We start from the raw sequence: 43,309 nt of genomic DNA, 5'->3' as shown, positions 1-43,309 counted from the left end.
CCGCCAGCGCCTGCGCCAGCTGGCCGCCGCCAGCGCCGTGGCCGTGCTAGCGCTGACAAGCGCGCTGGCCGTCAGCGAGCGCCCCGCCTACCTGCTTGCCGACCTGCGCAGCCCCACGGGACAATGGCGCACGCACACCCTGGCCGACGGCAGCCACATTACCCTGGGCAGCGGCAGCGCCGTCAACGTGCACTTCAATGCGGGCGAGCGGCATGTGGAGCTGGTGCAGGGCGACATCCTCGTCGACGTGGCCAAGGATGCGCAGCGTCCCTTCATCGTCGACAGCGGGCAGGCGGCGATCCGCGCGCTGGGCACGCGTTTCACCGTGCGCAGGGACGATGACGCCACCATCCTGAGCATGCTGGAATCGAAAGTGTCGGCGCAGGTGCCGCAGCATCCGGCCAGCATCGTGCAGGCGGGCCAGCGCACGCGCATCACGGAAGATGGCGTGGGGCCAATCACGGCCATCGATGCGGCCAGCGTGCAGGAAGCGTGGCGCGCGCACCAGCTGGTAATCGACGACCAGCCGCTGGCCGACGTGCTCGACGAGCTGGCCCGCCACCGCCCCGGCCAGCTGCATTACGACCGCGCGCAGATCGCCGGTATCCGCGTGGCCGCCGTGCTGCCGCTGGACGACACGGACAAGGCGCTGCAGCTGTTGATCGACAATTTCCCGCAGCTGCGCATCCGCATGCTGACGCGCTACCTGGTGATGGTGGACGCGCCCGCCAGCACCCCCGCAAAAAATAAATAGAAATAATCGGCATTCGCAGTTCCACTTTGCGCATCTCGTGCGTCAAGGCAGCTGAGATCATTCAAAAAAGGCTGTCACCATGTACGCTCAAGTTGTTGCCCTTACGTCCCCGAACACCCTGCGCACGCGTCTGCGCCCGCTGGCCCTGGCCGCCCTGCTGCTGGCAAGCGCCGGCATGCACGCCCAGGCAGTTGCGCAAACGGCGCCTGCCACCGCCAGCTACAACATCCCCACCGGTCCGCTGGCCGGCGCCCTGAACCGCTATGCGCAGCAGGCGGGCGTGTCCATCGTCATCGATGCGGCCAAGGTCCAGGGCTTGACGACGGCAGGCCTGCAAGGCAGCTATGCCATCGACGACGGCTTTGCCGTGCTGCTGCGCGGCAGCGGCTACGCCATCGGCAAGACAGCAACCGGCTACGTGCTGGTGGCCGCGCCGGCGTCCGTACCCACGGCAGCCGCCACTGCCGCCTCGGCGGCCGAGCGCACCATGCCCTCGATTACCATCGTCGGCCAGGCCGAGCAAGGCGCCACCACGGAAGGCAGCGGCTCCTACACGGCGCGCAAGCTCACCATCGGCAAGGGCGAGCAATCGATGAAGGACATCCCCCAATCCGTGAGCGTGCTGACGCGCCAGCGCCTGGACGACCAGGGCATCACGGACTTGCGCGAAGCCGTCAACAACGTCACCGGCGTGGTGGGCGTGCATGGCGTGGGGCCGGGCGTGGTCATCACGGCGCGCGGCTTCCAGATCGACCAATGGCAGTACGACGGCGTGCCCATCGACCGCAACACCTATGCGCTGGGTAACTGGGGCCAGGAAAACATGGTCATCTACGACCGCCTGGAAGTGCTGCGCGGCGCCTCCGGCATGCTGGTCGGCACGGGCAGCCCCGGCGGCTCCGTCAGCCTGGTGCGCAAACGTCCGCTGGCCACGCGCGCGATCACGCTGACGGGCCGCGCCGGTTCGTGGGACCACTACGGCGCCCAGGTCGACATCAGCAGCCCGCTGAATGCGGAAGGCACCCTGCGCGGACGCGCCATCGTCGATGAAGACGACAGCCACTCCTTCATCGACCAGGTATGGAGCAAGAACCGCACCCTGTACGCGGCGCTCGACTACGACCTGGGGCCCGCCACCACGGTCGGCCTGGCCGCCAGCCATGTGAAGGCCCACGGCCGCCCCACCTTCATCGGCTTGCCCCGCTATGCGGACGGCGGCGAACTGCCACTGCCGCGCTCCACCTTCACGGGTGCCGACTGGAACCGCAGCCTGGTGGAACAAAGCACCGTCTACCTGGACCTGGAACACCACTTCAATACGCAATGGAGCCTGAAGGCGTCGGCGCTGGGCACGAATGAAAGCACCAGCTCCACGCACCAGCGCACGGCTTTTGAAATCAAGCCCGATGGCAGCGGCGCGCGCTACGGCGACTTTTCCACCGATTTCGACAACCGCAAGCGCGGCATCGACGCCTTCGTGCGCGGCAAATTCGATGGCCTGGGCATCGCGCAGGAAATCGTCGTCGGCGCCAGCTATGTCAGCTTCACGTCGAACGACCGCTATGCACGCGCGTGGGAAATGGGCGCGGACATCTTCAATATCAAGCACAATCGTCCGTGGCAAGACTTCGACACCATCGCCGCGCGCCCGATGGGCGTGACCAGCTACAGCACCTACGACATGCGCCAGAAAGGCCTGTACGCCACCTGGAACGGCCAGCTGACGAGCAATCTGAAAGTCCTGCTGGGCGGGCGCTTCAGCTGGTACGACTTCCTGTATGCCACGCCGGACGGCTACCGCGACGCCACCCGCACTACGGCCAAGTTCACGCCGTCGGTAGGCCTGATCCATGCATTGACGCCGCAATGGTCGGTCTACGCCAGCTATGCGGACGTGTTCCAGCCGCAGACGAACCACGACGTGGCGGGCCGGACGCTCAAGCCGATCACGGGCAGCAGCTACGAAGGCGGCATCAAGGGTGAACTGCTGGACGGCAAGGTCAATACCTCGCTGGCCGTGTTCCGCTATGACCACAAGGACCGCGCCGTCACCGATTACGCCGCCGGTTTCGCCTGCGACGGCTGGTACTGCTCGCGCGCCTCGGGCAAGGTGCGCAGCCAGGGCCTGGAAGCGGAAGTGTCGGGCGAAGTGGCGCGCGGCCTGCAGCTGTCGGCCGGCTACGCCTATACGACGACGACCTACCTCGACGATCCGGACAACAAGGGCCAGGTCTTTTCCACCTGGACGCCGAAGCACATGCTGCGCCTTTGGTCCAGCTATACCCTGCCCGGCAATTGGGACAAGTTCAGCGTGGGTGCCGGCACCAGCCTGCAAAGCCACACGGTCGATACCGAACGTACCTTCAAGGTCGCCGGCTTCTCGATCTGGAATGCACGCCTGGGCTGGCAAGCCACGCCGCAAGTGGCCCTGTCGCTGAACGTCAACAACCTGTTCGACAAGCGCTACATCATCCCGTCCTACAACACCACGGGTTCGAACAACTACTATGGCGACCCGCGCAACGTGCAGTTCACCCTGAAGTACACGCCGAAGTGGTAGGCTGACACGCTGCGGTGACAGCACAGGCGGGCACGGCATCCAGTCGTGCCCGCCTTTTTTGCGTTCAGTGCTAGGCTTGCATTCGAGAAATTATCCACCCAAAGAACCATGCCCCCACCGCTTCCCCTGTCCAGCATGCTGCTGGCCCTGGCTGCCTGCGCCAGCCCCGCCCTGGCCGTCGACGGCTATTACCAGACCAAAACGCCGTACGCGCCGCAGCAGGACCCGGCCACGTATGCGGCGCCGCCGGACGGTTTCCAGCCCATCTACACGCAACTGGTGGCGCGCCACGGTTCGCGCGGACTGACCGGCATGAAGGGCGACGCCGCCCTGCATGCGATGTGGCAGCAGGCTGCCGCACAGGATGCGCTCACGCCGCTGGGGCGCGAACTGGGCCCCGATATCCTGGCCCTGATGCGGGCGAATGCCTTGCTCGGCCATGGCGTGGCCGGGATCGAGACGCCCGGCTATGGCAATCTGTCGCAGACGGGCATCGAAGAACACCGGCAGCTGGCCGCGCGCCTGCTGGCGCGCCTGCCCGCCCTGTTCGCGCAAGTGGGGCAAGACGCCGCGACGGCGCCGCGCCAGCTGATCATCATCCATTCCGGCGTGGACCGCGCGCGCGACAGTTCGCGCTTCTTCACGCAATCGCTGCTGGAACAGGCACCGGCACTGGCGCCGCTGCTGACCCTGCCGCCCGCGCCGGCGCCGTATCCGCAGGGACGCCCGCCCGGGGTGCCGCCGGTACGCCAGCCCGACGGCGTGAACCGCTTCCTGCTGTACGCGCACAAGCTGGCGCCGCAGACGGATCTGGTAGCCGACCGCGCCGACCCGTACGACGCCACCTATGGCGCCAGCCAGGCTTACCAGCGCTACCTGCGCACCAAGCAGCTGCACGCGCTGATGGACGCCCCGGCCAAAGAGCCGGAAGCGGCCGCGCATGCGCGCCACGTGCTCGAACGGCTGTTTGCACCCGCCTTCCTCGCCCGTTTCGAGCGCGGCGCCAGCTACGCGGACACGGGCAGCTACACCTTCACCAGCGCGGACGGCAAACTCACGCGCACCATGACAGGCAGCGGCAAGAGCGTCATCCGCAGCCGGAATGCGGCTGCGACGAAACTGTATGAGCTGTATGCGATCGCCGCCGGCATGCGCCATGAAGTGCCGGCCGATTTCAGCCGCTACATGCCCGCAGACGATGCACGCTATTACGCCGCCGTCGCCGACCACGAGGATTTTTACGCGAAAGGCCCGGCCACCGTGGAAAGCAAGGGCGTGACCTGGCGCTTCGCGCTGGCCTTGCGCGAGGATTTTTTCAAGGAAGTCGACGCGCTGGCCAGCGGCGATCTGCGCCATGCGGCCAAGCTGCGCTTTACGCATGCGGAAATGCTCATTCCGCTGGCCTCGGCCATGGGCTTGCCCGGAGCGCAAACGCCGCTGCCGGCCACGACGCCCTACAGCCATGCCGGCAATCCGTGGCGCGGTGCGCAAGTGTCGCCGCTGGCAGCCAATCTGCAGTGGGATGTGTACCGCAATGGCGAAGGCCGGCTCATCGTGCGCCAGCTGTACAACGAAAAGGAAACGCCGTTCCAGGCAGCGTGCGAGGGCGCCCGCATCGCGCCCGGCAGCGTGTTCTACGACTATGCGGGACTGCAAGCCTGCTACGGCCACGTGGCGCTACGCTAGTCAAAAAAAAAGCCGCCAGCTGGGCTGACGGCTTGCGGGAGCCGCAGGCTCGGAGAGGTATTACTGCCAGGCTTCCTTGCCTGCCTTCGGCTTGCCCACCATCAGCAAGGCGCCCAGGGTCAGCACGGCCGCCAGCGACAGGTAATAGCCCACGTACTGCAAGCCGTAATTCGTGGCCAGCCAGGTGGCGATGTACGGCGCCAGCGAGGCGCCCAGGATGCCCGCCAGGTTGAACGTCAGCGACGCGCCCGTGTAACGCACTTCGGGCGGGAACAGCTCGGACAGCATGGTGCCCAGCGGGCCGTAGGTCATGCCCATCAGGCCCAGGCCGACGGCCATGAAGATCGTCACTTCCCACGTCACGCCCGAGCCGAACATGGGCGCCAGCACCAGGCCGAAGATGGCGATGGCAACGGAAACCCAGATCATGGTGGCGCGGCGGCCGCGGCGGTCGGCCAGCACGGCCGAGAATGGAATCGTCAGGGCAAAGAACAGCACGGCAAACAGCTGGACGACGAGGAATTCCTTGCGCGTGAAGCCCAGCTTGGTCGTACCCCAGCTCAGCGCGAACACCGTCATCAGGTAGAACAGCACGAAGGTGGCCAGGGCGATGATGGTGCCCAGGAACAGCATGCGGCCATGCTGGCGGAACACGGTGGCCACCGGCAGTTTCACGACTTCGTTCTTGTCGATGACTTTCTGGAAGTCCGGCGTTTCCGTGATCTTCAACCGCACGTACAGGCCGACGATGACCAGCAGCGCGCTGGCCAGGAACGGGATGCGCCAGCCATAGCTGAAGAACTGTTCATCGGTCATGGTTTCGCTGAGCAGCAGGAAGATGCCACCCGACAGGAAGAAGCCGATCGGTGCGCCCAGCTGCGGGAACATGCCGTACCAGGCGCGCTTGCCCGGTGGCGCATTTTCCGTGGCCAGCAGCACCGCGCCGCCCCACTCGCCGCCCAGGCCCAGGCCCTGGCCGAAACGGCACAGCGCCAGCAGCAATGGCGCCAGGGTGCCGATGGCTGCATACGTGGGCAGCAAGCCGATGATGACGGTGGAAATGCCCATGGTCAGCAGGGCCGCCACGAGCGTGGCCTTGCGGCCGATGCGGTCGCCGAAGTGGCCGAACACGGCCGAGCCGATGGGACGGGCGAAGAAGGCGATGGCAAACGTGGCCAGCGACTGCAGTACGGCGGCCGACGGGTCGCCGGCGGGGAAGAACAGTTTCGGGAACACCAGCACGGCGGCCGTGGCGTAGATATAAAAGTCAAAGAACTCGATGGTGGTGCCGATCAGGCTGGCGAACAGCACCGTGCCGGGGGAATTTTTCTTGGGGGGGGTGCTCATTTACTGCGCTCCTTGGGGAGGGTGTCTAAAGGCCATTCTCTGGATGTTTTTTCAGGCAGCAGCACAGCACGTTGTCTCCGTGTCGTTCGCATATCATAGCCTTGCGCGCATGCATTTGCTGCGCATTTGCTATTAAATTTGCAAACAAAAAACAACGGTTTTAGTTGCCGTAGCGAACTGCCGGCAACGCGCGCTAACGCGCCGTGATCAGTGCTGATTTAGAGAAACAACGGTCGTGCGCCATCCGGTTACCCGGGGCACGGCAGGAAAGGCGTCAGGGGATGGGCGACGTGTATCAGGCCCGGCGTATCGCCAGGCATTCCGTACCAGACCCGCGCGTCGGCATCGCGGCGTCGGTCATTTGTGGTGAATCCTTGCCTGCGGCCCCTCCGGGTGGAGCGGGCCGGCGATGATCGCGCCTGCATCCGGTCAAGGATGCGGTTGATCTTGCTGTAAGCGGCTTATGATACGCGCAGTGGTGCGGTGCGGCAAGAAGTTGTGATAGCGCATGCCAGGCGGTGGTGTCGGCTTACGCTGCGCCAAGCCGACCTACGCCGACCTACGCATCAATCAATACAAAAGTCTGCGCAATCTCGGCGCTGTCGAGCGGGCGCACGAGGCGCGCCACTTCCTGGCCATCTTTCAAAAAAATCAGGGTCGGCCACAGCTTCACGCGGAACGAGCGCCCCAGGGCACGGCCGGGGCCGTCTTCGACGCGCAGATGCGGCACCCCGGGGTGCTGCGCCAGCGCGGCGGCCAGCGGCGCCTGGGTGGCGCGGCAGTGGCCGCACCAGCCCGTGCCGAATTCCAGCAGGGCCGGCCCCGCTAGGGCGTCGATCTCGGCACGCGTGGGTTGCGCTACAGAATAGGTCTCGCTCAGCATGGATATCTCCTTGATGCAATATACAAGCCCGCACGCCGATTGTGCGCCAGGCGGGCTTGCCGTGCCGTGCGCCAGCGCGCGTTTACACGATCTTGACGCGCAGTTCGCCCAGGCCGTCGATGGCACCCACCAGTTCGTCGCCGCGCTGCACGGCCGCCACGCCGGCCGGCGTGCCCGTGTAGATCAGGTCGCCCGGCTGCAGGGTAAAGTAGGTCGACAGGTCGGCGATGGTTTCGGCCACGTTCCAGATCAGCATATCGATGGTGCTGCTTTGGCGCAGCGCGCCATTCACGTGCAGGGTGATGGCGGCCTGACCGACGTCGCCCGCCTGCGCGGCCGCGGTGATGGGGCCGATGGGCGCCGAATGCTCGAACGCCTTGCCCGTCTCCCACGGACGGCCCAGCTTTTTCGCGGCGCCCTGCACGTCGCGGCGCGTCATGTCCAGGCCGATCGCATAGCCCCACACGTGATCCAGCGCATCGGCCACGCCGATATCGCTGCCGCCCTTGCCGATGGCCACCACCAGTTCCATTTCGTGCTGGAAATCCTGCGTCTGCGCCGGGTACGGCAACTCGCCCGTCGTGCCCGCTGCCACGGGCAGCACGGCGTCGGCTGGCTTCATGAAGAAAAACGGTGCCTCGCGGCCCGTGTGGCCCATTTCCTGGGCATGGTCGACATAGTTGCGGCCCACGCAATAGATGCGGTGGACGGGAAAGCTGTCGCCGCTGCCGCTGACGGGCACGCTGGGCTGGATGGCTGCGGGAATAACATACGGCATGAAAACTCCTGATCGGCACAATAAAAAGGCGGCGATGAAAAAGGGACACCGCAGTGTCCCCTATTTTACGGCAAGCTTACTTCAGCAGTCCCGAGCGGCTCGGGTCCGGCATGCGGATGGCGACGATGAAGGAAATCAGGCACATGATGGTCACGTACCAATAGAAATACTCTTCCACGTGCCAGGCCTTGAACTGCAGCGCCACGTATTCGGCCGAACCGCCGAACATGGCATTGGCCACCGCATACGACAGGCCCACGCCCAGGGCGCGCACTTCGACGGGGAACATTTCCGCCTTGATCAAGCCGCTGATCGACGTATAGAAGCTGATGATGGCCAGCGCGATGATGATCAGGCCAAACGCCGCGTACGGGCTGGAAATATCCTTCAAGGCATGCATGATCGGCAGCACGCACAGCGTGGCAAGGCCGCCGAAGAACAGCATCGAGGTACGGCGGCCGATGCGGTCGGACAGGGCGCCGAACACGGGTTGCAAGATCATGTAGACGAGCAGGGCGCAGGTCATGACGGCGCTGGCCGTCTTGGTATCCATGCCGGCCGTGTTGACCAGGTATTTCTGCATGTAGGTGGTAAACGTGTAGAACACGAGCGAGCCGCCGGCCGTGAAGCCCAGCACCGTGATGAAGGCGCGCTTGTGCTTGAGCAAGCCGCGCAAGCTGCCCGCGTCCTTGTCCTTGCGCTCGCTGGCCGTGGTCGTTTCCGTCAGCGATTTACGCAGATTCAGCGACACGAGGGCCGCCAGCGCGCCAAAGACGAACGGGATGCGCCAGCCCCAGGCACGCAATTCTTCCAGGGTCAGCAATTGCTGCAAGACCACCAGCACCAGCAAGGCCAGCAACTGGCCGCCGATCAGGGTCACGTACTGGAACGAGGCAAAGAAGCCGCGCTTGCCCGATTCCGACACTTCGCTCATGTAGGTGGCGCTGGTACCGTATTCGCCGCCCACGGACAGGCCCTGGAACAGGCGCGCCACCAGCAGCAGGAACGGCGCGAAGGCGCCGATGGTGTCGTAGGTGGGCATGACGGCAATCATCAGCGAGCCGCCGCACATCATCAGCACGGAAATCATCATCGACTGGCGGCGGCCGTATTTGTCCGCGATGCGGCCGAACAGCCAGCCGCCCACGGGACGCATGAGGAAGCCGGCGGCAAAGATGCCGGCCGTCTGCAGCAGCTGCGTGGTCGGATTACCGGAAGGGAAGAAGGCGTGCGAGAAATACAGCGCGCAGAAAGAGTAAATGTAGAAGTCGAACCATTCGACCAGGTTACCGGAGGAAGCGCCAATGATGGCCTTGATGCGCTGCTGGGATGTCAGCTGCGCAACGTCATGCGGAGTATCGTGGGATGTCATATCAATCTTCTTGTTCGTGTGAAAAAGCCAACGCCAGCCAGGTTGCCCGGGCCAGTTTTGCATCATACGCCCTTGATCAAGGTCAAAAAGCCGGCCGGCATACGGGTTAATACGTATCGTCGGCAACTTTTTTCACCTGCGGGCGCGCAGGATCAGACGCGCTCGAGCACCAGCGCGATGCCCTGGCCCACGCCGATGCACATGGTGCATAAGGCATAGCGCCCGCCCGTGCGGTGCAGCTGGTTGACGGCCGTCATGGCCAGGCGCGCGCCCGAGGCGCCCAGCGGATGGCCCAGGGCAATGGCGCCGCCGTTCGGGTTCACGCGGGCATCGTCGTCGCGCAAGCCCAGCTGGCGCAGCACGGCCAGGCCCTGGGCGGCGAAGGCTTCGTTCAGTTCGATGACGTCGAAATCGGCCAGGCTCAAACCCGTCATGGCCAGCACCTTCAGGGTGGCGGGCGCGGGGCCGATGCCCATGATGCGGGGCGCCACGCCAGCCGTCGCCATGGCCACGACCCGGGCACGCGGCGTCAGGCCAAAGCGGGCCGCGTTGGCTTCGTCGGCCAGCAGCAGGGCCGCCGCGCCATCGTTGACGCCGGACGCGTTGCCGGCCGTGATCGTGCCATCCGCGCGCACGACGGGTTTCAATTTGGCCAGGGTGTCCAGCGTGGTGGCGCGCGGATGCTCGTCGCGGGCAACGATGACAGGGTCGCCCTTCTTTTGCGCGATGCTGACGGGGCAGATTTCACTGTCGAACACGCCCGCCTGCTGCGCGGCCAGCGCCTTGACCTGGCTGGCCAGGGCGAACGCGTCCTGATCAAGACGGCTGATGCCAAACTCGACGGCCACGTTTTCCGCCGTTTCCGGCATCGAATCGACGCCGTACTGCGCCTTCATCAGCGGGTTGATGAAGCGCCAGCCGATGGTCGTGTCTTCCATTTTCATGCCGCGCGAAAAGGCGCTGTCCGCCTTGCCCATCACGAACGGGGCGCGGCTCATGCTTTCCACGCCGCCGGCGATCAGCAAGCCCGCTTCGCCGCTCTTGATGAAGCGCGCCGCGCTGCCGATGGCGTCCAGGCCCGAGCCGCACAGGCGGTTCAGGGTGGCGCCCGGCACGCTGTCGGGCAAGCCAGCCAGCAAGGCCGCCATGCGCGCCACGTTGCGGTTGTCCTCGCCCGCCTGGTTGGCGCAGCCGTACAGCACGTCCGTGACGGCAGCCCAGTCCACGTTGGGATTGCGCGCCATCAAGGCACGGATGGGCACGGCGCCCAGGTCGTCGGCGCGCACGCCGGACAGGCTGCCGCCGTAGCGGCCGAATGGCGTGCGTTGCGCGTCGCAAATGTAAGCGTGGGTCATGTTCTTTCCTCCAAGAAAGTTAAAGAGATAGGCTCAAGGGGCGCGGCCGTCCATCAGCGGCACGGCCGTCAGCGCTTGCAGCTGCTCGAAACTCAAGCCATCGACCAGCTCGACGACGGCGGCGCCGGCCGGCGACAGGTCGATCACGGCCAGGTCGCTGTAGATGCGGCTGACGCAGGCAATGCCCGTCAGCGGATACGTGCAGGCCTGCACCAGCTTGCTCTCGCCGCCCTTGGTCAGCAATTCCATCATGACCCAGGTTTTCTTTGCGCCGATGGCCAGGTCCATGGCCCCGCCCACGGCAGGGATGGCGTCGGGCGCGCCCGTATGCCAGTTGGCCAGGTCGCCCGTGGCCGAGACTTGAAACGCGCCCAGCACGCAGATGTCCAGGTGGCCGCCGCGCATCATGGCAAAGCTGTCCGCATGGTGGAAATAGCTGCCGCCCGCCAGCAGGGTGACGGGCTGCTTGCCCGCGTTGATCAGGTCGTAGTCTTCCTCGCCCGGCGCGGGCGCGGGGCCCATGCCGATCACGCCGTTTTCGCTGTGCAGGATGATGTCGGCGCCGGCCGGCAAGTGATTTGCCACCAGGGTCGGCAAACCGATGCCGAGGTTGACGACGGCGCCTTCATGGATGTCGGCCGCCACACGGGCCGCCATCTGGTCTCGATTCCATTTATTCATTTCAATACTCCTCAGGCAGCTTTGAAGCCGGCGGGGCCGGTGGCCGTGCGCGGCACTTGCACGATGCGCTGCACGAACAGGCCCGGCGTGACGACGTGCTCGGGATCGATGCTGCCCAGCTCGGCAACTTCATGCACGGAAGCAATGCTGACCTTGGCGGCCATGGCCATGATGGGACCGAAGTTGCGCGCCGTCTTGCGGTAAGTCAGGTTGCCCCAGCGGTCGCCCTGCTCCGCCTTGATCAGCGCGAAATCGGCGTGGATGGGCGACTCGAACACATACATGCGGCCGTCGATCTCGCGCGTTTCCTTGCCCTTGGCCAGGTCCGTGCCATAGCCCGTGGGCGTGAAAAAGCCGCCGATGCCGGCGCCGGCGGCGCGGATGCGCTCGGCCAGATTTCCCTGCGGCACCAATTCAAGCTCCAGCTTGCCAGAGCGGTACAGGGCGTCGAACACGTGGGAATCGGCCTGGCGGGGAAACGAACAGATGATCTTGCGCACCTGCCCGTTTTTCAGCAGGGCGGCCAGGCCCGTCTCGCCATTGCCCGCATTGTTGTTGACGATGACGAGATCGCGCGCGCCTTGGGCGATCAAGCCGTCGATCAGCTCGGCCGGCTGGCCCGCGCCGCCGAAGCCGCCAATCATGACGGTGGCGCCATCGTGGATATCGGCCAGCGCCTCAAGGACGCTGGTACGCAGTTTGTCGATCATTGCCTGTCTCCTCCCTATCAAACTCACAGCTCATTTGTTCGTATATCGAACAAATATTCGTATTTAGAACTTATTCGTGAGAATATGCCTGATCGGGGCTCTTGTCAATTTGCCGTTTTCGCTGGCGCCATGGCTATAATTGCCACCTTGATCAATTGGAATCGCCATGACCGCACGCAGCAGCACGCCACTTTCCGCCGCAGAAACCCTCGATGCCGACGGCGCGCCCCGTCCCGGCGACAGCTATGTGCAATCGTTCGCGCGGGGGCTGGCCGTCTTGCGCAGCTTTGGCGCGGAGGCGCCGCAACAGACCCTGAGCGAAGTGGCGGAACGGGCGCAGCTGACGCGCGCGGGCGCGCGGCGCATCCTGCACACCCTGCTGCATCTCGGTTACGTGGAAGCGGACGGACGGCTGTTCCGCCTGACGCCCAAGGTGCTCGACCTCGGTTACGCCTACCTGTCATCGTTGCCCGTGTGGACGCAGGCGCAGCCGCTGCTGGAAGAGCTGATGCACACCTTGCGCCAGTCGTGCTCGGCTACCGTGCTCGACGGCGACGACATCGTGTATGTCGTGCGCCTGTCCGCGCACCGCACCATGTCGATCAACCTGGGCATCGGCAGCCGCCTGCCCGCCTACTGCACCTCGATGGGACGGGTGTTGCTGTCGGGCCTGGCGCCGGACGTGCTGCGCGAACGGCTGTCGAAGATGGCGCTGCTGAAGATCACGCCGGCGACCAAGGTCGATATCGATGTCTTGCTGGAAGAGATTGCGCAAGTGCGGCGCCAGGGCTGGTGCCTGGTGCAGGAAGAGCTGGAACAGGGCTTGATCGCCCTGGCCGCACCCGTGTTCGACCGGGCCGGCAAGGTGGTGGCGGCGATCAACGTCAGCGGCCAGACGGCGGGGCCGTCCGTGGCGCACTTGCTGGAACACAGCTTGCCGAAGCTGCTGGCGACGGCCAGCCAGGTCAGCGCGCTGGTGCGCGTGCAGCAGTAGGAATTATTTCCTGAACCTTATTTCTTGAATTTGGCGCACGGGTCCGGGCGCGGCTGCGCGGGCATCGTTTGCGTCAGGTCAAACGTGCCTTTGTAGCCGCTGCCGCCCTGCTCCAGGTAGCCGATGCTGCGCACGTTCAGTTGCGGATCGGCCAGCTTCAGCCAGCGGGGCACGCCGATATCCTTGCGCACGTGGTCGTTGCCGGCGATCAGCACCACGTCGCGCGGCGCCTGGTCGCGTATCAGCTTGGCCATCCAGATATCGCGCGCCACCTGGGCATTGACGACGCCGCTGAGCATCATGTCGGGCAACATATTGCAGCGGGCCGCCTGCACTTCCTTCTGTTGTGCTTCCACAATATCGGCCGGCACGGGCGCGGCCAGATACGTCGCCACCATGGCGGGCGGCATCGACCACTGGATACCGTCGCGCGCGGTGCGCGACGCATCGGCAGACGACAGGTTGCCGGCGACCAAGGTCAGCTGGTAGCTGATCACCAGGTCCAGCACGGGCCGGTACAAGCTCCAGTCCCAGCGCGGCTGTTCCATCACGCGGATGATGCAGTCGGGGTCGGCGCAATCGCGCGCGGCGCGCGTCAGCAGGGCCTGGTTGTCGCGGTCGAACTGCTCCATTACGATCACGGGACGCCAGCCGGCGGCCAGGCGGCGCTGCAACTCCGCCACGCGCAAGCGCTGGCCTTGCGCATTGTCATGCACTTCGCCGAGCAGCAGCACTTGCGGATTGGGCAAGGTGTCGGCCACGGGCGCAGGAGCGGGCGGCGCTTCCTTCTTCAGCAAGCTGCCGCAGGCGGCCAGCGCCAGCACGCTGCACAGCAGGGCGGCGCGCGCGCCGGCCCGGAAAATCTCGGTCTTCATGTCAACGGGTATCCAGAGTGGCGATGCGCGAGATTGTACCGCCTCAAGCCGGCGCCGCGACCTTGCGGCGCTCCAGGACTTCAAAGAGCGCCATGCCGGCCAGCATGGCGGCCACGAAAATCCAGGCCTTCGGCTGGCCCGCCAGCAGGGAAACGAGGGCGGGGCCGGGACAGAAACCGGCGATGCCCCAGCCCGCGCCAAAGGCCAGGCTGCCCAGCAGCAGGCGCCCGTCGATGCGCCGCGCCGCAGGCAATTGCATGGGCTCGCCCAGCAAGGCCGTGCTGCGCCGGCGCGCCAGCCAGAAGGCGGGCATGGCCACGCCGATGGCGCCGCCCATCACCAGCGCCAAGGACGGGTCCCAGGCGCCGGCCAGGTCAAGGAAACCAAGCACCTTGGCAGGGTTGCCCATGCCGGAGACGATCAAACCCAGGCCAAAGACGAGGCCGCTCAACAGAGATAGGATGAGCTTGCTCATAAGCTTGCTCACAGATGGCGCAACAGATAGACGGTGAGGAAACCGGCCGCCATGAAGGCGATGGTGGCCGCCAGCGAACGGGGGGACAGGCGCGACAGGCCGCACACGCCGTGGCCGCTGGTGCAGCCGGCGCCGTAGCGCACGCCCACGCCCACCAGCAGGCCCGCAGCGATCAGGGCGGGCATGCCCGCGTCGATCTGCACGGACGGCAGGGCTTGCCACAACGGGTACAGCAGCGGCGTGACTATCAGGCCCGCAAGAAACGCGATGCGCCAGCCCAGGTCGCCCTGGCGCGGGCGCAGCAAGCCGCCGAGGATGCCGCTGATGCCGGCGATACGGCCATTGAACAGGATCAGCAAGGCGGCTGCCAGGCCGATCAGCATGCCGCCGGCCAGCGAAGCCCACGGCGTGAAGTGTTGCCAGGCGATGCTCATGACAGGGCTCAGTCCGCTTCGTCGTTGAACGGAGGGCGCGGCGCGCAAAATTGCGCGTACAACACTTGCAGCACGGCCAGCACGGGCGCGCTGGCGACCCGGTAATAGATCTGCTTGCCATCGCGCCGCGTGGCCACCAGCATCTCTTCGCGCAGCACGCCCAGCTGCTGCGACAGGGTCGGCTGGCCGATGCCCACTTTTTGTTCGAGGTCGCTGACGCAATGCTCGCCCTGCGATAGCTGGCACAGCAGCATCAAACGGTCGGCATTGCCCATGGCCTTGAGCAGCGAGCTGGCCTTGTAGGCCGAGCCACGCATGGCGTCGAGGTTGTATTCGGCGTGTTGTGTTGCAACTGTCTCCATCTTGCCCTCCCACAGGCGGTCATGTTGATCATCGTGCGATAAACAATATACTAATCAATATACTGTTTTCCTGCTGGCGATTCGCACAAAAAAACAACAGTGTTTTGCAGCGATAGCGTGCTCATGCAAAGTGCGCGGCAGCGATAGTCTCCATGCTATCAAAATGATAAATATTCGTAATTTAAAGCAAATATACGTAGCAAAATTGCCATCACTTGTGCTCTAATAAAGCCTCATCAGAAAAACCATGATACGCCCCCGTACAGGCGCATTGTCCGTCCATGCACAGGCCGGTTTCGGCCGCGCAGCACGGTGAACCAGGGAGTCAACGATGAAACTACTTCAGTCGCCAGGCGTGGCCATGCTTGTGTTGTCCATTTGTGCCGGCAATGTGGCGGCCGGCGATAGTCCCCCGCACGCGGCACGCGTGCCTGTCATGAGCGACGACAGTCTCGGTATGCATAACACGACGGACAATCCCGCCTGGGATGCACCGGACTTGCCGTATGCGCGCCTGCTGACGCAGGGCACGACCTTCAATGCGCCCCCGCGCTGGCGCAGCGCTGGTGCACGCCAGGGCGCACTGCCACCGTCCGCAGCCGCCACGGCCCCGGCCGTGCAGCAAACGAACGTGCCGCCGCCCGTGCCCGAAGCGAGCATGGTCTCGATGTTACTGGTAGGACTGGGCCTGCTGGCCTTTGGCATGCACGGCGAAAAACAGGAAAAATTCGATAGCTGACCCTATTCCGGCAGCCGCTGCCGCTGCCTTAAAAAAAAAATTCCGCCTTGCGCGGAATTTTTTTGGTCTCGTCACCTGGCTCACTTGTCCAGCAAGCGGCAGACTCTTTCGATATTCCCCACAGGAATGCCTGATTTCAAGGCGCGCGCAATGCAGGCCGCCTTGTCCGTCCCCGAGGCGGAAATGAGCACGAAGGCCGTGCCCAGCACGCTGACGGCGACCAGCAGTATCAGCACGCCCTTGACGATATCCCAGTTCATTGCGCCTCAGTCAGCTCATACGTGAAATCATAATAATGCTTGCCCTCTTCGATGCGGATGGCCAGGCTGCCGGACAGCCCCTGCAACTGGCCCGTCCCCGTATCGGGCACCACCGTCACCGACAAGACGGGCGCGCCACGCGTCATGCTGCCACTGTGCTGCAAATAAAAACTGCCGTGGCGCCCGTCCACGGTGCCGTCCACCCGTTCCAGCGCCACATAGCCTGCCGAACCGGCCACGGCGGCGCGCACGCTGAGCATCTCGCCCTGCGCGCGGGCGTCGAGGGCGCCATGGTAGCGCTTGTCGAGCGACAAGCGTCCCAGCCCCGACTGCGCGGCCGTGTCCGACAAGGTTTCCGGGCTGATCTTGACATCGAATGTGCCGCGAATGGTAGGCATCAGTGCTCCCGCGTGAGTGAGGGGGTGGCGGCCGCATCCGGCCCGTTCAGCAGCGCGTGTAATTTTTGCATGGTGGCCCAGTTGCGCGACGTGACGCCATCGCCCAGCAGCACGCCCAGCGCCGCCACCACCTTGCTGGCCAGCACGCCATCGGGACACCAGGCATACGCGGCCCATTGGCCCAGGGCCAGCGCTTCCGGCTGCCACGGCTGCCGCAAGAGCGGCGCCAGGCGCTGGACATCGGCCGGGTTATTCAGCACCAGCGCCAGCAAGCGGGCCGCATCGGCCACGGGCGCCAGGCTGTTTTGCTCGATCAGTTCGGCAAACTGGCCGGCCGACAGCACCGTCACCCTGGCCGCCACGCCCAGTTTCAGCACCAGCGCTTCCTCGATGCGGGCAGCGGCGTCGGCCGGCGCCACCTTACCCCCGTCATACACGACGTTGCCACTGTTGAGTACCGTGCGGACGTCCGCAAAACCCAGGTCGCCCAGCAGCTTGCGCAGGTCGGCCATGGCCACGCGCTTGGCGCGGCCGACATTGATCCCGCGCAAAAACGCCACTTGCTGACTATTCTCTAGCTGTGCCATCAGTTGTCTCCTTGCCTATGCCTGGCTGCTGGTGCTTTCGGGCAACGGCGTCACCTTGGGCAAGCGCAACAGGAACGTCGCGCCCTGCCCCAGCGTACTGCTGACCGTGATGGTGCCGCCAAACTGCTTGGCAATCAAGTTAAACACGATATTCAAGCCCAGGCCGGTACCGCCCTGTCCGCGCCGCGTGGTGACAAAGGGATCGAACACGCGGTCGAGCATGTCGGGAGCGATGCCGCGGCCATTGTCGCGTACCTGCATGGCGATCCATTCGCCGTCGCGCTGCACGCCGATATGGATGTTGCCGGCCGTGTCCGCATCGAAGGCATGCTCGACACAGTTCAAGACCAGGTTGGTCAGCACCTGCGCCAGCGCGCCCGGATAGCTGTCGAACATGATGTCGGGCGGGCAATCGATATCGATGCTGATGCGCGTCTTTTTCAAGGTCGGCTGCAGGCTCGAGATGACTTCGCCGATATAGTCGCGCAATTCGAACAGGCGGCGCGCCTCGCTGACCTGGTCGACGGCGATCTGCTTGAAGCTGTGGATCAGGTGCGCGGCGCGGTAGGCATTGTTCATGATCAGCCGCGCGCTCTCGCCGGCCGTTTCCAGGTAGCGCACGATGTCGGTCTTCTTCACGCTGCCGCCTGCCACGGCCGCGCTGATGTGATCGGTCGCTTCCTTCAGCACCGAAGCGCTGGTCAGCGCGATGCCGACCGGGGTGTTGATTTCATGCGCCACGCCGGCCACCAGGCTGCCCAGCGAAGCCAGGCGTTCCGACTGCAGCAGCGATTCCTGCGCGCGGCGCAGCTCGTCCATGGCTTGCGCCGTCTCCTGCTGCGAGCGGCGCGCCATGTCTTCCGCCTCGCGGCTGCCCTCGATGATGGACTTGAGCTTGCGCTGCACGGCATTGAAGCCGCGGATCACGTCGCCCAGTTCGTCGCGCCGGTTTTCCGGCAGCTCTTCGACGTCATCGCTGCCGCGCGTGGCCAGGTCGAACAAGCCGTCGCGCAACTGTTTCAAGGGTTCGAAGACGATGCGCAGGCTCAGCGCCAGGGCGCCCACCAGGATGATGTCCAACAGCAACACTTCCAGCACCTTGCGCCGCACTTCGCTGCGCAAGGCCGCATCGATCTGCGCGCGGCTGAAATTGACGATGACCTTGCCGACGATCACGGGCTTGCCGCCCGTGGCCGCCGCCACGGCGTCGCGGAACACCAATGGCGCCTCGACCGGTGTGCCGCCCATGGCCACGTCGGCGCTCAGCGGCACCAGGGTGCCGGCCGCGTCGCGCACTTCGCCCGCGAACAGGCCCACGGAAGCGTCGTAGATGCGGATGCCGACCAGTTCCGGCGGCAGCATTTCGGCCGCGACGATGCTGTCGACCTTGGATTTGTCGAGGTCCCACAGGGCGGAAGGCAAGCTGGTCTGCAAACGCGTGAGCACGCCGCTGCGCAGGCGCGCGCTGCCCGATTCGAGTTCCTTGCTCAAGGTATATTGGGTATAGCTGCCAGAAATGCCCAGCACCAAGGTGACGATCACGACAAAAAGCAAGGTCAGCCGGACTTGAATACTCACCATCGATCAACACTCCCCGGGCCGGGCCAGCCGCCGGCCCGCGGCGCGGGCGCAGATACGTCAGCAATACAACAGCCTGAAGCAAATGTACGGTATGACATGCTTATTGGCAAGATTTACAGCAGCCACGTTTCCATTCGGGCCTTGATACAGGTTGAGACATTGCGTCATGGCAATGGTAATATCCCGCAATCATCTAAGGAGTCGTCATGGCGGTCATGCATCAACATCTACCCCTGGAACAAGTTCGTCCTGGCATGGTCTTGTCGGATGTCTTGCTCGATGCACATGGACAAGTGCTGTTGCCGCAAGGCGCGGTATTGACGGAAAACATGCTGGCCCTGATGCCGCGCCACGGCATCGACATGCTGCCGATCCAGGCGCCGCCTCCCTCGCCGGAAGAAATCGCCGCGCAGCAAGCAGCGCACAGCGCGCGGCTGGCCCACCTGTTCCGCAAACATGATCCGGACGACCCAGAGGACGCGGCCACCACCTTGCTGCGCAGCTATGTCACGCAATACCGCCTGGGCGCGGGAGGCGCGGCATGAGCACCAAGCTGACGCTCGACGACATCGTCGCCCACCTCGACGACCTGCCTTCGCTGCCCGCCGTCGTCATGGAACTATTGAACAGCATCGACCAGGACGACGTCGATATTTCCGTGCTGGCCAAGAAAGTGTCGTACGACCAGGCCCTGACGGCGAAAACCCTGCGCCTGGCCAACTCGTCGCAATATGGCTTGCAAGTGAAGGCCACCACCATCCAGCAGGCCATCACCTACCTGGGCTTCCAGACCACGCGCAGCCTGATCACGTCGGCCGCCATCACGGGCTGTTTCCCGGAAGGACGCTGTCCCGGTTTCGACGACAAGGCGTTCTGGCGCCATTCGGTGGCGACGGCCGCCTGCGCCAAGGTGCTGGCGCGGCAGATCCGCTTCAACCAGGATTACGCATTCACGGCCGGCTTGCTGCATAACATCGGCCGCCTGGTACTGGTCAGCAGCTTTCCCGCGCACTACGCGCAAGTCATCGCGCACCAGGCGGCGCACGATTGCAGCCTGCTCGAAGCGGAGCAGGCCGTGCTGGGCGTGGACCACGTGCAGGCAGGCACGGCACTGGCCGACCACTGGAATTTTTCCGACACCATGCGCCTGGCGCTGGCCAACTACCTGCAGCCGGACACGCCGGGGGCCGGCTTCCTGGCCGCGCTGATCCACGTGGCCAATGCCGTCGTCTGCGCGCTCGACCTGGCGCAGGCGGGTGACGACATGGTGCCGCGCGTCTCGCCCGTGGCCTGGGATGCCCTGGGCCTGGGCGAAGAAACGTATCTGCAGCTGTTCCGCGAAACGGAGCTGCGCTACGACGAAATCACCACGGCCTTGCTGGGCTGATGCCGTTAAGCGGACTCGTCATTCAAAGCCATCAACGCAAACGGCTCTCGCCGCGAGGCGAAAGCCGTTATGGGTACTGCGATAGGTCCATGCCGCCCCGTCCACGCCAGCCTGTTGCCGCCAGCAGTTACGCAAGCGGCACAGTCAGCGCGCGACGGCCGCATCAGTGCGCGTAATTCGATTCTTGCGCATCGCCGCGGTCTTCCGCTTTTGGACGGCCCTGGGCGTCGGACAGACGATACTTGGTGCGGCGGTCGCCCATCAGGTCGCGCAGGTCGCGGATGCTCATGCCCGTCACTTCGTGCATGCGGATCAGCAGCGAAGCGCCCACCGGCAAACGGTGGTGACGGATCTTGCTGATGACGGGTGGCGCCACTTCGAGCAGGCGCGACAGGGCTGCATCGTTTTTCAGCTGCATCTTGCTCAGCAGAATATCCAGCAGGTGATTCGGGTTGTAACTCTCTTGCGATGCTAATGCATGATGTGCCATGATTTTTCCTCGTCTAGTGAATGTAGAAAATAATGCCGATACGAACTTAAGGCTGGCTTAGAGTGTTTAAATAAACGTCTTTCCATCGGATTCAGCCCTCCCCCGCCTTTCCTCCTTATCGCACTGCCTGCACAGGACTCGCACAGCCACGTCCAGCCAACGTGCGCAGCTTGCCGCGTGAGTAAAAGCACGTGCAATCCACTGAAATGAATTGCATATAAGGCAATATACTAGTCCAAACAGGCAGCATCTGCGCCTCGCGCAAACTTCCTGATTGTTAAATATCAATCAAGCTGCTGGTAGGCTTGGCAACGATGCTATTTCAACACATTAGGATGCCAGCGGGCGCACACAAGGCTTTGCAGCAACTTGTTACAAATCAATGGTGTCATACGGCAATAAATGCTTTTCGGCATCGCCGTGCCTGGCATCATGTTCAGGCTGCAACCTTGTCGGCAAGGTCAGTACGCCATGGCCCGTGCCCGCGATTTACGCTAAACTACGGCCTGAACTTGCAGCGGGCCTGCCACCGGGCAGCCAGAGGCGCCCGGCCGGTCATCCACCGCCTTCCGCCCCCAGCGGCGCACGGCGCACGCCCCTTGCCCTGCTTTTTGCCGCCACATATATTTGTCCCACTTATTTGCCGCCACATTTACCGATAAGCACCGACTCCATGCAGAAAAAAGTATTCATTAAAACCTTCGGCTGCCAGATGAACGAGTACGACTCGGACAAGATGGCCGACGTGCTGGGCGCGTCCGATGGCCTGGTGCGCACCGACACGCCGGAAGATGCCGATGTAATCCTGCTCAACACCTGCTCCGTGCGCGAAAAGGCGCAGGAAAAAGTGTTTTCCGACCTGGGCCGCCTGCGCGAGCTGAAACTGGCCAAGCCCCACCTGCTGATCGGCGTGGGCGGCTGCGTGGCGTCGCAGGAAGGCGACGCCATCGTCAAGCGCGCGCCCTATGTCGACATGGTGTTCGGCCCGCAAACCCTGCACCGCCTGCCGCAGATGATCGAACTGCGGCGCGCCAGCGGCGATTCGCAGGTGGACATCAGCTTCCCGGAAATCGAAAAGTTCGACCACATGCCGCCGGCCAAGGTGGAAGGCGCCTCGGCCTTCGTCTCCATCATGGAAGGCTGCAGCAAATACTGCAGCTACTGCGTCGTGCCCTACACGCGCGGCGAGGAAGTGTCGCGCCGCTTCGAGGACGTGCTGACGGAAGTGGCGGGCCTGGCTGCCCAGGGTGTCAAGGAAATTACCCTGCTGGGCCAGAACGTGAATGCCTACCGGGGCGCGATGGAAGGCGGCGAGATCGCCGACTTCGCCCTGCTGCTCGAATACGTGGCCGACATTCCCGGCATCGAACGCATGCGTTTCGTCACCAGCCACCCGAAGGAATTCACGCAGCGCCTGATCGACGCCTACGCGAAGATCCCGCAGCTGGTCGACCATTTGTATTTGCCGGCGCAGCACGGTTCCGACAAGGTGCTGGGCGCCATGAAACGCGGCTACACGGGCCTCGAATACAAGTCCATCATCCGCCGCATCCGCGCCGTGCGCCCGAACATGGCCATTTCCTCGGACTTCATCGTGGGCTTTCCTGGCGAGACCCAGGCTGACTTCGACGCCATGATGAAACTGATCGCGGACGTCGGTTTCGACAACAGCTACAGCTTCATCTTCAGCAAGCGCCCCGGCACGCCGGCCGCCAATCTGGAAGACGACACGCCGCATGAAGTCAAGCTGGCCCGGCTGCAGCAGCTGCAGGCGGCCATCGACGCCAACACGCGCAAGTACAGCCTGGCCATGGTGGGCAGCGTGCAAACCATCCTCGTCGAAGGCCGCTCGAAGAAGGACACCAACGACAGCGAACTGCAAGGCCGCACGGAAAACAACCGCGTGGTCAATTTCGACGCCGGCCCGGACGGTTTGCAATTGATCGGCCAGCTGGTCGACGTGCGCATCACCGAAAGCCATTCCTACACCCTGCGCGGCGAACTCGTCGCCAGCGCACCCGCATTGAAAAGAGCCAGTTGAAAACCAAAGCCCCGATACAGCCGCATTACTTCATCCCCGAGCCGCTGGACAACACGCGCCTGGCGCATCTGTGCGGGCCGCTCGATGAAAACCTGCGCCAGATTTCCGCCGCCCTCGACGTGACGATCTTCCGCCGCGGCGAGAAATTCATCGTCGGCGGCAGCAATGCCGAGCGGGCCGTGGAAATCCTCGAACAGTTCTACGCCATCGCCAACAAGGTCGTGCCGCTGGAAGAAGTGCAGCTGGCCCTGGTGGAGCAGCGCGCGGGACTGTCCGCCGCCTCGGAACACCACGCCAACGCGCCCGTCAGCACCTTCGTCGAGCCCGACATCGCCAGCCCCGTGCTGAAAACGCGGCGCTCCGACCTGCGCGGACGCACGCCGCACCAGATCGCGTATTTGCGCGACATCCTCGAACACGACATCAGCTTCGGCGTGGGCCCGGCCGGCACGGGCAAGACGTATCTCGCCGTCGCCTGCGCCGTCGACGCGCTCGAACGCGACGCCGTCAAGCGTATCATCTTGACGCGCCCCGCCGTCGAAGCGGGCGAGCGCCTGGGCTTCCTGCCGGGCGACCTGGCGCAAAAGGTCGATCCGTACCTGCGTCCCCTGTACGATGCGCTGTACGATTTGCTGGGCTTTGACCGCACGCAAAAACTGTTTGAAAAACAGGTGATCGAGATCGCCCCGCTAGCCTACATGCGCGGGCGCACCCTGAATCACGCGTTCGTCATCCTCGATGAAGCACAGAACACCACCGTCGAACAGATGAAGATGTTCTTGACGCGCATCGGCTTCGGCAGCAAGGCCGTGGTGACGGGCGACGTGACGCAGGTCGACCTGCACAAGAGCCAGACAAGCGGCCTGATCGACGCCGTGCAAGTCCTGAAAGACGTGCGCGGCATCGGCTTCACGCAATTTAACAGCACCGACGTGGTGCGCCATCCGCTTGTCGCGCGCATCGTCGATGCGTATGAAACGGCGCAGGCGGCCCATGCCGACGCTGCCCAGTTACTCCCCCTGATCAAACCAGCTGCCGCCAAAAATGTCCGAAAAAAATAAACTGTCCCTGTCCGTGCAATATCCGGACGCCCGCCTGGAAACCCTGATCACGCGCCCGAAAGTGCGCCGCTGGGTCAAGGCGGCCCTGTTCGCGCCCGCCGAATTCACCATCCGCTTCGTCGATGCCGAGGAAGGCCGCACCCTGAACCGCGACTACCGCGAAAAGGACTACGCCACCAACGTGCTGACCTTTGCCTACAACGAAGGCGAAGAACTGGGCGACGACGAACCGACGCGCGCCGACATCATCCTGTGCACGGACGTGCTGGAAAAGGAAGCGGCGGAACAGAAGAAAAGCGTGGAAGAGCATACGGCCCACCTGATCGTGCACGGCGTGCTGCATGCGCAGGGCTACGACCACATGGATGACGAAGAAGCCACCGAGATGGAAGGCCTGGAAACGGAAATCCTGGCCAAGCTCGGCATCACCGATCCATACAAGGAGTAAGCAGATGGGAACCTGGGCCACCGACGCCTTCGGCAACGACTACGCCATGGATTGGGCGCAGGACTTGCACGAATACAAAACCCTGGAACTGGTCGAGACGACGCTCGACAACGTCATCGACAGCCAGGAAGCGGAGCTCGAAGCGCCGTTTGCCGCCGAAGCGCTGGCCGCGCTGGAAGTGATCGCCCGCCTGCTGGGCAAGCCGGGCGAAGACGATCCCGCCACGGCGGAAGTGGACGAATGGGTGGCCGCCTGCAAGAAGAAAGTCACGCCGCCGCTGCTGGAAAAAGCGCGCCTGGCGCTGGACAGGATCGTGGCGGAGTCGTCGGAACTGCGCCAGCTGTGGCAGGACAGCGAGCATTTCGCCGACTGGCAGGCGGACGTGGCCCAGTTACGCGCCCGCGTACTGGGTCCGCAAGCCTGAAACGTCGGGCAACGGGGCACTTCAGCGTATTAAATTTGCATCAAAAGCGGGGAAATCCGGTGTGACCCCACTTTTGGTGTATCCTATATCCCTTCGCAACAACGGCTCACGCCTCCTATGCCCGAGCACCCTAGTGGCGTCAGAACTGACGTCAAGCCCCACCGGTCACTGTTTGAACGCCTGACCGCACTCATTTCCCCCGAGCCAGAGAACCGTGCAGAATTGCTCGATGTTCTACACGATGCGCATGAACGCAAGCTGATCGACGCCGACGCCCTGTCGATGATCGAAGGCGTGTTCCAAGTATCGGATCTCTGTGCGCGCGACATCATGATTCCCCGTTCGCAAATGGATGTCATCGACATCAGCAAGCCGATCGAGGAATGGATGCCGGAAGTCCTGTCCACCGCCCACTCGCGCTTCCCCGCGATCGAAGGCGAGCGCGACAAGGTCATCGGCATCCTGCTGGCGAAAGACTTGCTGCGTTATTACGCAGAAGAAACTTTCGACGTCCGCGACATGCTGCGCCCCGCCATCTTCATCCCCGAATCGAAACGCCTGAATGTGCTGCTGCGCGATTTCCGCGCCAACCACAATCACATGGCCATCGTCGTCGATGAATACAGCGGCGTCGCCGGCCTGATCACCATCGAAGACGTGCTGGAACAGATCGTCGGCGATATCGAGGACGAATACGACTTCGACGAAGCCGAGGACAATATCCTGTCGCTCAAGGAAGGCCAGTTCGGCCCCCGCTGGAGAGTCAAGGCGCTGACCGAGATCGAACAGTTCAACGAAGAAGTGGGCAGCCACCTGGTAGACGACGACGTCGACACCATCGGCGGCCTCGTCTCCAAGTACCTGGGCCGCATGGCGCACAAGGGCGACATCTTCGACCTGGGCAATCTGCGCTTCGAAGTGCTGCGCGCCGATGCGCGCCAGGTGCACGTGCTACTCGTCGAGCGCCTGCCCAATGTACCGGAACTGGAACTCTGACATGCGCGTGCTGTAAATGCGTTTCAGACGCGCTGACCCCAACGCCCCCGCCAAACCGCCCCGCAGCACGTGGGCGCGCATGCTGACTGCCGCCATTGCCGGCGCCGTCGCCGTGCTGGCGTTCGCCCCTTTCGGCTACTGGCCCTTGCAGATCCTCAGCCTGGGCGTGCTGTTCTACCAGGTGCTGCGCGCGTCCAGCGTGAAAAGCGGCGCGCTGATCGGCTGGGCCTACGGCTTCGGCTGGTGCGCGGCCGGCACGCACTGGCTGTACATCTCCATGCACCGCTATGGCGACATGGCCGCACCGGTCGCTGCCATCGCCGTGGCCTTGCTGGCCCTGTTGATGGCCATCTACGTGGCGCTGGCCATGGGCGCGGCCGCCTGGCTGCGCCAGCGCTGGGTACTGTCGCTGCCGGCCATGACCTTGCTGGTGCTGCCCGCGACCTGGACCCTGTTCGAATGGACGCGCGGCTGGCTGTTTACGGGTTTCCCATGGCTGGCCACGGGCTACGCCCACAATGCCAGCCCGCTGGGCGGCTTTGCCCCCATCGTCGGCGCGTATGGCCTGGGCTGGCTGGCGGCGCTGTCGGCCGGCGCCCTGCTCCTGCTGACGCACCGCACGCGCTGGAAGGCGCTGGCCGGCCTAGTCGCGCTGTACGGGGCCGGCATCGGCCTGCACTATGTGAACTGGACGCACCCCGTCGGACGCCCGATCACCGTGCGCCTGTTGCAGGGCAATGTGCCGCAGCAGCAGAAATTCGATCCCGGTTTCGTGCTGGGCGCCCTGCAGATGTACCAGAGCGCCATCACGGGCGCGCCGGCCGACCTGATTGCCACGCCGGAAACGGCCGTCACCGTGCTGCCGCACCAGCTGCCGCCCGGCTATCTGGATAGCCTGGCGACGTATGCGCAGCAGACGGGCAGCACGATTCTGCTCGGCATGCCCGTGCTCGACGAGCAGCAGCGCTTCTACAATGCGGCGCTGGGCATTACCCCCAACAACGCGGCAGGCCCCTACTACCAGTACCGCAAGCACCACCTGGTGCCGTTCGGCGAATTCGTGCCGCCTGGCCTGCACTGGTTTGTCGCCATGATGGCCATCCCGCTGGGCGACATGGGCCGTGGCGCCGAAGTGCAGGCGCCGCTGCAGGTGCGCGACCAGCTGGTGCTACCGAATATCTGCTACGAAGACTTGTTTGGCGAGGAAATCGCCGGCCAGCTGGCCAGCGCCCACCGCAATGGCAAGCAGTCGGCATCGGTGCTGCTCAATATCTCGAACCTGGCCTGGTTTGGCGACTCGATCGCCATCCCGCAGCATCTGCAGATTTCGCAGATGCGCAGCCTGGAAATGGGCCGCCCCATGCTGCGCTCGACGAACACGGGCGCCACGGCCGTCATCGACGGCAAGGGCGTGGTGCAAAGCCTGCTGCCGCCGGAACAGCAAGCCACCCTGGCGGCCAAGGTGCAAGGCATGGGCGGCATGACGCCATACATTCTGTACGGCAACAAACTGGTGCTGGCCCTGGCCGCGCTGGCCCTGCTGACGGCCTTCCTGCTGTCGCGCGCCGCCCGCCGTGGCGGCGCCGCACAGCAATAAGCGGCCGATATTGCCCGAAGAGTCACAGTGGGCCCGTAAAAACCGCTAAAATTAGCAAAACCCCGGCCCGGACGCGCTTGTTAGCAGCGTGCGGGCTTCAAGCAAACCTTAACAAAGCGCAGCCTGTCCGCGCGGCGAACTCATACGATGCTCACATTTCAACAAATTATCCTGACCTTGCAAACCTATTGGGACAAGCAAGGTTGCGCCCTGCTCCAGCCTTACGACATGGAAGTCGGCGCCGGCACCTTCCACACCGGCACCTTCCTGCGCGCGATCGGCCCGGAACCCTGGCGCGCCGCGTATGTGCAGCCGTCGCGCCGCCCGAAGGATGGCCGCTATGGCGAAAACCCGAACCGCATGCAGCACTACTACCAGTACCAAGTGGTATTGAAGCCGGCACCGGAAAACATCCTCGACCTGTATCTGGGGTCGCTGGCCGCGCTGGGCCTGGACTTGAAGCAGAATGACGTGCGCTTCGTCGAAGACGACTGGGAAAGCCCGACCCTGGGCGCCTGGGGCCTGGGCTGGGAAGTCTGGCTGAACGGCATGGAAGTGACCCAGTTCACCTACTTCCAGCAAGTGGGCGGCCTCGATTGCAAGCCTGTGCTGGGCGAAATCACCTACGGCATCGAACGCCTGGCCATGTATCTGCAAGGCGTGGAAAACGTGTATGACCTGGTGTGGACGGAGTGGGAAGAAAACGGCGTCACCAAGAAGCTGACGTATGGCGACGTCTTCCACCAGAACGAAGTGGAGCAATCGACCTACAACTTCGAGCACGCGAATACGGATCTGCTGTTCGAACAGTTCAGCAACTACGAAGCGGAAGCGAAGCGCCTGATCGAGCTGCAACTGACCTTGCCCGCCTACGAGAAGATCATGAAGGCGTCGCACAGCTTCAATATGCTCGATGCGCGCGGCGCCATCTCGGTAACGGAACGCGCCGCCTATATCGGCCGCGTGCGCACCCTGTCGCGCCTGGTGGCGCAAGCGTACTACGACTCGCGCGAGCGCCTCGGTTTCCCGATGCTGCCCGCCGCAGACCAAGCCGCCGCCTAATTCGAGCCTCCATACCGCCGCACCTGACAAGAACACCATGAACCAAACACTGCTCATCGAACTGCTGACCGAAGAACTGCCGCCGAAAGCGCTGGCCAAACTGGGCGCCGCCTTTACTGCCGGCATCGTCAACGGTTTGAAATCGCGCGACTTCCTGGAAGCCGACAGCGTCGCCACCAGCTACGCCTCGCCGCGCCGCCTGGCCGTCTCCATCACCAACGTGCGCGAAGTCTCGCCCGACAAATCGATCCGTGAAAAAGTCCTGCCCGTCTCCGTGGCACTGGACGCGAACGGCAACGGCACGCCGCCGCTGGCCAAGAAACTGGCCGCACTGGGCTTCCCCGACCTGACGGTGGCGGACTTGGAACGCGCCGCCGACGGCAAGGCCGACAGCTTCTTCTACACCTACACGGCGCCGGGCAGCCAGCTCGCCGCGGGCGCGCAGGCGGCCCTGACAGAGTCGGCCGCCAAGCTGCCGATTCCAAAACTGATGAGCTATCAGCGCCCGGACGGCACCACCGTGCAATTCGTGCGCCCGGCGCACAGCCTGATCGCCCTGCACGGCATCAATATCGTGCCATTGACCCTGCTGGGCCTGACGGCCGGCCGCACCACCCTGGGCCACCGCTTCCTCACCGACGGCACGCCGATCAGCATCGCGCACGCGGAAAACTACGCGCCCTCGCTGATCCTCAACGCCAGCGTCATCGCCAGCAACGAGGAACGCAAGGAACGCATCCGCGCCCAGCTGCTGGACAAGGCCGGTGCCGATCAGGTGCTGATGCCCGAAGCGCTGCTCGACGAAGTCACCGCGCTGGTCGAATGGCCGGTCGTGTATGAATGCCACTTCGAGGAAGAATTCCTGGCCGTGCCGCAGGAATGCCTGATCCTCACCATGCAGACGAACCAGAAATATTTCGCGCTGACGGACAGCGAAGGCAAACTGCGCTCGCGCTTCCTGATCGTCTCGAACATCGAGACGGACACGCCCGAGCACATCATCGGCGGCAACGAGCGCGTCGTGCGCCCGCGCCTGTCGGACGCCAAATTCTTCTTCGAGCAGGACAAGAAGAAAACGCTGGCATCGCGCCTGCCGCTGCTGGCCAACGTGGTCTACCACAACAAACTGGGCACGCAAGCGGCCCGCACAGAGCGCGTCAAGTCGCTGGCCGGCGCCATCGCCGCCAAGCTGCAATATGACGTGGCCCTGGCCGAACGGGGCGCCCTGCTGGCCAAGGCCGACCTGCTGACCGACATGGTGGGCGAATTCCCCGAGCTGCAAGGCATCATGGGCACGTACTACGCGCGCCACGACGGCGAGCCGGAAGAAGTGGCGCTGGCCGCGTCCGAGCACTACCAGCCGCGCTTTGCCGGCGACAGCCTGCCGACCACCGCCACCGGCACCGCCGTGGCCCTGGCCGACAAGCTCGAAACCCTGGTCGGCATCTGGGCCATCGGCCTGGCGCCAACGGGCGACAAGGACCCGTTCGCGCTGCGCCGCCACGCGCTGGGCGTGCTGCGCATGCTGCTGGAAAAACGCCTGCCATTGTCGATCCAGGGCTTGCTGGCCGACGCCGCCGCGCAGTTCGCAGCCGTTCCCGGCTTCAAGGATCCTGTGCTCGACGTCACCACCTTCATGCTCGACCGCCTGCGCGGCATCCTGCGCGAGCGCGGCTTCTCGCCGAATGAAATCGAAGCCGTCGTGGCGCAAAATCCGGACCGCCTGGACGACATCGTGCAGCGGCTGGAAGCCGTGCAGGCGTTTGCCGCCCTGCCGGAAAGCGCTTCGCTGGCCGCCGCCAACAAGCGCATCACGAACATCCTGAAAAAGAACGAGGAAGCGCTCAGGTTGGTCGCCGATGCCGGCGTCAACGTGGCGCTGCTGCAGGACGAAGCGGAGAAAAAACTGGCCGCCGCCGTCTCGCGCGTGCAGCCGGAAATCGACGCTGCCTTTGCCAAGGGCGATTTCGCGGGCACGCTGCAAACCCTGGCGCAGCTGCGCGACGACGTCGACGGCTTCTTCAACGACGTGATGGTGATGGCCGAGGATGTCGCCCTGCGCAACAACCGCCTGGCCTTGCTGTCTTCGCTGCACGGCATGATGAACCGCGTGGCCGACATTTCCAAGCTGGCGGCATAATGGGCATTCCGGCGCTGAAACTGATTATTCTCGACCGCGACGGCGTCATTAATCATGACTCGCCGGACTTCATCAAGTCGCCGGCCGAATGGCTGCCGATCCCCGGCTCGCTCGAAGCGATCGCCCGCCTGAACCAGGCCGGCTATCGCGTCGTCGTCGCCTCGAACCAGTCGGGCATCGCGCGCGAATACTTCGACATGACGGTGCTGAACGCGATCCACCAGAAGATGCACACCCTGGCGCAGCAGGTGGGCGCCGACATCGACGCCATCTTCTTTTGCCCGCATGCGGGCGCGGACAATTGCGACTGCCGCAAGCCGAAACCGGGCATGTTCCATGAGATTTCGCAGCGCTACAACACCAGCCTGAAAGGCGTGCCCACCGTTGGCGATTCGCTGCGCGACCTGCAGGCAGGTTTCATCAGCGGTTGCGTGCCCTACCTGGTCCTGACGGGCAAGGGCGAAAAAACCGATGAAACGGGCGGCCTGCCGCCTGGCACCCAGGTCTTCCCCGACCTGGCCGCCGTGGTCAGCCACCTGCTCAAGGCGCCCGCGGTACCGGCGCCCACCGTGGCATTCAGTATCTAATTTTCGGAGAACCGCATTGCGTAATATTTCCCTGTTCCTGCGATCCCTGCTGTTCATGATCATCATGATCGTGGCCACCATCGTCTGGGCCTGCGTGTGCTTTTTTGCCGCGCCATTGAGCTACAACAAGCGCTATTGGGTCACCTCGCGCTGGAACGTGTTTATCCTGTGGTGTGCCAAGGTCATTTGCGGCATCCGCTATGAAGTCAAGGGCGCCGAGAATTTCCCCGACGCGCCGGCCATCGTGCTGTCGAAGCACCAGTCGGCATGGGAAACCATCTTCTTGCTGCCCAGCCTTCCCCGTCCGCTGGTCTACGTGTTCAAGAAGGAGATCCTGTACATCCCCTTCTTCGGCTGGGCCATGGCGCTGCTGCGCATGATCCCCATCGACCGCAAGCAGGGCAAGCATGCCTTCAAGAGCGTGGTCGCGCATGGCAAGCGCCGCCTGGCCGACGGCCAATGGATTATCATGTTCCCTGAAGGCACCCGCATTCCCGTGGGCCAGGCGGGCAAGTACAAGAGCGGCGGCACGCGCCTGGCCATTGCCACGGGCGCCGTGGTGGTGCCGATTGCGCACAATTCAGGCGAGTGCTGGCCCAAGCAGTCGTTCCTCAAACGCCCGGGGCTGATCACCGTCTCGATAGGCAAACCGATTTCGCCGGAAGGGCAAACCCCGGACAGCATGATGCAACAGGTGGAAAATTGGATAGAATCAGAAATGCGCGTCATTTCGCCTCACGCCTACAACGCTGGCTAGACGGCATCAGCGCGGTCATCCAGGAGCCGACCCTGCGCCAGCAGATGAAGACCATCAAGGTCGGCGACCAGCAACTGGATCTGTTCGCGCATGACGTCTCGACCAGCACGCCCCCGGCGGTGCGCCCCACGGCACCGCCAGCGCCGCCCGTGGTGACGCCGGTGCAGCTTGCGCCACCGCCCGCGCCCCCTGTCGCTCACCCCGCCCCATCCCCCCTGCCTTCCCCGCCACGCACCGCCGATGGCCCGCCATTGCGCCAGCTGCAGCTGGGTAGCCACCTGGTCGAATTCGCCCTGCGCCGCTCCACGCGCCGTTCCATCGGCTTCATGATCGACGATAACGGCCTGCGCGTGACCGCGCCAAAACGCGTCACCCTGGCCGAAATCGACAGCGCCATCCGCGCCAAACAGGGCTGGATCGTCTCGAAGCTGCTGGAACGGGGCGAGCGCAAGGTGCAGCGTTTGCAGCGCCCGCCCGTGGCATGGGTCGATGGCGCCGTGCTGCCCTATCTCGGCGGCGAAATCACCTTGCGATTGCACCAGGCGCCGCGCCACCGCGCCAGCTTCCAGCGCGAGACGAACGAATTGCACGTATGGGTCACGCCCGCGGGCAGCGAGCAGCAATTGAAGGAAAAAGTGAAGGGCTGGTTCCAGCACGAGGCGCGCCAGCTGTTCGAAGCGCGCCTGGACCTGTACGCGGACAAGCTGGGCGTGCGCTACGACTCGCTGTCGCTCTCGTCGGCCGGCACGCGCTGGGGCAGCTGCACCATCGAGCGCAAGATCCGCCTGAACTGGCGCCTGATCCACTTCGCCCTGCCGCTGATCGACTACGTGGTGGCGCACGAACTGTCGCACCTGCTGGAAATGAACCACAGCCCCCGCTTCTGGGCCACCGTGGAATCGATCTATCCCGACTACGACGGCGCCAAGCAGGCGCTGAGGAAACGCTCGCAGGAGCTGCCCGTGTTGTTCGCGTAGGCCGGATCAGGCCACAGGCCCTCATCCGGCAACGTGATTGGCAATATTACGGCAACAGCGGCTTGATGGCCGCTAGCGTGCGCGGCGTGGCGCCCCGGTGCTGGTTGGCAAACGCCAGCGCCTGCTCTCCCATGGCCGCCAGGCGCGCGGGGTCCTGCAGCAAGGCCGCCGCTTGCGCCATCAGCGCGTCGGCGTCCGCCACCAGGGCGGCGCCGCCGGCGGCAATCGCCAGCTCGGTCACCAGCGCAAAGTTGAAGGTGTGGGGGCCGATCAGCACGGGTTTGCCCAGGGCCGCCGGCTCGATCAGGTTTTGTCCGCCCAGAGGCAGCAGGCTGCCGCCGACGAAAGCGCAATCGCAGGCCGCGTAATACGCAAACATCTCGCCCATCGAGTCGCCCAGCAGCACCTGCGTGCCCGCCGCCACGGCATCGCCCTGCGCCAGGCCGGACCTGCGCTGCACGGCCAGGCCGTGCGCCGCGATCAGTTTTTCCACCTCGTCGAAACGCTGCGGATGGCGCGGCACGATCAGCAGCAGCACATTGGCAGGCAGGCTGGCGCGGGTCAGGGCATCGAGGATCAATTGTTCCTCCCCTTCGCGCGTGCTGGCGCACAGCAGCACGGGCCGTGCGCCGATGGCGCCGCGCAGCCAGGCGCCCGTCGCCAGCGCCGCCTCGGGCACGACCACGTCGAACTTGATGCTGCCCGTGACGACCACGTCCTGCACGCCCAGCTGGTGCACGCGCTGCGCGTCGTCCTGCGTCTGCGCCGCCACCAGGGTGATGCCGCGCGCCGCATCGGCAATGAGCTTGCCGAGGCGCTGCGCCTTGCCCAGCGAACGCTGCGACAGGCGCGCATTGGCCAGCACCACGGGCACGCCGTGGCGGTTGCATTGGTGGATCAGATTCGGCCATACCTCCGTCTCCATCAGGATGCAGATGCGCGGCGCGAAATGGCGGATGAAACGGGCCGGCATGGCGCCCGTGTCGTACGGCAGATAGCTTTGCACCAGGCGCGCGCCGTGCCTGGCAAACAGCGACTTGCCCGTGGCGCGTCCCGTCGGCGTCATGTGCGTGAGGACGATGCGGCACGCGGGCCATGCGGCCAGCAGCGCATCGATCAGCGGCTCGGCCGCGCGCGTCTCGCCGACGGAGACCGCATGCAGCCAGATCGTGGCGGGCGCAGTGCCGGCCTGGCGTCCGTAAAAGCCCAGGCGCTCGCCCCAGTGCTGGCGGTAGCCGGGTTCCTGGCGGCCGCGCAGCCACAGCCGCGCCAGCACCAGGGGCAAGGCCAGCCACCAGGCAAGGGTATAAAGAAGTCGCATGATAGGTAACGTTGAGGTCAGGCGGGAGGATATTCGGCCAGCAGGCGCTGCGCCGCGGCCAGCACTTCCGGCACGCCGGGCGGCGCGCCTTTGTCGCCCAGGTTGATGATTTTCGGCGACCAGTTGCCTTCCGTTTTCCACAGCGGCGAATCGGCATAGATTTCCACCGTCGGGCGCAGGAAGGCGGCGGCGATATGCGTCAGGCCCGTATCGACGCCGACCACCAGCGCCGCGTGACGTGCCAGCAGGGTGGCGTCGGCCATCGACAGCTTCGGCAGCACGCGCGCGTTCGGCAGGCCGGCCGCCAGCTGTTCGGCTTCCGCCTTTTCCTTGGGCGAACCCCAGGGCAGCAAAATCGGCATCGGCGCCAGCGCCTGGCCCAGCGCGATCCAGTGCTGCGGCGCCCATTTCTTGGCGTCGCGCGCCGTGCCGTGGAAATACACGCAATATGGCGCATCGCCCATCCAGTCCGGGCGCGGCTCGCTGCCAGATAATTCCGGCAAGCCGAAATCGGCCGGCGTGTCGGCCGCGTAGCCCAGCGCCGCGGCGGCCACCAGGCGGCCGCGCGCTACCGCGTGCGTGCGCGGGTCGAGCGGAATGCTTTTCGTATGAAAAATGCGCGAGATGCCTTCGTAGCCGGAACCTTCGCTGCCATTGGCCAGGCCGACTTTCTGTCCGCCCGGCGCCAGGCGCGCGGCGCCCATGATGATGCCCGTCTTGAGCAAGCCCTGGGTATCGAACACGTAATCGTAGCGCGTCTGGCGCAGGCTGCGGAAGAAGGCGGCGATTTCCGCGCGCGTCTCCTTCTTGCCCAGGCTCTTGCGCCAGCGCCGCAGCGCAAACGGGAAAATGGTATTCACGCGCGGATTCAGGCGCACCAGGCTGGTATAGCCTTCCTCGACCACCCAGTCGATGGTCGCATCCGGATAATGGCGGGCGATGTCTGCCACCATGGGCAGGTTATGCAGCACGTCGCCCAGCGAAGACACCCGCACCAGCAGGATTTTCAGGGGCGCCCGTGCGCCTGGTTGACCGGCCATGCTGTCAGAACGGCAGAACGGCGTCAGGCTTGGCGGCCAGGATCACGCTCTTGAACTGCCCCTGGATGCGCGCCAGGGCTTGCGGCGTCTCCGCCTCGAAGCGCATGACGATCACCGGCGTGGTGTTCGACGAGCGGGCCAGGCCGAAACCATCCGCATACTCCACGCGCAAGCCGTCGATGGTGATGATCTGCTCATTGCCGGGGAAAACGGCGTCGCGGCGCAGCGTGTCCATCAGGGCGACGTTCTCGCCTTCCTTCAGTTCCAGGTGCAGTTCGGGCGTGCTGTCGGACTGCGGCAGGGAGTTCAGCAAGGCCGATGGATCGGTTTCGCGCGTGAGGATTTCCAGCAGGCGCGCAGCCGAATACAGGCCGTCGTCGAAACCGTACCAGCGGTCCTTGAAGAAGATATGGCCGCTCATTTCGCCGCCCAGCGGCGCACCCGTTTCACGCAGCTTGGCTTTCACCAGCGAGTGGCCCGTCTTGTACATCAGCGGCACGCCGCCATGCTTGCTGATCCACGGCGCCAGGTGGCGCGTGCATTTCACGTCATACAGGATCTGCGCGCCCGGATGGCGGGTCAGCACGTCGGCGGCGAACAGCATCATCTGGCGGTCAGGGTAGATGATCTGGCCATCCTTGGTGACCACGCCCAGGCGGTCGCCGTCGCCGTCGAAGGCGATGCCGATTTCCGCATCCGTCTCGGCCAGGCAGCGGATCAGGTCTTGCAGGTTTTCCGGGTGCGCCGGGTCCGGATGGTGGTTCGGGAAATTGCCATCGACGTCGCAGAACAATTCGATGACGTCGCAACCCATGCCGCGGAACAGATCGCCCGCGAACGCGCCGGCCACGCCATTGCCGCAATCGACGGCAATCTTGATCGGGCGCGCCAGCTTGACGTCGCCCAGGATGCGCTCCAGGTAGGCGGCGCGGATATCGTGCGTGGCGTAGGCTCCCGGCGTGGCGCTGGCGCTGCCGTCGTGCGCGACGATGCTGTGGTACAGCGCCTGGATCGCTTCGCCGTGGATCGCCTCGCCGGCCAGCACCATCTTGAAGCCGTTGTAATCGGGTGGATTGTGGCTGCCCGTGACCATGATGCCGGAGCGCGTGTCGAGCACGTTCGTGCCGAAATAGACCATCGGCGTGGCCACCACGCCCAGGTCGATCACGTCGACGCCTGCGGCTTGCAAGCCCTGCGCCAGCGCCGCCGTCAATTCAGGTCCCGACAGGCGGCCATCGCGGCCGATCACGACCCGCTGCTCGCCCTTGGCCAGCGCGGCCTGGCCAAAGGCCTGACCGATCTTGTAGGCCACGCTGGCATCGAGGGTTTTAGCGATGATGCCGCGAATATCGTAGGCCTTGAAGATCGTTCTGGACAATGGAAGCATGGTGTGTGCGGTATAAGTAAGGGTATCGATAGAGTGCGTGGCAAGGTGCAGCGCGAAACTGCCAGCTTGCTACTGCGCCAAGAGTATACCGAATTATACGCGCAGCAGATCGATAGACTTGCCCGATTCCACCCATTGCTTGACCCACAGCGGCTGGCGGCCACGGCCTGTCCATTGCTCAGTCGCATTGTCCGGATGGCGGTAACGCACGGCGACCTTGCCCGCCCGCGGGTGCAGGCCGTCGAGTATCAGCTGTTTCAGCGGAATGCCCGCTTGCTGCGCGATGGCCATGATCTGTTCGCGCGCCTTGTTCAAGTCGTCACGTTCGCGGCTGTTCAATTCCTGCTTGACATTATCTTCCAGTTTGCGCAATTCCTGCATCGTCATCGTCGACAGATCCATTCCGTATATCCTTTACATTAATTGAATTAATAAAATTACGTGAAATATACTACATTGTATAAATATTTGCGCATCGCAACATAATCTATCGTTATTTGAATCGCGGCCAGCGGTTTATTTACCCGCCCAACATTAAGATTAAATGAAGAATATGCGGAAATAAGGCATGAAGAATGCATTAATATGAATAAAATAACATTCCAATTGGCCTGCGGGTAACTGTTTGCAGGACTGGCCGGTGCAGCCAGCCATTTCGGCAATCGGGCCGGGAAATTATTATCGATATACGGCAGCGGCGCATTAAGCGGAAGTAAATGCCGCTCCGGCTTAATCCGTATCCGGTTGTTTCCGGCCTGCCGCGCCCACGCGCAATCAGGCGCTTGCCGGCAATGTCTCCAGCGCCAAAGGGCAGCCGTGCTTATAATGCATGCGCGTCGTTCACTTCACTCTGGCACATATGAAAACTTACTTTATCGGCGATCTGCAAGGCTGCCATGCACAAACCGTCGAACTGATCGAGCGCATCCAGGCGGCGGCAGATGGCCCGTACCGGCTCTTGTTCGCCGGCGACCTGATCAACCGTGGTCCCGCCTCGCTGGCCACCCTGCGCCACGTGCATGCGCTGGCGCAGCAGGGCCTGGCCGACAGCGTCCTGGGCAACCATGACTTGCACTTGCTGGCCGTGGCCAACGGCATCCGCCCGGAGCATGCGTCCGATACGCTGGCCGACATCCTCGACGCGCCCGACCGCGAGGAATTGCTCGCCTGGCTGCGCCAGCGCCCGCTCGCCTTGCAGCACCAGGGCCACGTGCTCGTGCATGCGGGCTTGCTGCCGCAATGGAGCGCCTCGCAAGCCCTGTCGCTGAGCGAGGAAGTGTCCGCCATGCTGCGCAGCGACGGCTGGGTGGCGTTCCTGCGCACCATGTACGGCAATGAACCGGCCGCCTGGCGCGACGACCTGCAGGGTGCCGACCGGCTGCGCTGCATCGTCAACGCCATGACGCGGCTGCGCTTTTGCACGCCGGACGGCGTCATGGATTTCAAGATGAAGGAGAGCGGCAGCGCGCCGCCGGGCTCCGGCCTGCTGCCCTGGTTCGACGTGCCGGGACGGCGCAGCGCGGGCGACACCGTCGTCTTCGGCCACTGGTCGGCGCTGGGGCTGCAGCTGCGGCCCCACCTGATCGGCCTCGATAGCGGCTGCGTGTGGGGCGGCAAACTCTCCGCCGTGTGCCTGGAAGACCGCTCGCTGCTGCAAGTCGACTGTCCCGCCTTCCAGCAACACAGCGGCAAGCGCTAAGCTGCATGGCGCGCATATGCTTAGTCGAAAACGGTCGTTTGCCTTGCCGCGCCTGCGCCGTATGATGCAGCTTTTGCCTTTGCCATCCCATGCATCCTGATACCGACAGACTGGCGCGCTGGCTGCTCGGCAGCCTGGAACTCGACACCGCCGTGCTGCATGTGGGCCAGTACTGCGGCCGCTGGCGCGCTTCCACGGCGGGCCGGGAACTGGGCAGCTTTCACCTGGTGCTCGATGGCCACTGCTACCTGCATCTCGATGGCGCGGCGCCGATTGCGCTGGGCCCGCGCGATGGCGTCTTCCTGCTGCGCGACTTGCCGCACTTCCTCAGCCCCCATGGCGACCCGGCGCAGGCGGTGAGCGCGCAAACGATGCTGCCGCTGCAGGCGTCCACGGACGGTCCGGCAACGGCGCTGGCCTGCGGCTTCTTTCAGTTTCGCGGCGCCCTCTCCGCGCTGATCGTCGACTCGTTCCCCCCATATCTGCTGATACGCGGCGACGCACCCGCCTTCAGCGCCGCCACCGCGCTGTTCGACCTGATCCTGCTTGAAGCCGGCGGCGATCCGGAACAGCCGTCGCCCCTGATCGCGCGCCTGGTCGAACTGCTGTTCTTCTACCTGATCCGCCATGTGGCGCAGGGCGAGCAAGTGGCGGCCGGCCTGCTGTCGCTGCTGCACCAGCCCGCATTTTCGCCGCTGCTCGAACGCATGCTCGACGCTCCCGCCGCCGACTGGTCGATCGAGAACATGGCCAAGGCCGCGTGCATGTCGCGCGCCAGCTTCTGCAAGCATTTCGCCAGCGCCAGCGGCCACTCGCCGGCCCAGTTCCTGCTCCTGCTGCGCATGAAGATCGCCGCCCGGCGCCTGCACGACGGCGTCTCCGTCGAACGCGCGGCCGAACTGGTGGGCTACCGCTCGCACGCCGCGTTTACGCGCGCGTTCAAGCGGGTCACGGGCGAGCAGCCGGGCGCCTACCGGCGCGACCAGCGCCAGCGCCAACTGGCCAGCTGAAGTCCAGCGGACATCAAGGTTTGCGCAATCAAAGACGAACGAGCACAAAAGGACGACGCTGACGTCTGTTACGTGCACGGCATGGCCGATATAATGGCCGGGTGACTTACTAAACTAGCAAGGTACCCCATGTCCCGTCTGACGCTGCACACCCTCGACACCGCCCCGGCCGATAGCCGCCCCTTCGTGGAAAAAGCCATCGCCAACAACGGCTACCTGCCCAACCTGATCGGCGTGCTGGCCAATGCGCCGCTGGCGCTGGAAACGTATCTGACCGTCTCCGGCATCAATGCGCGCGCCAGCCTGAGCCTGATGGAACGCGAAGTGGTGCAAATCACGGCCGCGCGCATCCACGGCTGCGATTTCTGCATCGCTGGCCACAGCGCCATCTCGCTGAAAAAAGCAGGCCAGACACCGGACACCGTGCGCGCCCTGCAGCACGGCCAGCCGACGGGCGACGCGCAACTCGACGCCGTCGCCGCCTTCGCCACGGCCGTCATCGCCACGCGCGGCGCCGTCGCCGACGGCGACTATCAAGCCTTCCTGGCCGCCGGCTACAACGAACAGCAGGCGCTGGAAGTCGTGCTGGGCATCAGCCTGGCCACCCTGTGCAATTTCTCCAACAGCCTGGCCGGCACGCCCGTCAATCTGCAATTGACGCCCTACCTGCCTGGCGCCGTCTGACATGGTCAAGCTCCCTCACTGGCTGCACATGCATGCCGACCAGCTCGACCAATCGTCGGACCTGGCTGAAACCGTTTTGCCGGCGCTGGCCGGCGACCAGCTGCTGCGCATCGGCGTGCCGCAGGAACACGGCGGCGCGGGCGGCGACGTGCGCGACGCCATCGACGCCATCGCCACAGTGGCCGAGCAATCGGTAACGGCGGCCTTTGTCTTCTGGGGCCAGCGCTGCTTCATCGAATTCCTGCTGCAAAGCGAGAACCGCGCGCTGGCCGAACGCCGCTTGCCTGGCTTGCTGTCCGGCGCGCAGGCGGGCGCCAGCGGCCTGTCGAACGCCATGAAATTCTTGTCCGGCATCGAGCAGCTGCAAATCACGGGCGCGCGTCACGCCGATGGCTTGCTGGTCGACGGCGGCCTGGCCTGGGTGACGAACTTGCGCAAGGCGGGCTTTGTCGCGGCAGCCGCCGTGGCGCCCAACGATGGCGCGCCCCCCGTCATCGTCGCCTTCGACAGCAGCACGGCAGGCGTGCAGCGCAGCGACGACCTGGACCTGATCGCCCTGCGCGGCAGCAATACGGCCTCCGTCAAGCTGGCGCAGGTGCACATTCCCGCCGCCGATATCATCAGCGACAATGCGCCAGCCTGGCTGCCGCAGGTGCGCCCATCGTTCCTTGGCATGCAGTGCGGCCTGTCGATCGGCCTGGCACGCGCCAGCCTGGCGCAGGCGGCGCAGATCTCGGCCGGCTCGCGCAACCAGCTCACGCCCCGCATCGAAGCGCTGCAAGCGACCCTGGAGGCAGCCGTCGCTACCTTGCTGGCCGGCGTACACGATGGCCGCTTCAAGACGCAGGCGCCAGCCATGTTCCGCCTGCGCATACAGCTGGCCGAACTGCTGCAGCAGGCGCTGATGCTCGAACTGCAGGCCATGGGCGGGCGCGCCTACCTGAACGGGGAGCAGCAGGGTTTTGCCCGCCGCTGGCGCGAATCGTCGTTCATCCCCATCGTCACGCCCAGCCTGACGCAATTGCAGGCGGCCCTGCAGCTGTTCGACAGCCAGCAGGCCGCCAAGGCCGCGGGAGCGCAGGCATGACGGCAGCAGCGGAACCGCAACAATGGGCGCTGCAGGCGCAAGATCTCGGCTATGCCTATCCCGGCACGGCGCCCGTGTTCCAGCACGTCTCGCTGGGTGTGCGCAAGCGCGAAATCGTCTGCCTGCTGGGCGGCAGCGGCTGCGGCAAATCGAGTTTGCTGCGCGTGCTGGCCGGCTTGCAGCCGCCATCCACGGGCGAGATTCAATTTCTCGACGCGCCCATGCGCGAACCGGACCCGCGCAGCGCCCTCGTGTTCCAGCAGGCGAGCCTGCTGCCCTGGCTCAACGTTACGGGCAATGCCGGTTTCGGCCTGGACTTCAAGCATCAGCCGCAGCTCACGCGCGACGCGCACCAGGCGCGCGTGGCGCAAGCCATCGAGGCGGTGGGTCTGAAGGGCCGCGAGAAACTGTATCCGTCCGCCCTGTCGGGCGGCATGGCGCAGAGGGTGGCGCTGGCGCGCGCGCTCGCGCGCGAACCGGAACTGCTGTTCGCCGACGAGCCGTTTTCCGCGCTCGATGCCATCACGCGCGCCGAGATGCAATCGCTGCTGGTCGACGTGGTGCACCGCTGGCATACGGCCGTGCTGCTGGTCACGCACGATATCGATGAAGCGATCCTCGTGGCCGACCGTATCTTGCTGATGGGCGGCAAGCCTGGCAACATCGTGCGCGAGTGGCCCGTCGCCATCGCCCAGCCGCGCATCGGCCACAGCGCCGACGTTATCGCGCTCAAGATGGACATCCTCGACGCCCTGCAAGCGCTGCAAAAGCAGGATCACGCACCTGCCTTCGCCCAACTTTAATCGACCGGAACACGCCCATGACATTCCAAGATCACAACAAACCCCTGCACATCTGCGCCTCGTCCGACTGCGACTGCGGCCTGACGCGGCGCGACTTCCTGCGCATGTCCGCATTGGCCACGGCCAGCGTCGCCTCGCCGCTGCTGTTCGCCGGCGACGCCATGGCCCAGCAGGGTCCGAAAGGCGACGACCAGCCCGTGAAGATCGGCTACCTGCCCATTACCGACGCCACTCCGCTGCTGGTCGCCCACGCGCGCAAGCTGTTCGAAGCGGAAGGCTTGCAGGCCGAGACGCCGCGTTTGTTCCGCAGCTGGGCGCAGATCATCGAAGCGTTTGTCGCCGGCCAAGTCAACGTCATCCATCTGCTGTCGCCAGCCACCCTGTGGGTGCGCTACGGCGCCAAGTTCCCCGCGAAAGTCGTGGCCTGGAACCACGTCAACGGCTCCGCGCTGACGGTGGCCAACGAGATCAACAAGGTCTCCGACCTGGGCGGGCGCACGGTCGCCATCCCGTTCTGGTACTCGATCCACAACATCCTGCTGCAGCAGATCCTGTCCGCCAACGGCCTGACCCCGGTCACGCGCGCGCGCAACGCGGCCATCAAACCGAATGAAGTCAACCTGATCGTGCTGGCGCCGGCCGAAATGGTCTCCGCCCTGGCCAGCAAGTCCATCGCCGGCTACATCGTGGCAGAACCGTTCAACGCGGCGGCGGAAAACGCCGGCATCGGCAAGATCCTGCGCTTCTCGGGCGACGTGTGGAAAAACCATGCGTGCTGCGTCACTTTCCTGTCCGAGCGCGACATCAATACGCGTCCCGAATGGGCGCAGAAGGTCACCAACGCCATCGTCAAGGCGCAGCTGTGGACACGCTCGAACCAGGTCGACACGGCCAAGCTGCTGTCGAACGTGGGCGAAAACCGCTACACGCCGCATCCGCTGCAGGTGCTGACCAAGGTGCTGGCCACCACCGATTACGCCGGCTATGAAAAGCAGGGACTGATCGTGCACAAGAACTGGCAGCAGCGCCGCATCGACTTCCAGCCGTATCCGTTTGCCTCGTACACGGAAGAACTGGTGCGCGCCATCGGCCGCACCAAGGTCGAAGGCGATACGCGCTTCCTGTCCAGCCTTGATCCGAAGTTCGCCGCGCGCGACCTGGTCGATGACCGCTTCGTGCGCAAGGCCATCACCGCCGTGGGCGGCCCGGCCGCCTTCGGCCTGCCGGCCAACCTGCTGCGCAGCGAAACCGTGGCGGTCTGACGATGGCAAGCAAGTTGTTCACGAAGTTCGGCCTGCCCCTGGTGGGGCTGGCCTGTGCCTTGCTGCTGTGGTCCGTGGGCGTGACGGCGCTGGAGAAATCCACGCCGATCGCCGCCGCCTTTGCGCCGCTGCCCACGGCGCTGGCGTTCAAGGAAATGCTGGGCGGTTCGGATATCTGGCTGCACGTGGTATTGAGCCTGCAAAGGGTGGCCGTGGGC

At 64.6% G+C, this 43,309-nt stretch carries 45 protein-coding genes (1 of these 45 running past the window's edge); 25 read left to right on the top strand and 20 right to left on the bottom strand.

Annotated elements, in window-relative coordinates; all coding sequences use genetic code 11:
• The 3 genes from GCN75_RS18045 to GCN75_RS18035 all read left to right on the top strand — a co-directional run.
• Window positions 1–754 (top strand): FecR family protein (locus GCN75_RS18045; RefSeq protein WP_152283681.1); only part of this gene is annotated, 754 nt, incomplete at its 5' end.
• A gap of 79 nt (window positions 755–833) precedes the next feature.
• On the top strand, window positions 834–3,314 hold the full coding sequence (locus tag GCN75_RS18040; RefSeq protein WP_152283680.1) for a TonB-dependent siderophore receptor: 2,481 nt from the start codon (window positions 834–836) through the stop codon (window positions 3,312–3,314).
• Between the two features lie 108 nt (window positions 3,315–3,422).
• Window positions 3,423–5,000, top strand: coding sequence for a histidine-type phosphatase (locus GCN75_RS18035; RefSeq protein WP_226941448.1), 1,578 nt, complete (start codon window positions 3,423–3,425; stop codon window positions 4,998–5,000).
• A gap of 60 nt (window positions 5,001–5,060) precedes the next feature.
• Here the strand turns inward: GCN75_RS18035 and GCN75_RS18030 are convergent, their stop codons facing one another.
• The 7 genes from GCN75_RS18030 to GCN75_RS18000 form a co-directional block, all read right to left on the bottom strand.
• Entirely contained in the window at window positions 5,061–6,347 is a 1,287-nt protein-coding gene (locus GCN75_RS18030) for an MFS transporter (protein WP_152283679.1), read from the bottom strand.
• 559 nt (window positions 6,348–6,906) lie between these two features.
• Complete coding sequence (locus GCN75_RS18025) at window positions 6,907–7,230, bottom strand: thioredoxin family protein (RefSeq protein WP_152283678.1); 324 nt, start codon at window positions 7,228–7,230, stop codon at window positions 6,907–6,909.
• An 82-nt stretch (window positions 7,231–7,312) separates the two neighbouring features.
• Complete coding sequence (locus GCN75_RS18020; protein ID WP_152283677.1) at window positions 7,313–8,008, bottom strand: fumarylacetoacetate hydrolase family protein; 696 nt, start codon at window positions 8,006–8,008, stop codon at window positions 7,313–7,315.
• A 76-nt stretch (window positions 8,009–8,084) separates the two neighbouring features.
• Window positions 8,085–9,380 (bottom strand): MFS family transporter, encoded by a 1,296-nt coding sequence (locus tag GCN75_RS18015; protein WP_101484721.1) that lies wholly within the window; start codon window positions 9,378–9,380, stop codon window positions 8,085–8,087.
• Window positions 9,381–9,532: 152 nt separating this feature from the next.
• A complete protein-coding gene (gene pcaF, locus GCN75_RS18010) occupies window positions 9,533–10,735 on the bottom strand; it encodes a 3-oxoadipyl-CoA thiolase (protein WP_152283676.1) in 1,203 nt (400 codons plus the stop codon).
• A 33-nt stretch (window positions 10,736–10,768) separates the two neighbouring features.
• The gene (locus GCN75_RS18005; protein WP_152283675.1) at window positions 10,769–11,416 is read right to left on the bottom strand and encodes a 3-oxoacid CoA-transferase subunit B; all 648 of its coding nucleotides are present in this window, start codon (window positions 11,414–11,416) and stop codon (window positions 10,769–10,771) included.
• Window positions 11,417–11,427: 11 nt separating this feature from the next.
• A complete protein-coding gene (locus GCN75_RS18000) occupies window positions 11,428–12,126 on the bottom strand; it encodes a 3-oxoacid CoA-transferase subunit A (RefSeq protein ID WP_152283674.1) in 699 nt (232 codons plus the stop codon).
• Between the two features lie 166 nt (window positions 12,127–12,292).
• Here GCN75_RS18000 and GCN75_RS17995 point away from each other — a divergent pair, with 166 nt between their 5' ends.
• Complete coding sequence (locus GCN75_RS17995; RefSeq protein ID WP_152257987.1) at window positions 12,293–13,120, top strand: IclR family transcriptional regulator domain-containing protein; 828 nt, start codon at window positions 12,293–12,295, stop codon at window positions 13,118–13,120.
• A 17-nt stretch (window positions 13,121–13,137) separates the two neighbouring features.
• On the opposite strand, the gene GCN75_RS17990 is transcribed toward GCN75_RS17995, so the two are convergent.
• From GCN75_RS17990 to GCN75_RS17975, 4 genes are read right to left on the bottom strand one after another with little or no spacing between them, the layout of a single operon-like run.
• Window positions 13,138–13,995 (bottom strand): ChaN family lipoprotein, encoded by an 858-nt coding sequence (locus tag GCN75_RS17990; RefSeq protein ID WP_152283673.1) that lies wholly within the window; start codon window positions 13,993–13,995, stop codon window positions 13,138–13,140.
• A 43-nt stretch (window positions 13,996–14,038) separates the two neighbouring features.
• Complete coding sequence (locus GCN75_RS17985) at window positions 14,039–14,470, bottom strand: YeeE/YedE family protein (RefSeq protein WP_152283672.1); 432 nt, start codon at window positions 14,468–14,470, stop codon at window positions 14,039–14,041.
• 8 nt (window positions 14,471–14,478) lie between these two features.
• Window positions 14,479–14,904, bottom strand: a complete 426-nt coding sequence (locus tag GCN75_RS17980) for a YeeE/YedE family protein (RefSeq protein ID WP_152283671.1) — start codon at window positions 14,902–14,904, stop codon at window positions 14,479–14,481.
• A gap of 8 nt (window positions 14,905–14,912) precedes the next feature.
• A complete protein-coding gene (locus tag GCN75_RS17975) occupies window positions 14,913–15,266 on the bottom strand; it encodes an ArsR/SmtB family transcription factor (RefSeq protein ID WP_070310209.1) in 354 nt (117 codons plus the stop codon).
• A 331-nt stretch (window positions 15,267–15,597) separates the two neighbouring features.
• Here GCN75_RS17975 and GCN75_RS17970 point away from each other — a divergent pair, with 331 nt between their 5' ends.
• A complete protein-coding gene (locus tag GCN75_RS17970) occupies window positions 15,598–16,005 on the top strand; it encodes a hypothetical protein (protein WP_152283670.1) in 408 nt (135 codons plus the stop codon).
• 80 nt (window positions 16,006–16,085) lie between these two features.
• Here GCN75_RS17970 and GCN75_RS17965 read toward each other — a convergent pair whose 3' ends face one another.
• Genes GCN75_RS17965 through GCN75_RS17950 form a run of 4 tightly spaced genes read right to left on the bottom strand, consistent with a single transcriptional unit; the run spans window position 16,086 to window position 18,831 of the window.
• Entirely contained in the window at window positions 16,086–16,265 is a 180-nt protein-coding gene (locus tag GCN75_RS17965) for a hypothetical protein (RefSeq protein ID WP_152257982.1), read from the bottom strand.
• Window positions 16,262–16,663 carry a DUF3224 domain-containing protein gene (locus GCN75_RS17960; RefSeq protein ID WP_152283669.1) on the bottom strand — a complete coding sequence of 134 codons (402 nt, stop codon included), beginning with the start codon at window positions 16,661–16,663 and terminating at the stop codon, window positions 16,262–16,264. The genes GCN75_RS17965 and GCN75_RS17960 overlap by 4 nt, the downstream gene beginning before the upstream one ends.
• Entirely contained in the window at window positions 16,663–17,250 is a 588-nt protein-coding gene (locus GCN75_RS17955; RefSeq protein WP_152283668.1) for a DUF1697 domain-containing protein, read from the bottom strand. Before GCN75_RS17955 ends, GCN75_RS17960 begins: the two co-directional genes overlap by 1 nt.
• A 15-nt stretch (window positions 17,251–17,265) precedes the next feature.
• A complete protein-coding gene (locus GCN75_RS17950; protein WP_152283667.1) occupies window positions 17,266–18,831 on the bottom strand; it encodes a sensor histidine kinase in 1,566 nt (521 codons plus the stop codon).
• Window positions 18,832–19,046: 215 nt separating this feature from the next.
• Between GCN75_RS17950 and GCN75_RS17945 the strand changes: the two genes are divergently transcribed.
• Window positions 19,047–19,376, top strand: a complete 330-nt coding sequence (locus GCN75_RS17945) for a hypothetical protein (RefSeq protein ID WP_319633296.1) — start codon at window positions 19,047–19,049, stop codon at window positions 19,374–19,376.
• Window positions 19,373–20,218: an HDOD domain-containing protein gene (locus tag GCN75_RS17940; RefSeq protein ID WP_152283666.1), complete on the top strand. Its 846-nt coding sequence runs from the start codon at window positions 19,373–19,375 to the stop codon at window positions 20,216–20,218. Before GCN75_RS17945 ends, GCN75_RS17940 begins: the two co-directional genes overlap by 4 nt.
• A 163-nt stretch (window positions 20,219–20,381) precedes the next feature.
• On the opposite strand, the gene GCN75_RS17935 is transcribed toward GCN75_RS17940, so the two are convergent.
• A complete protein-coding gene (locus GCN75_RS17935) occupies window positions 20,382–20,708 on the bottom strand; it encodes a hypothetical protein (RefSeq protein ID WP_034746769.1) in 327 nt (108 codons plus the stop codon).
• 673 nt (window positions 20,709–21,381) lie between these two features.
• Between GCN75_RS17935 and miaB the strand changes: the two genes are divergently transcribed.
• The 11 genes from miaB to GCN75_RS17880 all read left to right on the top strand — a co-directional run bounded on the left by miaB (window position 21,382) and on the right by GCN75_RS17880 (window position 32,798).
• Entirely contained in the window at window positions 21,382–22,749 is a 1,368-nt protein-coding gene (miaB, locus tag GCN75_RS17930; RefSeq protein WP_152283665.1) for a tRNA (N6-isopentenyl adenosine(37)-C2)-methylthiotransferase MiaB, read from the top strand.
• On the top strand, window positions 22,746–23,810 hold the full coding sequence (locus tag GCN75_RS17925) for a PhoH family protein (RefSeq protein ID WP_152283664.1): 1,065 nt from the start codon (window positions 22,746–22,748) through the stop codon (window positions 23,808–23,810). Before miaB ends, GCN75_RS17925 begins: the two co-directional genes overlap by 4 nt.
• Window positions 23,794–24,258, top strand: a complete 465-nt coding sequence (gene ybeY / locus GCN75_RS17920; RefSeq protein WP_152283663.1) for an rRNA maturation RNase YbeY — start codon at window positions 23,794–23,796, stop codon at window positions 24,256–24,258. The genes GCN75_RS17925 and ybeY overlap by 17 nt, the downstream gene beginning before the upstream one ends.
• A 4-nt stretch (window positions 24,259–24,262) precedes the next feature.
• A complete protein-coding gene (locus tag GCN75_RS17915) occupies window positions 24,263–24,682 on the top strand; it encodes a DUF4259 domain-containing protein (RefSeq protein WP_152283662.1) in 420 nt (139 codons plus the stop codon).
• 117 nt (window positions 24,683–24,799) lie between these two features.
• Window positions 24,800–25,678, top strand: a complete 879-nt coding sequence (locus GCN75_RS17910; protein WP_071075558.1) for an HlyC/CorC family transporter — start codon at window positions 24,800–24,802, stop codon at window positions 25,676–25,678.
• 79 nt (window positions 25,679–25,757) lie between these two features.
• Complete coding sequence (gene lnt, locus GCN75_RS17905) at window positions 25,758–27,275, top strand: apolipoprotein N-acyltransferase (protein WP_152283661.1); 1,518 nt, start codon at window positions 25,758–25,760, stop codon at window positions 27,273–27,275.
• A 147-nt stretch (window positions 27,276–27,422) separates the two neighbouring features.
• Complete coding sequence (glyQ, locus tag GCN75_RS17900) at window positions 27,423–28,337, top strand: glycine--tRNA ligase subunit alpha (protein WP_152283660.1); 915 nt, start codon at window positions 27,423–27,425, stop codon at window positions 28,335–28,337.
• Between the two features lie 37 nt (window positions 28,338–28,374).
• The gene (glyS, locus tag GCN75_RS17895) at window positions 28,375–30,477 is read left to right on the top strand and encodes a glycine--tRNA ligase subunit beta (protein ID WP_152283659.1); all 2,103 of its coding nucleotides are present in this window, start codon (window positions 28,375–28,377) and stop codon (window positions 30,475–30,477) included.
• Complete coding sequence (gene gmhB, locus GCN75_RS17890; RefSeq protein ID WP_152257969.1) at window positions 30,477–31,064, top strand: D-glycero-beta-D-manno-heptose 1,7-bisphosphate 7-phosphatase; 588 nt, start codon at window positions 30,477–30,479, stop codon at window positions 31,062–31,064. Before glyS ends, gmhB begins: the two co-directional genes overlap by 1 nt.
• Before the next feature lie 16 nt (window positions 31,065–31,080).
• Window positions 31,081–31,821: a lysophospholipid acyltransferase family protein gene (locus tag GCN75_RS17885; protein WP_034746739.1), complete on the top strand. Its 741-nt coding sequence runs from the start codon at window positions 31,081–31,083 to the stop codon at window positions 31,819–31,821.
• 44 nt (window positions 31,822–31,865) lie between these two features.
• Complete coding sequence (locus GCN75_RS17880; RefSeq protein ID WP_152283684.1) at window positions 31,866–32,798, top strand: M48 family metallopeptidase; 933 nt, start codon at window positions 31,866–31,868, stop codon at window positions 32,796–32,798.
• A gap of 46 nt (window positions 32,799–32,844) precedes the next feature.
• Here the strand turns inward: GCN75_RS17880 and waaA are convergent, their stop codons facing one another.
• From waaA to GCN75_RS17860, 4 genes are all read right to left on the bottom strand, one after another.
• A complete protein-coding gene (waaA, locus tag GCN75_RS17875) occupies window positions 32,845–34,119 on the bottom strand; it encodes a lipid IV(A) 3-deoxy-D-manno-octulosonic acid transferase (RefSeq protein ID WP_152283658.1) in 1,275 nt (424 codons plus the stop codon).
• Between the two features lie 17 nt (window positions 34,120–34,136).
• Complete coding sequence (waaC, locus tag GCN75_RS17870; protein WP_152283657.1) at window positions 34,137–35,159, bottom strand: lipopolysaccharide heptosyltransferase I; 1,023 nt, start codon at window positions 35,157–35,159, stop codon at window positions 34,137–34,139.
• A 4-nt stretch (window positions 35,160–35,163) separates the two neighbouring features.
• Complete coding sequence (locus GCN75_RS17865; RefSeq protein WP_152283656.1) at window positions 35,164–36,546, bottom strand: phosphomannomutase/phosphoglucomutase; 1,383 nt, start codon at window positions 36,544–36,546, stop codon at window positions 35,164–35,166.
• Window positions 36,547–36,639: 93 nt separating this feature from the next.
• The gene (locus GCN75_RS17860) at window positions 36,640–36,948 is read right to left on the bottom strand and encodes an H-NS histone family protein (protein WP_152283655.1); all 309 of its coding nucleotides are present in this window, start codon (window positions 36,946–36,948) and stop codon (window positions 36,640–36,642) included.
• A 457-nt stretch (window positions 36,949–37,405) separates the two neighbouring features.
• On the opposite strand from GCN75_RS17860, the gene GCN75_RS17855 reads away from it, so the two are divergent.
• The 7 genes from GCN75_RS17855 to GCN75_RS17825 form a co-directional block, all read left to right on the top strand.
• Entirely contained in the window at window positions 37,406–38,245 is an 840-nt protein-coding gene (locus tag GCN75_RS17855; protein ID WP_152283654.1) for a symmetrical bis(5'-nucleosyl)-tetraphosphatase, read from the top strand.
• 89 nt (window positions 38,246–38,334) lie between these two features.
• Window positions 38,335–39,255: an AraC family transcriptional regulator gene (locus tag GCN75_RS17850; protein WP_152283653.1), complete on the top strand. Its 921-nt coding sequence runs from the start codon at window positions 38,335–38,337 to the stop codon at window positions 39,253–39,255.
• Between the two features lie 129 nt (window positions 39,256–39,384).
• Window positions 39,385–39,939, top strand: coding sequence for a carboxymuconolactone decarboxylase family protein (locus GCN75_RS17845; RefSeq protein WP_152283652.1), 555 nt, complete (start codon window positions 39,385–39,387; stop codon window positions 39,937–39,939).
• A 1-nt stretch (window position 39,940) separates the two neighbouring features.
• Window positions 39,941–41,026 (top strand): acyl-CoA dehydrogenase family protein, encoded by a 1,086-nt coding sequence (locus GCN75_RS17840; protein WP_152283651.1) that lies wholly within the window; start codon window positions 39,941–39,943, stop codon window positions 41,024–41,026.
• Window positions 41,023–41,829, top strand: a complete 807-nt coding sequence (locus GCN75_RS17835; RefSeq protein ID WP_152283650.1) for an ABC transporter ATP-binding protein — start codon at window positions 41,023–41,025, stop codon at window positions 41,827–41,829. Before GCN75_RS17840 ends, GCN75_RS17835 begins: the two co-directional genes overlap by 4 nt.
• 17 nt (window positions 41,830–41,846) lie before the next feature.
• The gene (locus GCN75_RS17830; protein WP_152283649.1) at window positions 41,847–43,091 is read left to right on the top strand and encodes an ABC transporter substrate-binding protein; all 1,245 of its coding nucleotides are present in this window, start codon (window positions 41,847–41,849) and stop codon (window positions 43,089–43,091) included.
• A 2-nt stretch (window positions 43,092–43,093) separates the two neighbouring features.
• Window positions 43,094–43,309, top strand: the start of a protein-coding gene (locus GCN75_RS17825; protein WP_152283648.1) for an ABC transporter permease. 549 nt of this gene lie beyond the right edge of the window; the window shows 216 of its 765 coding nt (coding positions 1–216); its start codon is at window positions 43,094–43,096; the stop codon falls past the right edge of the window.

Origin of the sequence: Janthinobacterium violaceinigrum, from assembly GCF_009208555.1 — a bacterium.
GTDB lineage: Bacteria > Pseudomonadota > Gammaproteobacteria > Burkholderiales > Burkholderiaceae_D > Janthinobacterium > Janthinobacterium violaceinigrum.
Note: the sequence above shows the minus strand (reverse complement) of the source record. Positions and strands in the feature narration are given on the sequence as shown.

Bases quoted from the DNA above. Each gene is read 5' to 3' on its own strand.
- GCN75_RS18000 (WP_152283674.1), bottom strand. From the start codon at position 12,126: ATGATCGACAAACTGCGTACCAGCGTCCTTGAGGCGCTGGCCGATATC.
- GCN75_RS17860 (WP_152283655.1), bottom strand. From the start codon at position 36,948: ATGGATCTGTCGACGATGACGATGCAGGAATTGCGCAAACTGGAAGAT.
- GCN75_RS18020 (WP_152283677.1), bottom strand. From the start codon at position 8,008: ATGCCGTATGTTATTCCCGCAGCCATCCAGCCCAGCGTGCCCGTCAGC.
- GCN75_RS17960 (WP_152283669.1), bottom strand. From the start codon at position 16,663: ATGCCTACCATTCGCGGCACATTCGATGTCAAGATCAGCCCGGAAACC.
- lnt (WP_152283661.1), top strand. From the start codon at position 25,758: ATGCTGACTGCCGCCATTGCCGGCGCCGTCGCCGTGCTGGCGTTCGCC.
- GCN75_RS17840 (WP_152283651.1), top strand. From the start codon at position 39,941: ATGGTCAAGCTCCCTCACTGGCTGCACATGCATGCCGACCAGCTCGAC.
- GCN75_RS17845 (WP_152283652.1), top strand. From the start codon at position 39,385: ATGTCCCGTCTGACGCTGCACACCCTCGACACCGCCCCGGCCGATAGC.
- GCN75_RS17995 (WP_152257987.1), top strand. From the start codon at position 12,293: ATGACCGCACGCAGCAGCACGCCACTTTCCGCCGCAGAAACCCTCGAT.
- GCN75_RS17990 (WP_152283673.1), bottom strand. From the start codon at position 13,995: ATGAAGACCGAGATTTTCCGGGCCGGCGCGCGCGCCGCCCTGCTGTGC.
- GCN75_RS18035 (WP_226941448.1), top strand. From the start codon at position 3,423: ATGCCCCCACCGCTTCCCCTGTCCAGCATGCTGCTGGCCCTGGCTGCC.
- GCN75_RS17935 (WP_034746769.1), bottom strand. From the start codon at position 20,708: ATGGCACATCATGCATTAGCATCGCAAGAGAGTTACAACCCGAATCAC.
- GCN75_RS17965 (WP_152257982.1), bottom strand. From the start codon at position 16,265: ATGAACTGGGATATCGTCAAGGGCGTGCTGATACTGCTGGTCGCCGTC.
- GCN75_RS18015 (WP_101484721.1), bottom strand. From the start codon at position 9,380: ATGACATCCCACGATACTCCGCATGACGTTGCGCAGCTGACATCCCAG.
- gmhB (WP_152257969.1), top strand. From the start codon at position 30,477: ATGGGCATTCCGGCGCTGAAACTGATTATTCTCGACCGCGACGGCGTC.
- pcaF (WP_152283676.1), bottom strand. From the start codon at position 10,735: ATGACCCACGCTTACATTTGCGACGCGCAACGCACGCCATTCGGCCGC.
- GCN75_RS18025 (WP_152283678.1), bottom strand. From the start codon at position 7,230: ATGCTGAGCGAGACCTATTCTGTAGCGCAACCCACGCGTGCCGAGATC.
- GCN75_RS18005 (WP_152283675.1), bottom strand. From the start codon at position 11,416: ATGAATAAATGGAATCGAGACCAGATGGCGGCCCGTGTGGCGGCCGAC.
- GCN75_RS17970 (WP_152283670.1), top strand. From the start codon at position 15,598: ATGAAACTACTTCAGTCGCCAGGCGTGGCCATGCTTGTGTTGTCCATT.
- GCN75_RS18040 (WP_152283680.1), top strand. From the start codon at position 834: ATGTACGCTCAAGTTGTTGCCCTTACGTCCCCGAACACCCTGCGCACG.
- GCN75_RS17830 (WP_152283649.1), top strand. From the start codon at position 41,847: ATGACATTCCAAGATCACAACAAACCCCTGCACATCTGCGCCTCGTCC.
- GCN75_RS17855 (WP_152283654.1), top strand. From the start codon at position 37,406: ATGAAAACTTACTTTATCGGCGATCTGCAAGGCTGCCATGCACAAACC.
- GCN75_RS17835 (WP_152283650.1), top strand. From the start codon at position 41,023: ATGACGGCAGCAGCGGAACCGCAACAATGGGCGCTGCAGGCGCAAGAT.
- ybeY (WP_152283663.1), top strand. From the start codon at position 23,794: ATGTCCGAAAAAAATAAACTGTCCCTGTCCGTGCAATATCCGGACGCC.
- waaC (WP_152283657.1), bottom strand. From the start codon at position 35,159: ATGGCCGGTCAACCAGGCGCACGGGCGCCCCTGAAAATCCTGCTGGTG.
- glyQ (WP_152283660.1), top strand. From the start codon at position 27,423: ATGCTCACATTTCAACAAATTATCCTGACCTTGCAAACCTATTGGGAC.
- GCN75_RS17980 (WP_152283671.1), bottom strand. From the start codon at position 14,904: ATGAGCATCGCCTGGCAACACTTCACGCCGTGGGCTTCGCTGGCCGGC.
- GCN75_RS17940 (WP_152283666.1), top strand. From the start codon at position 19,373: ATGAGCACCAAGCTGACGCTCGACGACATCGTCGCCCACCTCGACGAC.
- glyS (WP_152283659.1), top strand. From the start codon at position 28,375: ATGAACCAAACACTGCTCATCGAACTGCTGACCGAAGAACTGCCGCCG.
- GCN75_RS17950 (WP_152283667.1), bottom strand. From the start codon at position 18,831: ATGGTGAGTATTCAAGTCCGGCTGACCTTGCTTTTTGTCGTGATCGTC.
- GCN75_RS17880 (WP_152283684.1), top strand. From the start codon at position 31,866: ATGAAGACCATCAAGGTCGGCGACCAGCAACTGGATCTGTTCGCGCAT.
- waaA (WP_152283658.1), bottom strand. From the start codon at position 34,119: ATGCGACTTCTTTATACCCTTGCCTGGTGGCTGGCCTTGCCCCTGGTG.
- GCN75_RS17985 (WP_152283672.1), bottom strand. From the start codon at position 14,470: ATGAGCAAGCTCATCCTATCTCTGTTGAGCGGCCTCGTCTTTGGCCTG.
- GCN75_RS17865 (WP_152283656.1), bottom strand. From the start codon at position 36,546: ATGCTTCCATTGTCCAGAACGATCTTCAAGGCCTACGATATTCGCGGC.
- GCN75_RS18030 (WP_152283679.1), bottom strand. From the start codon at position 6,347: ATGAGCACCCCCCCCAAGAAAAATTCCCCCGGCACGGTGCTGTTCGCC.
- GCN75_RS17975 (WP_070310209.1), bottom strand. From the start codon at position 15,266: ATGGAGACAGTTGCAACACAACACGCCGAATACAACCTCGACGCCATG.
- GCN75_RS17945 (WP_319633296.1), top strand. From the start codon at position 19,047: ATGCATCAACATCTACCCCTGGAACAAGTTCGTCCTGGCATGGTCTTG.
- miaB (WP_152283665.1), top strand. From the start codon at position 21,382: ATGCAGAAAAAAGTATTCATTAAAACCTTCGGCTGCCAGATGAACGAG.
- GCN75_RS17915 (WP_152283662.1), top strand. From the start codon at position 24,263: ATGGGAACCTGGGCCACCGACGCCTTCGGCAACGACTACGCCATGGAT.
- GCN75_RS17850 (WP_152283653.1), top strand. From the start codon at position 38,335: ATGCATCCTGATACCGACAGACTGGCGCGCTGGCTGCTCGGCAGCCTG.
- GCN75_RS17910 (WP_071075558.1), top strand. From the start codon at position 24,800: ATGCCCGAGCACCCTAGTGGCGTCAGAACTGACGTCAAGCCCCACCGG.
- GCN75_RS17955 (WP_152283668.1), bottom strand. From the start codon at position 17,250: ATGGCACAGCTAGAGAATAGTCAGCAAGTGGCGTTTTTGCGCGGGATC.